This window comes from Aeromicrobium sp., assembly GCF_037719875.1.
Classification (GTDB): Bacteria; Actinomycetota; Actinomycetes; order Propionibacteriales; family Nocardioidaceae; genus Aeromicrobium.
This window is the reverse complement of sequence record NZ_JBBJMJ010000014.1, coordinates 1-56703: the sequence shown is the minus strand read 5'-3', so window position 1 is coordinate 56703 and position 56703 is coordinate 1. Positions and strand designations below refer to the sequence as shown.

At 67.4% G+C, this 56703-nt stretch carries 62 protein-coding genes and 1 riboswitch (1 of these 63 only partly in view); of the genes, 56 read left to right on the top strand and 6 right to left on the bottom strand.

Features of this window, described 5'->3' with window-relative positions; genetic code table 11:
- The 6 genes in view from aroC to nusB are tightly spaced (each overlapping or abutting the next) and all read left to right on the top strand, a layout consistent with a single transcriptional unit that may run on beyond the window.
- Positions 1-141 carry the final stretch of a chorismate synthase gene (gene aroC, locus WKF39_RS12915; RefSeq protein WP_340389030.1) on the top strand. 1038 nt of this gene lie to the left of the window's left edge, so 141 of the gene's 1179 nt are visible here — the last part of the coding sequence; its start codon lies off the left edge, out of view; it ends in the stop codon at positions 139-141.
- Entirely contained in the window at positions 138-647 is a 510-nt protein-coding gene (locus tag WKF39_RS12910) for a shikimate kinase (protein ID WP_340389028.1), read from the top strand. Before aroC ends, WKF39_RS12910 begins: the two co-directional genes overlap by 4 nt.
- Positions 644-1738, top strand: a complete 1095-nt coding sequence (gene aroB, locus WKF39_RS12905; RefSeq protein ID WP_340389026.1) for a 3-dehydroquinate synthase — start codon at positions 644-646, stop codon at positions 1736-1738. The genes WKF39_RS12910 and aroB overlap by 4 nt, the downstream gene beginning before the upstream one ends.
- The gene (locus WKF39_RS12900) at positions 1735-2802 is read left to right on the top strand and encodes a Xaa-Pro peptidase family protein (RefSeq protein WP_340389024.1); all 1068 of its coding nucleotides are present in this window, start codon (positions 1735-1737) and stop codon (positions 2800-2802) included. The genes aroB and WKF39_RS12900 overlap by 4 nt, the downstream gene beginning before the upstream one ends.
- Positions 2799-3365, top strand: coding sequence for an elongation factor P (gene efp, locus WKF39_RS12895; RefSeq protein ID WP_340389080.1), 567 nt, complete (start codon positions 2799-2801; stop codon positions 3363-3365). Before WKF39_RS12900 ends, efp begins: the two co-directional genes overlap by 4 nt.
- The gene (nusB, locus tag WKF39_RS12890; RefSeq protein WP_340389022.1) at positions 3365-3775 is read left to right on the top strand and encodes a transcription antitermination factor NusB; all 411 of its coding nucleotides are present in this window, start codon (positions 3365-3367) and stop codon (positions 3773-3775) included. The genes efp and nusB overlap by 1 nt, the downstream gene beginning before the upstream one ends.
- 27 nt (positions 3776-3802) lie before the next feature.
- Here the strand turns inward: nusB and WKF39_RS12885 are convergent, their stop codons facing one another.
- On the bottom strand, positions 3803-4003 hold the full coding sequence (locus tag WKF39_RS12885; protein ID WP_340389020.1) for a hypothetical protein: 201 nt from the start codon (positions 4001-4003) through the stop codon (positions 3803-3805).
- Positions 4004-4066: 63 nt separating this feature from the next.
- Between WKF39_RS12885 and WKF39_RS12880 the strand changes: the two genes are divergently transcribed.
- The 18 genes from WKF39_RS12880 to metK all read left to right on the top strand — a co-directional run bounded on the left by WKF39_RS12880 (position 4067) and on the right by metK (position 21982).
- Complete coding sequence (locus WKF39_RS12880; protein WP_340389018.1) at positions 4067-4294, top strand: hypothetical protein; 228 nt, start codon at positions 4067-4069, stop codon at positions 4292-4294.
- A gap of 200 nt (positions 4295-4494) precedes the next feature.
- Positions 4495-5226, top strand: a complete 732-nt coding sequence (locus tag WKF39_RS12875) for a WecB/TagA/CpsF family glycosyltransferase (protein ID WP_340389016.1) — start codon at positions 4495-4497, stop codon at positions 5224-5226.
- 282 nt (positions 5227-5508) lie between these two features.
- Positions 5509-6159, top strand: coding sequence for an ABC transporter permease (locus WKF39_RS12870; protein WP_340389014.1), 651 nt, complete (start codon positions 5509-5511; stop codon positions 6157-6159).
- 52 nt (positions 6160-6211) lie between these two features.
- The gene (locus tag WKF39_RS12865) at positions 6212-7345 is read left to right on the top strand and encodes a betaine/proline/choline family ABC transporter ATP-binding protein (RefSeq protein WP_340389078.1); all 1134 of its coding nucleotides are present in this window, start codon (positions 6212-6214) and stop codon (positions 7343-7345) included.
- On the top strand, positions 7342-8133 hold the full coding sequence (locus WKF39_RS12860; protein ID WP_340389012.1) for an ABC transporter permease: 792 nt from the start codon (positions 7342-7344) through the stop codon (positions 8131-8133). The genes WKF39_RS12865 and WKF39_RS12860 overlap by 4 nt, the downstream gene beginning before the upstream one ends.
- Before the next feature lies 1 nt (position 8134).
- Positions 8135-9103 carry a glycine betaine ABC transporter substrate-binding protein gene (locus WKF39_RS12855; RefSeq protein ID WP_340389010.1) on the top strand — a complete coding sequence of 323 codons (969 nt, stop codon included), beginning with the start codon at positions 8135-8137 and terminating at the stop codon, positions 9101-9103.
- Between the two features lie 153 nt (positions 9104-9256).
- Positions 9257-9853: a bifunctional pyr operon transcriptional regulator/uracil phosphoribosyltransferase PyrR gene (gene pyrR, locus WKF39_RS12850; protein WP_340389008.1), complete on the top strand. Its 597-nt coding sequence runs from the start codon at positions 9257-9259 to the stop codon at positions 9851-9853.
- Positions 9850-10821 (top strand): aspartate carbamoyltransferase catalytic subunit, encoded by a 972-nt coding sequence (locus tag WKF39_RS12845; protein WP_340389006.1) that lies wholly within the window; start codon positions 9850-9852, stop codon positions 10819-10821. The genes pyrR and WKF39_RS12845 overlap by 4 nt, the downstream gene beginning before the upstream one ends.
- Positions 10818-12113 (top strand): dihydroorotase, encoded by a 1296-nt coding sequence (locus tag WKF39_RS12840; protein WP_340389004.1) that lies wholly within the window; start codon positions 10818-10820, stop codon positions 12111-12113. Before WKF39_RS12845 ends, WKF39_RS12840 begins: the two co-directional genes overlap by 4 nt.
- A complete protein-coding gene (carA, locus tag WKF39_RS12835) occupies positions 12110-13315 on the top strand; it encodes a glutamine-hydrolyzing carbamoyl-phosphate synthase small subunit (RefSeq protein ID WP_340389002.1) in 1206 nt (401 codons plus the stop codon). Before WKF39_RS12840 ends, carA begins: the two co-directional genes overlap by 4 nt.
- On the top strand, positions 13315-16644 hold the full coding sequence (gene carB, locus WKF39_RS12830) for a carbamoyl-phosphate synthase large subunit (protein WP_340389000.1): 3330 nt from the start codon (positions 13315-13317) through the stop codon (positions 16642-16644). The genes carA and carB overlap by 1 nt, the downstream gene beginning before the upstream one ends.
- Before the next feature lie 115 nt (positions 16645-16759).
- Complete coding sequence (pyrF, locus tag WKF39_RS12825) at positions 16760-17596, top strand: orotidine-5'-phosphate decarboxylase (protein ID WP_340388998.1); 837 nt, start codon at positions 16760-16762, stop codon at positions 17594-17596.
- A 35-nt stretch (positions 17597-17631) separates the two neighbouring features.
- Positions 17632-18063, top strand: a complete 432-nt coding sequence (locus WKF39_RS12820; RefSeq protein ID WP_340388996.1) for a hypothetical protein — start codon at positions 17632-17634, stop codon at positions 18061-18063.
- A gap of 31 nt (positions 18064-18094) precedes the next feature.
- The gene (gene mihF / locus WKF39_RS12815) at positions 18095-18433 is read left to right on the top strand and encodes an integration host factor, actinobacterial type (protein WP_340388995.1); all 339 of its coding nucleotides are present in this window, start codon (positions 18095-18097) and stop codon (positions 18431-18433) included.
- Positions 18426-19028, top strand: a complete 603-nt coding sequence (gmk, locus tag WKF39_RS12810; RefSeq protein WP_340388993.1) for a guanylate kinase — start codon at positions 18426-18428, stop codon at positions 19026-19028. Before mihF ends, gmk begins: the two co-directional genes overlap by 8 nt.
- 39 nt (positions 19029-19067) lie before the next feature.
- A complete protein-coding gene (gene rpoZ / locus WKF39_RS12805) occupies positions 19068-19358 on the top strand; it encodes a DNA-directed RNA polymerase subunit omega (RefSeq protein WP_340388991.1) in 291 nt (96 codons plus the stop codon).
- Positions 19359-19524: 166 nt separating this feature from the next.
- A complete protein-coding gene (gene coaBC, locus WKF39_RS12800) occupies positions 19525-20727 on the top strand; it encodes a bifunctional phosphopantothenoylcysteine decarboxylase/phosphopantothenate--cysteine ligase CoaBC (protein ID WP_340388989.1) in 1203 nt (400 codons plus the stop codon).
- A 61-nt stretch (positions 20728-20788) separates the two neighbouring features.
- Positions 20789-21982: a methionine adenosyltransferase gene (metK, locus tag WKF39_RS12795; protein ID WP_340388987.1), complete on the top strand. Its 1194-nt coding sequence runs from the start codon at positions 20789-20791 to the stop codon at positions 21980-21982.
- 3 nt (positions 21983-21985) lie between these two features.
- Here the strand turns inward: metK and WKF39_RS12790 are convergent, their stop codons facing one another.
- Positions 21986-22489, bottom strand: a complete 504-nt coding sequence (locus WKF39_RS12790) for a hypothetical protein (RefSeq protein ID WP_340388985.1) — start codon at positions 22487-22489, stop codon at positions 21986-21988.
- Between the two features lie 83 nt (positions 22490-22572).
- On the opposite strand from WKF39_RS12790, the gene WKF39_RS12785 reads away from it, so the two are divergent.
- The 13 genes from WKF39_RS12785 to WKF39_RS12725 all read left to right on the top strand — a co-directional run bounded on the left by WKF39_RS12785 (position 22573) and on the right by WKF39_RS12725 (position 33403).
- Entirely contained in the window at positions 22573-23301 is a 729-nt protein-coding gene (locus WKF39_RS12785) for a hypothetical protein (protein WP_340388983.1), read from the top strand.
- A complete protein-coding gene (locus tag WKF39_RS12780; RefSeq protein ID WP_340388981.1) occupies positions 23292-24566 on the top strand; it encodes a hypothetical protein in 1275 nt (424 codons plus the stop codon). Before WKF39_RS12785 ends, WKF39_RS12780 begins: the two co-directional genes overlap by 10 nt.
- Before the next feature lie 129 nt (positions 24567-24695).
- Entirely contained in the window at positions 24696-25640 is a 945-nt protein-coding gene (gene fmt, locus WKF39_RS12775; protein ID WP_340388979.1) for a methionyl-tRNA formyltransferase, read from the top strand.
- A 31-nt stretch (positions 25641-25671) separates the two neighbouring features.
- Positions 25672-26955, top strand: coding sequence for a transcription antitermination factor NusB (locus tag WKF39_RS12770; RefSeq protein WP_340388977.1), 1284 nt, complete (start codon positions 25672-25674; stop codon positions 26953-26955).
- 74 nt (positions 26956-27029) lie between these two features.
- Complete coding sequence (gene rpe / locus WKF39_RS12765) at positions 27030-27692, top strand: ribulose-phosphate 3-epimerase (protein WP_340388976.1); 663 nt, start codon at positions 27030-27032, stop codon at positions 27690-27692.
- Between the two features lie 42 nt (positions 27693-27734).
- Positions 27735-27868: riboswitch (FMN riboswitch) on the top strand.
- A 106-nt stretch (positions 27869-27974) separates the two neighbouring features.
- Positions 27975-29012, top strand: coding sequence for a bifunctional diaminohydroxyphosphoribosylaminopyrimidine deaminase/5-amino-6-(5-phosphoribosylamino)uracil reductase RibD (ribD, locus tag WKF39_RS12760; RefSeq protein ID WP_340388974.1), 1038 nt, complete (start codon positions 27975-27977; stop codon positions 29010-29012).
- Positions 29012-29644, top strand: coding sequence for a riboflavin synthase (locus WKF39_RS12755; protein ID WP_340388972.1), 633 nt, complete (start codon positions 29012-29014; stop codon positions 29642-29644). The genes ribD and WKF39_RS12755 overlap by 1 nt, the downstream gene beginning before the upstream one ends.
- A complete protein-coding gene (locus WKF39_RS12750; protein WP_340388970.1) occupies positions 29641-30861 on the top strand; it encodes a bifunctional 3,4-dihydroxy-2-butanone-4-phosphate synthase/GTP cyclohydrolase II in 1221 nt (406 codons plus the stop codon). Before WKF39_RS12755 ends, WKF39_RS12750 begins: the two co-directional genes overlap by 4 nt.
- A complete protein-coding gene (gene ribH / locus WKF39_RS12745; RefSeq protein WP_340388967.1) occupies positions 30858-31328 on the top strand; it encodes a 6,7-dimethyl-8-ribityllumazine synthase in 471 nt (156 codons plus the stop codon). The genes WKF39_RS12750 and ribH overlap by 4 nt, the downstream gene beginning before the upstream one ends.
- Before the next feature lie 23 nt (positions 31329-31351).
- A complete protein-coding gene (locus WKF39_RS12740; protein ID WP_340388965.1) occupies positions 31352-31615 on the top strand; it encodes a phosphoribosyl-ATP diphosphatase in 264 nt (87 codons plus the stop codon).
- 83 nt (positions 31616-31698) lie between these two features.
- On the top strand, positions 31699-32544 hold the full coding sequence (gene hisG / locus WKF39_RS12735) for an ATP phosphoribosyltransferase (protein ID WP_340388963.1): 846 nt from the start codon (positions 31699-31701) through the stop codon (positions 32542-32544).
- Positions 32532-32948, top strand: coding sequence for a PH domain-containing protein (locus WKF39_RS12730; protein WP_340388961.1), 417 nt, complete (start codon positions 32532-32534; stop codon positions 32946-32948). The genes hisG and WKF39_RS12730 overlap by 13 nt, the downstream gene beginning before the upstream one ends.
- The gene (locus tag WKF39_RS12725) at positions 32945-33403 is read left to right on the top strand and encodes an SseB family protein (RefSeq protein ID WP_340388959.1); all 459 of its coding nucleotides are present in this window, start codon (positions 32945-32947) and stop codon (positions 33401-33403) included. Before WKF39_RS12730 ends, WKF39_RS12725 begins: the two co-directional genes overlap by 4 nt.
- 18 nt (positions 33404-33421) lie before the next feature.
- On the opposite strand, the gene WKF39_RS12720 is transcribed toward WKF39_RS12725, so the two are convergent.
- Complete coding sequence (locus tag WKF39_RS12720) at positions 33422-34429, bottom strand: GNAT family N-acetyltransferase (protein ID WP_340388957.1); 1008 nt, start codon at positions 34427-34429, stop codon at positions 33422-33424.
- A 271-nt stretch (positions 34430-34700) separates the two neighbouring features.
- Between WKF39_RS12720 and infC the strand changes: the two genes are divergently transcribed.
- The 7 genes from infC (at position 34701) to pheT (ending at position 41786) form a co-directional block, all read left to right on the top strand.
- Complete coding sequence (gene infC, locus WKF39_RS12715) at positions 34701-35420, top strand: translation initiation factor IF-3 (RefSeq protein ID WP_340388955.1); 720 nt, start codon at positions 34701-34703, stop codon at positions 35418-35420.
- The gene (gene rpmI, locus WKF39_RS12710; protein WP_340388953.1) at positions 35421-35615 is read left to right on the top strand and encodes a 50S ribosomal protein L35; all 195 of its coding nucleotides are present in this window, start codon (positions 35421-35423) and stop codon (positions 35613-35615) included. It abuts the gene before it with no gap.
- Between the two features lie 44 nt (positions 35616-35659).
- Entirely contained in the window at positions 35660-36052 is a 393-nt protein-coding gene (gene rplT, locus WKF39_RS12705; protein ID WP_340388951.1) for a 50S ribosomal protein L20, read from the top strand.
- Between the two features lie 36 nt (positions 36053-36088).
- On the top strand, positions 36089-36901 hold the full coding sequence (locus WKF39_RS12700; RefSeq protein ID WP_340388948.1) for an RNA methyltransferase: 813 nt from the start codon (positions 36089-36091) through the stop codon (positions 36899-36901).
- Positions 36902-36954: 53 nt separating this feature from the next.
- Positions 36955-37995: an ATP-binding protein gene (locus WKF39_RS12695; RefSeq protein ID WP_340388946.1), complete on the top strand. Its 1041-nt coding sequence runs from the start codon at positions 36955-36957 to the stop codon at positions 37993-37995.
- 73 nt (positions 37996-38068) lie between these two features.
- Complete coding sequence (gene pheS, locus WKF39_RS12690) at positions 38069-39172, top strand: phenylalanine--tRNA ligase subunit alpha (RefSeq protein WP_340388944.1); 1104 nt, start codon at positions 38069-38071, stop codon at positions 39170-39172.
- A gap of 118 nt (positions 39173-39290) precedes the next feature.
- Positions 39291-41786 carry a phenylalanine--tRNA ligase subunit beta gene (gene pheT / locus WKF39_RS12685; RefSeq protein ID WP_340388942.1) on the top strand — a complete coding sequence of 832 codons (2496 nt, stop codon included), beginning with the start codon at positions 39291-39293 and terminating at the stop codon, positions 41784-41786.
- Between the two features lie 109 nt (positions 41787-41895).
- Here pheT and WKF39_RS12680 read toward each other — a convergent pair whose 3' ends face one another.
- On the bottom strand, positions 41896-42456 hold the full coding sequence (locus WKF39_RS12680) for a LemA family protein (RefSeq protein ID WP_340388938.1): 561 nt from the start codon (positions 42454-42456) through the stop codon (positions 41896-41898).
- Positions 42457-42495: 39 nt separating this feature from the next.
- On the bottom strand, positions 42496-44307 hold the full coding sequence (locus WKF39_RS12675; protein WP_340388936.1) for a DUF2207 domain-containing protein: 1812 nt from the start codon (positions 44305-44307) through the stop codon (positions 42496-42498).
- Positions 44308-44400: 93 nt separating this feature from the next.
- Here WKF39_RS12675 and argG point away from each other — a divergent pair, with 93 nt between their 5' ends.
- The 10 genes from argG (at position 44401) to WKF39_RS12625 (ending at position 54176) form a co-directional block, all read left to right on the top strand.
- Positions 44401-45834 carry an argininosuccinate synthase gene (gene argG, locus WKF39_RS12670; protein WP_340388934.1) on the top strand — a complete coding sequence of 478 codons (1434 nt, stop codon included), beginning with the start codon at positions 44401-44403 and terminating at the stop codon, positions 45832-45834.
- A gap of 42 nt (positions 45835-45876) precedes the next feature.
- Complete coding sequence (argC, locus tag WKF39_RS12665) at positions 45877-46923, top strand: N-acetyl-gamma-glutamyl-phosphate reductase (protein WP_340388932.1); 1047 nt, start codon at positions 45877-45879, stop codon at positions 46921-46923.
- Positions 46924-47014: 91 nt separating this feature from the next.
- Positions 47015-48166, top strand: coding sequence for a bifunctional glutamate N-acetyltransferase/amino-acid acetyltransferase ArgJ (gene argJ / locus WKF39_RS12660; RefSeq protein ID WP_340388930.1), 1152 nt, complete (start codon positions 47015-47017; stop codon positions 48164-48166).
- Complete coding sequence (argB, locus tag WKF39_RS12655) at positions 48163-49149, top strand: acetylglutamate kinase (RefSeq protein ID WP_340388928.1); 987 nt, start codon at positions 48163-48165, stop codon at positions 49147-49149. The genes argJ and argB overlap by 4 nt, the downstream gene beginning before the upstream one ends.
- On the top strand, positions 49146-50318 hold the full coding sequence (locus tag WKF39_RS12650; RefSeq protein WP_340388926.1) for an acetylornithine transaminase: 1173 nt from the start codon (positions 49146-49148) through the stop codon (positions 50316-50318). Before argB ends, WKF39_RS12650 begins: the two co-directional genes overlap by 4 nt.
- Positions 50315-51247, top strand: a complete 933-nt coding sequence (gene argF / locus WKF39_RS12645) for an ornithine carbamoyltransferase (RefSeq protein WP_340388924.1) — start codon at positions 50315-50317, stop codon at positions 51245-51247. Before WKF39_RS12650 ends, argF begins: the two co-directional genes overlap by 4 nt.
- 2 nt (positions 51248-51249) lie before the next feature.
- Positions 51250-51762: an arginine repressor gene (locus WKF39_RS12640; protein ID WP_340389076.1), complete on the top strand. Its 513-nt coding sequence runs from the start codon at positions 51250-51252 to the stop codon at positions 51760-51762.
- Positions 51759-53186 (top strand): argininosuccinate lyase, encoded by a 1428-nt coding sequence (gene argH / locus WKF39_RS12635; RefSeq protein WP_340388922.1) that lies wholly within the window; start codon positions 51759-51761, stop codon positions 53184-53186. Before WKF39_RS12640 ends, argH begins: the two co-directional genes overlap by 4 nt.
- Positions 53183-53740, top strand: coding sequence for a DNA-3-methyladenine glycosylase (locus WKF39_RS12630; protein WP_340388921.1), 558 nt, complete (start codon positions 53183-53185; stop codon positions 53738-53740). Before argH ends, WKF39_RS12630 begins: the two co-directional genes overlap by 4 nt.
- 64 nt (positions 53741-53804) lie before the next feature.
- The gene (locus tag WKF39_RS12625) at positions 53805-54176 is read left to right on the top strand and encodes a PH domain-containing protein (protein ID WP_340388919.1); all 372 of its coding nucleotides are present in this window, start codon (positions 53805-53807) and stop codon (positions 54174-54176) included.
- A 13-nt stretch (positions 54177-54189) separates the two neighbouring features.
- Here the strand turns inward: WKF39_RS12625 and WKF39_RS12620 are convergent, their stop codons facing one another.
- A complete protein-coding gene (locus WKF39_RS12620) occupies positions 54190-54363 on the bottom strand; it encodes a hypothetical protein (RefSeq protein WP_340388917.1) in 174 nt (57 codons plus the stop codon).
- A 63-nt stretch (positions 54364-54426) separates the two neighbouring features.
- On the opposite strand from WKF39_RS12620, the gene WKF39_RS12615 reads away from it, so the two are divergent.
- Together WKF39_RS12615 and tyrS are read left to right on the top strand one after the other, a co-directional pair.
- The gene (locus WKF39_RS12615; protein WP_340388915.1) at positions 54427-54813 is read left to right on the top strand and encodes a universal stress protein; all 387 of its coding nucleotides are present in this window, start codon (positions 54427-54429) and stop codon (positions 54811-54813) included.
- A 56-nt stretch (positions 54814-54869) separates the two neighbouring features.
- Positions 54870-56129, top strand: coding sequence for a tyrosine--tRNA ligase (tyrS, locus tag WKF39_RS12610; protein ID WP_340388913.1), 1260 nt, complete (start codon positions 54870-54872; stop codon positions 56127-56129).
- Positions 56130-56703 lie beyond the last annotated feature (574 nt).

The following is a 56703-nucleotide window of genomic DNA, read 5'->3' as shown; positions in this document are numbered from 1 at the left end:
GTCCCCGCCGCCGGCATCGTTGCCGAGGCCATGGTGGCGCTGGTCGTCGCCGACGCGATCCTCGAGAAGTTCGCCGGTGACGCGGTCGACGAGACCCGCCGCAACGTCGAGGGCTATCTCGCCAACCTGAGGCATCGTTGAGTCCCGTCGTCGTCCTCGTCGGGCCACCCGGCGCGGGCAAGACGACCGTTGCTGAGGACCTGGCGGCGCGGCTCGGCGTGACGTTCCGCGACACCGACCACGACATCGAGTCGCACGAGGGGATGTCCGTGCAGGACATCTTCATCGACCACGGAGAGGCGCGTTTCCGGACGCTCGAGGAGAAGGCCATCGCCGTCGCCCTCGCCGAGCATGACGGTGTGCTGGCGCTCGGAGGCGGCGCCGTGATCAGCGCGGCGACGCGTGAGCTCCTCCAGCAGCACCGGGTGATCTTCCTCGACGTGGGGCTCGCCGCGGCGGTGTCGCGGGTCGGGATGAACGCCAACCGACCCCTGCTGCTCGGCAACGTCCGATCCCAGCTGAAGGCACTGATGGACGGGCGCCGCCCGCTCTACACCGAGGTCGCCCGATTCACGATCGTCACCGACGATCTGGACGCGGCCCAGGTGACCGACCGAGCGCTTGCGCTGATCCAGGAGAACCGATGACCACCCGCTTGACCGTGCCGACTGATCGCCCGTACGACGTGGTGATCGGCAACGGGGTGCACGAGCAGCTGCGCGGACTCGTCGGATTCGGGCTCGGGGTCATGCGGGTCGCGATCATCCACCCGCCCACGATGGCCAAGCAGGCTGAGCTCCTGCGTGAGCCGCTGGTGTCGGACGCGCTCGAGGTGCATCTGATCGAGGTGCCCGACAGTGAGCAGGCCAAGACCGCCGATGTGCTGACGTTCTGCTGGAAGGTTCTCGGCGAGGCAGGATTTACCCGCTCCGACGTCATCGTCGGAGTCGGTGGCGGTGCCACCACGGATCTGGCCGGCTTCGTGGCTGCCAGCTGGCTCCGCGGAGTGCGCTTCGTCAACGTCCCGACGACGGTGCTCGGGATGGTCGATGCCGCGGTGGGCGGCAAGACCGGCATCAACACCGCGCAGGGCAAGAATCTGGTCGGCGCGTTCCACGAGCCGGTCGGGGTGCTGTGCGACCTCGACGTGCTCCCGGGCCTGCCGGCCGCAGAGCTGCGCAGCGGCCTCGCCGAGGTCGTCAAGTGCGGGTTCATCGCCGATCCAACGATCCTCGACCTGATCGAGGCGGCGCCCGCCGCGATCTCGGACCCCACGTCACCCATCGTCGCCGAGCTCATCGCCAAGGGCATCATGGTCAAGGCTCGAGCCGTCGCCGGTGATCTCCGTGAGACCGGGGCAGACGGGGGAACAGGTCGTGAGGCGCTCAACTACGGGCATACCCTCGGCCACGCCATCGAAAAGTTCGAGCACTACCGGATCCGCCATGGTGAGGCGGTCTCGATCGGCATGGTCTATGTCGCCGAGATCGCACATCGTGCCGGCCGGATCGACCAGGACCTGCTCGACCGTCATCGCTCGATCCTTGGCACGGTCGGGCTCCCGGTGACGTACCGGCCGGGGATCTGGGAGGCGTTGGCCGCGACCATGCGTCTGGACAAGAAGACCCGCGGGGACCAGCTGCGGTTCGTCGTGCTTGACGCCCTCGCCACGCCAGTGATCCTCGCGGGACCTGATGAGACGTTGCTGTTCGATGCCTATCGAGCCGTGTCGTCGTGACGACGTACGGCCGTCTGGACCGTCTGGGCGAGGAGCTGCTCGATCGCAGCCTTGAGGGACTGTTCGTCACGACGCTCGTCAACGTCCGCTACCTCACCGGCTTCACGGGATCGAACGGTGCCGTCTACGTATCAGCAGGCGGCCATGCCGTGTTCGTCACGGACGGGCGCTATCGCGACCAGGCGGCGGTCGAGGTGCCGGACCTCGAGCACGTCATCAGCCGTGACCTCCTCGGCGAGATGGCGCGGCGGGCATCGGGTGCCGACCTCGGCATCGAGTCGCACACGCTCAGTGTCGACGCCCTCGCCCGACTGACCGAGCACCTGCCGTCCACCAGACTGCAGAGCGCCGGACGGGTCGTGGAGGGGCTTCGTGAGACCAAGGACGCGGTCGAGGTAGATGCCCTCCGACGAGCCTGCGAGATCTCCACGGTGGCGCTCGGCCAGCTGCTCGAGGGTCCGCTCGTCGGGCGCACCGAGCGCGAGGTCGCCCGTGACCTCGAGAACCGGATGCTGGACCTTGGGGCCGAGGCCATCGCGTTCGACACGATCCTCGCCGCCGGCGACAACTCCGCGATCCCGCACCACAGTCCGACCGATCGGCTCCTCGTCACGGGTGACCTGGTCAAGGCCGACTTCGGCGCACGGGTCGACGGCTATCACGCAGACTGCACCCGCACCTTCGTGCTGGGTCGCGCAGATGACTGGCAGCGCGAGATCCATACCGCCGTCAGGCAGTCGCAGGAGGCGGGGGTCGATGCACTCCGCGCAGGCAGCGCCGTCGCCGACTCCTATGGCGCGGCGACGGCGGCTCTTGAGACTTCGGGGTGGCTCCACGCGTTCACGACCGGCCTCGGGCACGGTGTCGGGCTGGAGATCCACGAGGACCCGTTCATCGGCCCCTCGCAGACAGGTAAACTGGCTAGTCGCACTGTCCTCACGATGGAGCCGGGCATCTATGTGCCGGGTCGCGGGGGAGTGCGTATCGAAGACACTGTCCTCGTGAACCCGGGCGCCCCAGAGGTGCTCACCACGATGACCAAAGACCTCCTGGAGATCGGCTGATGGCCACCACGAACGACATCAAGAACGGCATGGTTCTGGACCTCGACGGACAGCTCTGGTCCGTGGTCTGGTTCCAGCACCACAAGCCCGGCAAGGGCGGCGCGATGGTCAAGACGACGCTCAAGAACGTCATGAGTGGCAAGACCGTCGACAAGACGTTCAACGCCGGGCTCAAGATCGAGACCGCCAATGTCGACAAGCGAGACTTCCAGTACCTCTACCACGACGGTGACTCCTTCATCTTCATGGACAAGACGACCTACGACCAGGTCAACATCCCCGACTCGGTCGTGGGCGACGCCAAGCACTTCATGCTCGACAACCAGGACGCCATGGTCGCGATGCACGAGGGCGTGCCGCTCTACATCGAGCTGCCGGCATCGGTCGAGCTGCTCGTGGAGTACACCGAGCCCGGCCTGCAGGGTGATCGCTCCAGTGGCGGCACCAAGCCGGCTCGACTGGAGACCGGCAAGGAGATCCAGGTCCCGCTGTTCATCGTCAACGGCGAGAAGATCAAGGTCGACACGCGCGATGGCAGCTATCTCGGTCGCGTGCAGGGCTGATGTCGGCACGTACGAAGTCACGCAAGCGGGCGTTGGACATACTCTTCGAGTCCGAGCTCCAGAGCCTGCCGCCCGGCGGCACGCTCGCCGATCGGCTCGCGACCAACGAATACCCCGTCAACGACTACGCGGTGCAGCTGATCGAAGGCGTTGTCATGCACCGTGACCGGCTCGATGAGATCATCACCGACAACGCGCGGGACTGGACCCTGGATCGGATGCCGGCGGTCGACCGCAACCTGCTGCGCATCGGGGCCTACGAGATCCTGTATGTCGACGACGTGCCCGACGCCGTCGCGGTCAGCGAGGCCGTGGGGCTCGCTGGCGACCTCTCAACCGACGAATCGCCGACGTTCATCAACGGTTTGCTGAGCAAGATTGTGGAGCTGAAGCCGACCTTGACCGCGTGACGGCGACGAATCGGGACGGCCGAGGGCCTACTCCGAAGGTTCGGGTGTCTCGCAATCGACCTTCGGGTTGACCCCGGCGTAGTTCAGCGGGCCGGCGGCGATCGTCAGCACAGTGTCGCCCACCTTCGAGCAGTCAGCGTCTCCCGATGACGTGAAGTAGTCGCGTTGGGCCGCTGCGAGGACCCCGATGATGAGCCAGATGAGTAGAACCGCTGAACCGATGCGCATGTTGCCCTCCTGATGCTGCGAAGTTCCCCCGCGTATGGCGTTTCATTCGAACATACTCGCTCCATGCCTGCTGCCGACAGCGTCCGGCAGTGGATCGAGCTGTTCGTGCGAATCCGCGGCGGCGAGAGTGCGGAGCGGTCCTTCGTCGGGCGTCGTCCCTGCAGAGACGACGAGTGCGATCTCGATGCTCACTACCGACTCATGGGGAGGCGGAGCGGTGCCCAATGGGACTGGGCCATCGGCACCTATGAGGATCTGGCGATTCAGCGAGGCCGTGGGGCTCGCCGGTGAGCTCTCAACCGACGAATCGCCGACTTTCGTCAACGGTTTGCTGAGCAAGATTGTGGAGCTGAAGCCGACTTTGACCGTGTGAGACCCGGATCACGGCGGAATCAGAACAAGTTTGTTGTTTCGAACGTCATGACCCGGCTCCTCCCCACTCTCCCTATGTAGAGGCCCACAGGTCTCATCGAGATACAGGGGAAAAATTCGTGCTCACCGAAGAACTCATTGATCGCATGGCCGAGAAGTGCATTCTGAACGACGAAGATTTCGACGCGGTCGTTCTGGATCATCGACCCAAGCGCATCCAGACGGTCAACCTGCACCACTTGGCCCTCGCCTCGAAGTCCGATGACTTCGCCAAGACGATCGAGAAGGCCGACTTCATCACCGCCGACGGGTGGCCGATCGTCTCGCTGATGCGCTCACGCGGCATCGACCCGGCTCGGGTGACGGGTTCGGAGTTCGTCGAGCGTATGCTCGCGGGCCGCCAGTTCCACGGCAAGAAGGCAGCGATCCTGGGCGCCGACCGGCACGTCGGGCACGCATTCCGCGGCCAGCTCCACGACTCGGGCCTGCACGTGGTCTTCCGCGAGCACGGCAATCGCCGGGACTGGAAGCCCAAGCGCCTCGCCAACCGGCTCATCAAGAGCCAGGTCGACCTCTTGATCGTGGCCGTGACACCTCCGTTCGGCGACATGATCGGCGAGCAGGTCCGCAAGGCCGGCTTCAACGGCGTCGTCCTCAACGTCGGCGGTGCGGTCAACATGGCCACCGGCAACGCGACGATGGCCCCTCGCTGGGTCCGCCTCACCAAGATCGAGTGGTTCTACCGCCTCGCCCAGGAGCCTCGCCGTCTGTTCCGCCGCTACTTCGTGGAGTGCCTGCCGGTGTTCCTCAAGGTCATCCTTCCGAGCTACTGGCGCCGCAATCGGGTCTGACCTGCAGGCGGCCGAGCCGGGACCAACTTCTGACAGACGCCTGGCGGTGGGTCGAGGCGGATTTGACGATTGCGTTCGTGGCCCTGTCCGGTCACGTCTGACACCACATCCTTCCTGCCATCGCAGCGATTGATCACCCTGGCTGATGGCCAGCGGGACCTCTGGAGACGCTCAACGACCGCGTGACGACTGGTTTTCGTACGCGCGTCTCGCTACGTTCAGGAGGCTGCCCGGCTCCCACCGGGCGACAGTGACGTGAGTTCTCTGTCAGGGGGATCAGTAGTGACAAGCTTCTTTGAGTTCGTGCACGACCGATGGTCGGTGCTCTACTTCTTGGCTTACCAGCACATGAGCCTGGTCGTGCAGACGTTGATCCTGTCAACGCTGCTGGCGCTGGTGGTCGGGGTCCTGCTCTACCGGTCGTCGTGGGGGGTCGCCCTCGGTAATGCCATCACGGCCATCGGGCTGACCATCCCGTCCTACGCCTTATTGGGGGTGTTGGTGGGCATTGTCAGCATCGGCGTCTTCCCATCGGTCGTGACCCTGGTGTTCTTCGGCTTCATGCCGATCCTGCGCAACGTCATCGTGGGGTTGGCCGGCGTCGACCAGACGCTCGTCGAGTCCGCCCGAGGGATGGGCATGGGCCGCATCACCCGTCTCTTCCGGCTCGAGCTGCCGCTGGCCTGGCCCGTCATCATGACCGGCGTCCGCGTCTCAGGTCAGATGCTGATGGGCATCGGTGCGATCGCGGCATACGCCCTCGGCCCGGGCCTCGGCGGCTACATCTTCTCCGGCATATCCCGTACAGGCGGAGCGAACGCGACCAACTCGATCGTCGCGGGCACCGTGGGCATTCTCGTCCTCGCCGTCATCCTCGACATCGTCCTGAACATCTTCACCCGGCTCACGACTCCTAGGGGCATCCGTGTCTGACACGACCACCACCACATCCACCCCCCACCCGGCCAGCGCTGGTGGGGCACGCATCCTGCTCGACGGCGTCACGAAGCGCTATCCGGGCCAGGACAAGGCTGCCGTCGACAACGTGACGCTCGAGATCCCGGCAGGCGAGATCGTCGTGCTCGTCGGTCCGTCGGGCTGCGGCAAGACGACCACGATGAAGATGATCAACCGGCTCATCGAGCCGACGAGCGGCCGCATCTTCATCGGTGATGACGATGTCACCGACCGCAACGTCGACGAGCTGCGGCGTCACATCGGCTACGTGATCCAGGGGGCAGGCCTGTTCCCGCACATGACGGTCGCCGACAACATCTCGCTGGTCCCGCGTCTGCTCAAGTGGGACAAGAAGCGCACCAGCGCCCGCGTCGATGAGCTCCTCGAGCTGGTCAACCTCGAACCGGGCCAGTACCGCCACCGCTATCCGCGTGAGCTGTCGGGCGGTCAGCAGCAGCGCATTGGCGTGGCACGCGCCCTGGCGGCCGACCCGCCCGTGCTCCTGATGGACGAGCCGTTCGGTGCGGTCGACCCCATCACCCGTCAGCGCCTGCAGGACGAGCTGTTGCGGCTCCAGGAGGAGCTGCGCAAGACGATCGTCTTCGTGACCCACGACTTCGACGAGGCGGTCAAGCTCGGCGATCGCATCGCGATCCTGCAGGTCGGGTCCGAGATCGTGCAGTACGACACGCCCGAACGCATCCTCAGCAACCCGGCCGACGACTTCGTCCGTGGGTTCGTCGGGCATGGCGCAGCGCTCAAGCAGCTGACCCTGACCCGTGTGCGCGACGTCGAGCTCCACGAGGCGGCCGTCGCGCACGTCGGTGGCGACGAAAAGGCGGCCATCGCCGCAGCCCGGGCGATCGGACGCGAGCACGTCGTCGTGCTTGACGAGCAGGAGCGCCCTCAACGCTGGATGTCGCTGCGTGAGCTCGAGCACCCCGGTTCGCTGGCCAGGGTCGAGCGGGACCTCGATCTGGAGTCCGTCAGTCTCGCGTCGACCCTCAACGATGCGCTTGATGAGATGCTGACGGCCTCGCACGGCGTCGTCGTCGTGACCGGCCGCCGCAATGCGTACCAGGGCGTCGTCCGGGTCGAGACGATCATGGCCGCGATGAGCGACATCCGCAGCGCGGCCGAGGACGCGGAGACGGTCTCGTGACGGCCAGTGTCGCCGACCCGCAGTCCGAGGTCCAGGTTGATGCAGCCTCGACGGTCAGTGTCGACCGGCCAGGTCGTCTGCGCTGGTTCCTGCAGCCCACTATCTGCGTCGTAGCGGTCGTGGCGTCGTTGGTCTACGTCAACACCGCATCGGTCTCCGAGACTGAACGTCGCTCGTTGAGCGTCGACGAGCTGCTGGCACTGCTGCGCCAGCACATGTCCATCAGCGTGACCGCGACGCTGCTGACCTGTCTCGTGGCCATCCCGCTCGGCATCCTGCTGACCCGGGGCGCGATGCGAAGCTTCGCCAAGCCCGTGACGACGGTGGCCGGGTTCGGCCAGGCCGCTCCAGCCATCGGCCTGATCGCACTTGGTCAGGTGCTGTTCGGCATCGGCTTCTGGGGGGCGGTCATCGCCCTCACGGTCTACGGGGTTCTGCCGATCGTCGCCAACACCGTCACGGGTCTCAACAGCGTCGACGCCCGGCTGGTCGAGGCGGCCCGCGGGATGGGGATGTCGGCCTTCTCGACCCTCGTCCGGGTCGAGCTGCCGCTTGCGCTCAAGATCATCGTCGCCGGCGTCCGCACGGCCCTCGTGCTGATCGTCGGCACCGCTACGCTCGCAGCATTCACTGGCGGCGGTGGACTCGGCACGCTCATCAAGACCGGCATCACGCTGCAGCAGGACGTGACGCTCATCGTCGGTGCGATCCTGGTCGCGGCGCTCGCTCTGTTCATCGACTGGCTCGCGCGTCTCGTCGAGCTTGTGGCAGCACCGAAGGGAATCTGACATGACGCGCACCGATCGTCGCTTGTCCGCCGTCGTCATGGTCGTCGCCTGTCTCGCCCTCTCTGCGGGCTGCGGGCTGCGTTCGGCCAGCGGTGCCGTGCTGGACGCCGAACCAGGCACGATCAAGCACTACGACTCGCTGGAGGGTGTCAGCCTCACGGTTGCTGCCAAGGACTTCACCGAGCAGCTGATCCTCGGCAACATGCTCTCGATCATCCTCAACGCCGCGGGCGCTGAGGTCACCAACCTGACGAACACGCCGGGCAGCTTCGGCGCGCGGGCCGCGCTGACCGGCGGCACGGCGGACATCACACCTGAGTACACGGGCACAGGCTGGATCAACTACCTCGGCAACGACAAGCCCATCAAGGGGGAGAACGCCCAGTGGGAGGCAGTGGACAAGGCGGACCGAAAGAACGGCCTCACCTGGCTGGAGCCAGCGCCGCTCAACAACACGTACGCCTTCGCGATCCGCGCAGCGGCGGCCAAGAAGCTCAAGGTCAAGAAGTTGTCCGACCTGAAGGACCTGCCCAAGAAGGACCTCACGTTCTGTGTCGAGAGCGAGTTCGCCGCGCGAGACGACGGGTTCGTCCCGATGCTCAAGGCGTACGGGCTGGGCAAGGGCGACATCGGCAAGGTCACTTCGCTGGATACCGGCGTGGTCTACACCGCGACCGCTGACGGCACGTGCAACTTCGGTGAGGTGTTCACGACCGACGGCCGCATCCCAGGGCTTGGACTGACGGTGCTGGAGGACGACAAACAGTTCTTCCCGCTCTACAACCTGACTGAGGTCATCTCCTCGGACCTGCTGAAGGAGCACCCCGAGCTCAAGGAGATCTTCGCGCAGCTCAACCCGAAGCTGACCAACAAGACGATGCTGCGGCTCAACTCCAAGGTCGACGCAGACGGCGACGACCCGGCGATCGTGGCCAGGGAATGGCTCATCGACGAGGGTCTGTTGAAGTAGCGTCCCGCTCCGGATGGGGCACAAAGCTCTTCCGCGGACAGCGTTGCGAAGTGCCGAGCCGTGTCCTGGGGAACCGGGGACCGCTGCTAGGCTGTGCGACGAACAACGACATCCTTTAACGGCCGTCCCGAGAGGCGGAGAAGGAGGTCAGACATGGCCGCGTCTGATGACGCCCCCCGTGCTGACACGGCGCACGAACCCCGCGATCTCGCACCGGCGCGAACGGTCCTGGACGACAAGGACATCTCCCGGGCGTTGACCCGCATCACGCACGAGATCCTCGAGCGCAACCGCGACTCCTCGGACCTCGTCCTGCTCGGCATCCCGACCCGCGGAGTGCACCTGGCCCGGCGCATCGCGAGCCGTATGTCCGACGTCGAGGGCCGCGCGATCACCGCCGGCGCGCTCGACATCACGATGTATCGCGACGACCTGCGACTCAAGCCGGCCCGAGCCCTCGAGCACACCGAGATCCCCGACGACATCGACGGCAAGATCGTCGTCCTCGTGGACGACGTGCTGTTCTCCGGACGAACGATCCGCGCGGCGCTCGACGCGCTCAACGAGCTGGGTCGCCCCAAGGCCGTCCAGCTCGCAGTGCTGATCGACCGGGGTCATCGTGAGCTGCCGATCCGGGCCGACTTCGTGGGCAAGAACCTGCCGACCTCGCTGGTCGAGAAGGTCAAGGTCGGCCTCACCGAGATCGACGACCACGATCGGGTAGCCATCACCGGAGGCGCCACGACATGACGTTCCAGCATCTGCTCAGCGCAGGCGATCTCGACCGTACGGATGCGATTCGCATCCTCGACACGGCCGAGGAGCTCCTCGGTGTCGCGAGCCGGCCGATCAAGAAGCTGCCGACCCTGCGGGGGCGGACCGTGGTCAACCTGTTCTTCGAGGACTCGACCCGCACCCGCATCTCGTTCGAGGCGGCCGCCAAGCGATTGAGCGCCGATGTCATCAACTTCTCCGCCAAGGGCTCCAGCGTCTCCAAGGGCGAAAGCCTCAAGGACACCGCGTTGACCCTGCAGGCAATGGGCGCCGACGCGGTCGTGATCCGCCACCAGCACTCCGGCGCGCCGCACCGGCTCGCCAATGCCAAGTGGACCAACGGCGCGGTCATCAACGCCGGGGACGGCACGCACGAGCATCCGACGCAGGCCCTGCTCGACGCCTTCACGATGCGCAGGCACCTCGGTGACATCGAGGGCAAGAACATCACGATCGTCGGCGACGTCCTGCACAGTCGGGTGGCACGCTCCAACGCGCTCCTGCTCGACACCCTGGGCGCCCATGTCACGCTGGTCGCGCCGCCAACGCTCTTGCCGGTCGGCATCGAGAAGTGGCCGGTCGAGACGTCGTACGACCTCGACACGTCGCTGGAGAAGGCCGACGCCGTCATGATGCTGAGGGTGCAGCAGGAGCGCATGAACGCCGCCTTCTTCCCCAGCGCCCGTGAGTACAGCCGCCGGTACGGACTCGACACCCCCCGACTCAACCGGCTGCCCGACCACGCGATCGTGATGCACCCAGGCCCGATGAATCGAGGCATGGAGATCACCGCCGATGTTGCCGACCATGTGCGGTCGGTCATCGTCGAGCAGGTCACCAACGGTGTGGCCGTACGCATGGCCGTCCTCTACCTCCTCCTCGGCGGCGCCGCTGGAGACACCGAAACCACCGATCGAGACTCTGCAAACGAAGGACGGGCATGACCTCGTACGTCATCCGGGGAGCCAACATCCTCGGCGAGAGCACCAACGACATCACTATCGAGGACGGTGTCATCACCGGGATCGGCACGGGACTCACCGCCGACGAGTCGATCGACGCGACCGGCCTCGTCGCGCTGCCCGGCCTCGTCGACCTGCACACCCATGTGCGTGAGCCCGGCCGAGAAGATGCCGAGACGGTCCTGAGCGGATCCAGGGCCGCGGCCCGTGGCGGGTTCACGTGCGTGCACGCCATGGCCAACACCGATCCCGTCGCCGACACGGCTGGGGTCGTCGAGCAGGTGTGGCGCCTGGGCCGAGAGGGTGGCTACTGCGACGTGCAGCCGGTCGGTGCCGTCACGATCGGCCTGGGTGGCTCGCGGCTGGCCGAGCTCGGCGCGATGGCCGACTCGGCCGCCGGCGTCCGGGTGTTCTCCGACGATGGCAAGTGCGTCTCGGACGCCGTGATCATGCGCAGGGCTCTGGAGTACGTCAAGGCGTTCGACGGCGTCATCGCGCAGCACGCGCAGGAACCCCGCCTTACCGAAGGCGCCCAGATGAACGAGGGCCCGCTGTCCGGCGAGCTCGGGCTGACCGGCTGGCCGGCGGTCGCCGAAGAGGCGATCATCGCCCGTGACGTGCTGCTCGCCGAGCACGTCGGCTCGAGGCTGCACGTGTGCCACCTGTCGACGCGCGGCTCGGTCGAGATCATCCGGTGGGCCAAGGGGCGTGGAATCGACGTCACCGCCGAGGTCACCCCGCACCACCTGCTGCTGAGCGACGACCTGGTCCGCAGCTATGACCCGATCTACAAGGTCAATCCACCGCTTCGCTCCAATGACGATGTCGCGGCCGTGCGCGAAGGCCTGGCCGACGGCACGATCGACATCGTGGCCACGGATCACGCGCCTCACCCCATGGAGGACAAGGAGTGTGAGTGGTCCGCCGCTGCGTTCGGCATGCTGGGTCTGGAGACCGCGCTGTCGGTCGTCCAGCAGACCATGGTCGACACGGGGCTCCTGACCTGGGCGCAGGTCGCCGACAAGATGTCGATCAAGCCGGCCGAGATCGGCCGCGTACGCAACCAGGGGCGCCCCATCGAGGTGGGGGAGCCCGCCAACATCGTGCTGATCGACCCAGCTGCGACGCGAATCATCGACGCCCGCGACACGGCATCGCTGTCGCGCAACAATCCGTACGCCGGGCTCACCCTGCCGGGCGAGATCGTGGCGACGCTCCTGCGGGGCAGGCCGACAGTCCTCGGCCGCGCACTGGTCGAAGGGGTGACGGTATGACTCCGGCGCCAGCAGTTCTCGTGCTCGAGGACGGCCGGGTGTTCCACGGCGAGTCCTATGGTGCCACCGGCGAGACGATCGGCGAGATCGTGTTCTCCACCGGCATGACCGGCTACCAGGAGACGCTGACCGACCCGTCCTACAAGGGCCAGATCGTCGCGATGACCGCTCCACACATCGGCAACACCGGGGTCAACGACGAGGATTTCGAGTCGCGCCGGATCTGGGTCGATGGCTACGTCGTGCGCGATCCCGCCCGGGTGCGGTCGAGCTGGAGGTCCAACGCGAGCCTTGGCGACGTGCTGGAGGGCCAAGGCGTCGTGGGGATCGCTGGGGTGGACACCCGTGCCCTCACCCGTCATCTCCGCGAACGCGGCTCGATGCGAGCAGGCATCAGCTCGGTGTCCGCCGACGTCCCTGCGCTGCTCGCCCGGGTCAACGCGGCGCCGGGCATGAAGGGCGCAAGCTTCATCGCGGACGTCACGACCCCGGAGACATACGTCGTGCCGGCCGTCGGGCAGAAGCGGCTCACCGTCGCAGCGATCGACCTCGGTATCAAGGGCATGACCCCACGCCGCATGGCCGAGCGTGGCATCGAGGTGCATGTCATGCCGGCGACAGCGACATATGACGAGATCGTCGCGACGGGCCCCGACGGCGTGTTCATGTCCAACGGCCCCGGTGACCCGTCGACCGCCGACCACGTCGTCGACGTGCTCAAGCAGGTCCTCGATGCGCGCATCCCCTACTTCGGGATCTGCCTCGGCAACCAAGTCTTCGGCCGCGCACTCGACCTCGGGACCTACAAGCTCGTCTACGGGCATCGCGGCATCAACCAGCCCGTGCAGGACCTGACGACCGGCAAGGTCGAGATCACCGCGCACAATCACGGCTTTGCTGTCGACGCGCCGATCGAGGGGACGTTCGAGACTCCCTACGGCTCGGGGCGGGTCACCCACGTATGCCTCAACGACCAGGTCGTCGAAGGCCTCGCGCTGCTCGACCAGCCGGCCTTCAGCGTCCAGTACCACCCCGAAGCCGCGGCCGGACCACACGATGCGGTCTACCTCTTCGACAGATTCGTGGATTTGATGCAGGGAGTGAATGCCGCAGGCTCACGGCTCGACGGACGATCTCCCTCGAGTGAGCCGCATTTGAAGCCCGACCTCGCTGGACACATCGACGACGGAAGGGGCCTCTGATGCCCAAGAGATCGGACATCAAGTCGGTCCTGGTCATCGGATCGGGACCCATCGTGATCGGCCAGGCCTGCGAGTTCGACTACTCCGGCACCCAGGCCTGCCGCGTCCTCCGTGAGGAGGGCATCCGGGTCATCTTGATCAACTCCAACCCGGCGACGATCATGACCGATCCTGAGTTCGCCGATGCGACCTACATCGAGCCGATCACAGCAGAGTTCGTCGAGAAGGTCATCGCCAAGGAGCGCCCCGACGCACTGCTCGCGACGCTGGGGGGCCAAACCGCCCTCAACGCTGCGATCCAGATGCACGAGGCCGGCGTCCTCGACAAGTACGGCGTCGAGCTCATCGGTGCGTCGATCGAGGCGATCGAGAAGGGTGAGAACCGCGAGTCCTTCAAGGCCGTGGTCGCGACGTTGCCCGAGGAGTGGGGCGCGGAGTCGGCCCTGTCCGTCATCTGCCACACGATGCAGGAGTGCCTCGACGGCGTCGAGGGTCTCGGTGGCTATCCCGTTGTCGTGAGGCCGTCGTTCACGATGGGCGGCTCGGGCTCAGGACTCGCCTACGACGAGGCCGATCTCCACAGGATCGCCGGCTCCGGCCTCGCGCTGAGCCCGACCACCGAGGTGCTCCTCGAGGAGTCGATCCTCGGCTGGAAGGAGTATGAGCTCGAGGTCATGCGCGACACGGCCGACAATGTCGTGATCGTGTGCTCGATCGAGAATCTCGACCCGATGGGCGTGCACACCGGCGACTCGATCACGGTCGCTCCGGCGATGACGTTGACCGATGTGGAGTATCAGCGACTCCGCGACATCTCGATCGGCATCATCCGCGAGGTCGGTGTCGACACCGGCGGCTGCAACATCCAGTTCGCGGTCAACCCGGCCGACGGCCGCATCGTCGTCATCGAGATGAACCCGCGAGTGTCCCGCTCGTCGGCCCTGGCGTCGAAGGCCACCGGCTTTCCGATCGCCAAGATCGCGGCCAAGGTCGCGATCGGCTACACGCTCGACGAGATCCCCAACGACATCACCCGGGAAACGCCCGCGTCATTCGAGCCGACCCTGGACTACGTCGTCGTCAAGGTGCCGCGATTCGCGTTCGAGAAGTTCCCGGCCGCCGATGCGACCCTCACGACGCACATGAAGTCGGTCGGCGAGGCGATGGCGATCGGCCGCAACTTCACCGAGGCCCTGCAAAAAGCCCTGCGGTCCCTTGAGCGTCCTGCAGCGGCCTTCGACTGGCACAAGGAGTGGGTCGATCTCGACAAGGACGCACTGCTGGAGCAGATCCGGGTCCCGCACGACGGCCGGCTCAAGAAGGTCATGGATGCGATCCGTGCCGATGCCACCCCCGAAGAGATCTTCGACGCGACCAAGATCGATCCGTGGTTCGTCGACCAGCTCGCGCTGATCAACGAGGTCGCGATGGAGCTGACGGGTGCAACCGAGCTGTCACCGGTCTTGCTCCGCCGGGCCAAGCGGCATGGCTTCTCGGATGCCCAGATCGGCAAGATCCGCGGGCTGCCCGAGGACGTCGTCAGGGGAGTGCGTCATGCGCTCGGCGTACGCCCGGTCTACAAGACGGTGGACACGTGCGCCGCTGAGTTCTCGGCCAAGACGCCCTACCACTACTCGTCGTACGACGAGGAGACCGAGGTCGAGCCACGCACCAAGCCTGCCGTCCTGATCCTCGGCAGCGGTCCCAACCGCATCGGCCAGGGCATCGAGTTCGACTATTCGTGCGTGCACGCAGCGATGGCGCTGTCGGAGGTCGGCTACGAGACGATCATGGTCAACTGCAACCCGGAGACCGTCTCGACGGACTACGACACCTCGGACCGGCTCTACTTCGAGCCACTGACGCTCGAGGATGTTCTCGAGATCGTCCACGCCGAGCAGCTCGCCGGCCCCGTCAAGGGAGTCGTCGTGCAGCTGGGTGGTCAGACCCCGCTGGGTCTCGCCGCAGGTCTTGAGGCCGCGGGCGTGCCGATCGTCGGCACCCAACCGGCCGCGATCGAGCTCGCGGAGGAGCGCGGCGCCTTCGGCCGGGTCCTCGCGGCGGCCAATCTGCCGGCCCCCAAGCACGGGATGGCCACGACATTCGCCAACGCGCGCCAGATCGCCACCGAGATCGGCTATCCGGTGCTCGTGCGCCCGTCCTACGTCCTCGGCGGCCGAGGCATGGAGATCGTCTATGACGAGGGCACTCTCAAGGACTACATCGACCGGGCGACCGAGATCTCTCCCGAGCGGCCGGTGCTGGTCGACCGGTTCCTCGATGACGCGATCGAGATCGACGTCGATGCGCTCTTCGACGGGACCGAGCTGTTCCTCGGCGGTGTCATGGAGCACATCGAGGAGGCCGGCGTGCACTCGGGCGACTCGGCCTGTGCACTGCCGCCGATCACGCTCGGCGACACTGAGATCCAGCGCATCCGCGAGTCGACCGAGGCCATCGCCAAGGGCGTCGGCGTCCGCGGGCTGATCAACATCCAGTTCGCGCTGTCATCGGACATCCTCTATGTCATCGAGGCCAACCCGCGGGCGTCCCGCACGGTGCCGTTCGTCTCCAAGGCGACCGCCACGCCGCTGGCCAAGGCGGCGGCACGACTCATGCTGGGGGAGTCCATCGCCGAGCTGCGTGCGGCCGGGGTCCTGCCGGCGACCGGCGACGGCGGGCACCTGCCGGACCATGCGCCCATCGCGGTCAAGGAAGCCGTCATGCCGTTCAACCGCTTCCGTACGTACGAAGGTCGCTACGTCGACACGCTGCTGGGCCCGGAGATGCGCTCGACCGGCGAGGTCATGGGCATGGACCATGCGTTCGGTACGGCATTCGCGAAGTCGCAGGCCGGAGCCCAGAACGGGTTGCCGACGTCAGGCAAGGTCTTCGTGTCGGTCGCCAACCGCGACAAGCGGCACATGGTGTTCCCGGTCAAGCGGCTCGCCGACCTGGGGTTCGAGATCCTGGCCACCAGCGGCACCTCGCTGGTCCTCAAGCGCAATGGCGTCAACGCCACGGTTCTGCGCAAGCTCAACGAGGAGCCGCTGCCCGGCCAGGCCCACAGCACGATCGTCGACAAGATCCATGACCAGGACGTGCAGCTCATCATCAACACGCCGCACGGCGTCACCTCGGGTGGAAGCCCCCGGATCGACGGCTATGAGATCCGCACCGCAGCTGTTGCCGAGGGCATCCCGTGCATCACCACGGTGCAGGGCCTCGCGGCGGCGGTCCAGGGCATCGAGGCGCTGATCGAGGGCAAGATCGGCGTCACCTCGTTGCAGGAGTGGGGCGACATCGTCACTGAGGGGCGTCGCCCATGAGCCCCTCGCCACTGCCGGCTGGTCCACGGATCCTTCTGCGTCTGCGTGGCCCTCACCACCGAAACGCAGAACGATCGGTCGGCGCGGGGCTCTCGGTCGGCGCGGGGCTGCCGGAATGACGTTCGGATCTCGTGCGCGCGCGGCGATGGCGGCATACGGGCCGGCGTGCGTCGGCATCGACCCGCATGCATCGCTGCTGGCCGAGTGGGGCCTGAGTGACGATGTCGAAGGCCTCGACCGGTTCGCGACGATCTGCGTCGAGGCGTTCGCCGGCAAGGTCGCCTTCATCAAGCCCCAGTCGGCGTTCTTCGAGCGATTCGGCGCACGCGGGGTCGTGGTCCTCGAGCGTACGATCCAGGACCTGCGCCACACCGGCTCGTTGGTGGTCCTCGACGTCAAGCGCGGAGACATCGGGTCGACCGCGGCTGCCTACGCCGACGCCTACCTCGACGAGGATGCGCCGATGGCCGCCGATGCGATCACGGTCAGCCCGTTCCTCGGCTTCGGTTCCCTACAGCCGTTCTTCGATGTCGCAGAGCGCAACGACGCCGGTGTCTTCGTCCTCGCGCTGACCTCCAACAAGGAGGGTCCCGAGGTGCAGCACGCCGTGCTGGGCCCCGACGCAGGTGGCAGCGGTGAGCGCACCGTGGCCGGAGGGATCCTGGCCCAGCTGTCGGCCCTCAATGCGGGTGAGCACCCGATGGGATCCTTCGGCGCGGTCGTCGGTGCCACGATTGGTGACGCCGACGAGGACCTCGCGATCAACGGCCCCCTGCTGGTGCCGGGGTTCGGTGCCCAGGGGGGCACGGTCGACGACATCCGGAGACTTTTCGGAACCGTCATCGACAACGTCATCCCGTCGACATCGCGAGGTGTCCTGTCGGCCGGCCCGGATGTCCAGGCGCTCCGCGATTCGGTCGCCCGGGTCAATGCCGAACTTGTAGGGTCATAGCGTTCAGGGTTGCCCGCCTCCCAAGGAGTCACTGCATGAAGAGAACCGCCACCGCCGTGATCACGACGATCGTCGGGGTCACGACACTTGCTGGTTGCGGCAGCGGCGATCCCTACTGCGAAGCGGTCGAGAAGGACCGTGCCACCCTCAACACATTCGGCCAGAAGCGCACCGATGCGGCCTACGCCAAGTACGCCAAGGTGTTCGGCGAGGTGGGCAAGAAGGCTCCCGCCTCGATCAAGAAGGACTGGACCGCGCTGGCCAAGGTCACGACCGGCATCATCGAGGCCCAGAAGGACGCCGGGGTCAAGCTCGAGGACATGACCGAGACTGCCAAGATCAAGAAGCTCGACGCGGCCCAGCTCGAGAAGCTCAACAAGGCCTACGAAGCCTTCAACGCCACGACCAAGCAGCGCAACGCAGTCGTCAAGAACGTGCTGCAGGAGTGCGACATCAAGCTCAAGTGAAACAATTCGTCCAACAGATGAGGTGGGGCAAGTGGCACTCCCGATATTGACGCCGGAGCAGCGCAAAGCTGCTCTCGAGAAGGCGGCCGCCGCCCGGCAGCTGCGCGCCGAGGTCAAGAACCGGCTCAAGCACTCACGGGCGAGCCTGACCGAGGTCATCCAGGAGTCGCGGGCCAATGAGGTCATCGCCAAGCTGAAGGTCATCGACCTCCTGCAGTCGATGCCGGGTGTTGGCAAGGTGCGCGCGCAGGAGATCATGGACCGCATCGGCATCGCCGACAGCCGCCGGCTACGGGGTCTGGGTGCCAATCAGGTCAAGGCGCTGATCGCGGAGTTCGCGGATCGAACAGGCCGCTCTGGCCGTGCCTGACGGGTCGGCCGCACCCGTCGCACCCCCTTCTCGACTCGTCGTCCTCGCCGGACCCACAGCGGTCGGCAAGGGCACCGTGGCTGCGTGCGTACGCCGCAGTCACCCCGAGATCTGGATCTCGGTCTCTGTCACGACCAGGCCCGCCCGCCCTGGAGAGATCGACGGTGTCCACTATCACTTCATCTCCGATGAGGAGTTCGATCAACTCGTCGCCGAGGACGGCCTGCTGGAGTGGGCCGTCGTCCACCGGGCCGCTCGATACGGGACTCCCCGCGCCGCCGTCGAGCAGCGTCTGGGTGAGGGCACGCCGGCGCTGCTCGAGATCGACCTGCAGGGTGCTCGTCAAGTCCGCGAGCGGATGCCTGGAGCCTTGATGTGCTTTCTCGCACCGCCGAGCTGGGAGGAGCTTGAACGCCGACTGGTCGGCCGAGGAACCGAGGGGCCCGCCGAACGCGAGCGACGGCTGAGCACCGCTCATACAGAGCTGGCGGCGGAGCCGGAGTTCGATGTGACGATCGTGAACACCGATGTCGAGACTGCTTGCGAAGAATTGGTAGACTTGTTCAGGTCCGGCACGAGTCGGTCACGTTCTTAGTCGAACACCACCCCGGAAACATTCTTTGTGAGGTCATCTGTGTCCACGACACGCTCGGTCGCCATCGGCATCACCAACCCGCCGCTCGACGACCTGCTCGAGAAGGCGGACAGCAAGTACAAGCTTGTCCTCTACAGCGCCAAGCGTGCGCGCCAGATCAACGCCTACTACTCGCAGCTCGGTGAGGGTCTGCTGGAGTATGTCGGCCCGCTCCTGGAGACCGGAGTGCAGGAAAAGCCCCTCTCGATCGCGCTGCGCGAGATCAACGCGGACCTGCTGACGGTCGAGGACATCGATCCCGAGGTCGAGGCAGCGGCCGGCAAGGCCTGAGCCCCGAGGCGCGGACATGTGCGAGCGAGTCATCCAGGTCTCATCTCACCACCGCCGTGTCGTGGGTTTTTGGCGGCGGGGGTGACATGAGTGAGCGCCAGCGAGCGAGTCATCCAGGTCTCATCTCACCACCGCCATATCGTGGGTTTTTGGCGGCGGGGGTGACATGACAGAGATCGTTCTCGGCGTGTCCGGTGGCATCGCGTCCTACAAGGCCGCCGAGCTTCTTCGTCTGTTCACCGAGTCCGGACACCGCGTCCGGGTCGTGCCCACCGCCTCCTCGCTCCATTTCGTCGGCGCCGCCACGTGGGAGGCGCTCAGCGGCAGACCCGTCCAGAGCGGTGTCTTCGAGCACGTCGATGAGGTGGCGCACGTACGCATCGGCCAGAGTGCTGATCTCGTGCTGGTCGCTCCGGCGACGGCGAACATCCTGGCCAAGGCCGCGCACGGCCTCGCCGACGACCTCTTGACCAACACCCTGCTCACGGCCCGCTGTCCGGTCATCTTCGCCCCCGCGATGCACACCGAGATGTGGGAACACGACGCCACGCAGGCGAATGTCGAGATCCTGCGCTCCCGTGGACATGTCGTGATCGAACCGGCGGTCGGCCGATTGACCGGCACCGACTCGGGCAAGGGACGGCTGCCCGCGCCAGCGGAGATCTTTGCTGCTGCCCTCCAGGTGCTCGAGGGACGCCCGCAGGACCTGGCCGGCAAGCATGTCGTCATCTCAGCCGGCGGCACCCGCGAGTTCCTCGATCCGGTCCGGTTCATCGGCAATCGTTCTTCGGGTCGCCAGGGCTATGCACTCGCCGAGGCAGCCGTGGCCCGCGGCGCCCGTGTGTCCGTGGTGGCGGCCAATGTCTCGCTGCCTGATCCGGCCGGGGTCGATCTCGTGCCCGTCGTGAGCACCGAGGACCTGCGGCAGCAGATGCATCTCGCCGCGGCGGACGCTGATGCGGTGGTCATGGCCGCGGCGCCCGCGGACTTCCGCCCGGCCGAGTGGGTCGATTCCAAGATCAAGAAGACTGCCGACGGGCTCGCCCCGGACATACGCCTGGTCGAGAATCCCGACATCCTCGTCGAGCTCGTCAAGGCTCGCACGAGCAAGCGCCCGGTCATCGTCGGCTTCGCCGCGGAGACCGGCGACGCCCACGCCAGCGTGATCGAGCACGCACGCGCCAAGCTCGCACGCAAGGGTTGTGACCTCCTGGTGGTCAACGACGTCAGTGCCGGCAAGGTGTTCGGTCAGGACGACAACGAGGCGGTCATCCTCGGCGCCGACGGCACGGTCGACGAGATTTCGCACGGGCCCAAGATCCAGCTCGCGCACGTGATCTGGGACGCTGTGGTCCAGCGCTTGGACTGACCGGGACCGCCGGGCACATCGCTCGTTAGAATGCTTTACAGCCATCAACCCAGGAGAAAAAGTGAGCCGCTTCTTCACGTCCGAGTCCGTGACCGAGGGTCACCCGGACAAGATCGCCGACCAGATCAGCGACAGCGTCCTCGACGCCCTGCTGGCCCAGGACCCCAAGAGCCGGGTGGCCTGCGAGACGTTCATCACGACGGGTCTGATCGTCGTGGGTGGCGAGGTCACCACCGAGGCTTACGCCGACATCGCCAAGATCGCCCGTGACCGGGTTCTCGAGATCGGCTATGACTCCTCGGTCAAGGGCTTCGACGGTGCGTCCTGTGGCGTGCAGATCACGCTCGATGCCCAGTCTCCCGACATCGCCCAGGGCGTCAACACCGCGTTCGAGGGTCGCACCGAGGGCTCGGCAGATCCGCTGGACCTGCAGGGCGCCGGCGATCAGGGCCTGATGTTCGGCTTCGCGTGTGATGAGACCCCTGAGCTCATGCCGCTGCCGATCACGATCGCCCACCGGCTCGCCGAGCAGCTCACGGCGGTCCGCAAGGACGGCACGCTGCCCTACCTCCGTCCCGACGGCAAGACCCAGGTGACGGTGGAGTACGACGACAATGACAAGCCCGTCCGCGTGGACACCGTCGTGCTCTCGACGCAGCACGAAGACGGCATCGACCTGGACTCGCAGCTGGCTGCCGACATCAAGAAGCACGTCGTCGATGTCATCCTCGCGGGCTTCGACATCGACACCTCGGACTACCGGCTCCTGGTCAACCCGACCGGCAAGTTCGTCATCGGCGGCCCGATGGGCGACGTCGGTCTGACCGGACGCAAGATCATCGTCGACACCTACGGCGGCTACGCCCGCCACGGCGGCGGCGCGTTCTCCGGCAAGGATCCGAGCAAGGTTGACCGCTCGGCGGCATACGCCATGCGCTGGGTCGCCAAGAACATCGTTGCCGCCGGCCTGGCCTCGAAGGTCGAGGTGCAGATCGCTTACGCGATCGGCAAGGCACACCCGGTCGGCTTCTACGTCGAGGCATTCGGCACCGAGACCGTACCGGTCGAGAAGATCCGCGAAGCCGTTCTCGAGGTGTTCGACCTGCGGCCGGCCGCGATCATCCGTGATCTCGACCTGCTCAAGCCGATCTACGCGCAGACCGCTGCCTATGGCCACTTCGGCCGCGAGCTCCCGGGAGTCGTGTGGGAGACCACCGACCGGGCGGACGCTCTCAAGGCCGCTGCCGGCGCCTGATCCTCACCCGTTCCGTCTGAACAGCCCTCGCTTCGGCGGGGGCTGTTCTGCGCGCGCGGGCCCCGCCGGCCGCTCCACCTCGGGGTCAGCACGCGGCTGCATCGTGAGGTGGCACACGGCGATCATCTCGACCATGCCGAAGTCGACAGTGTCGAGGTCTCCGAGTCGGTCGTCGATGATCACGGCGAGGTTGACCGCCATCTTGGTCGAACCCGGTCCGATCTCCTCGCCGACGAACCGCCGGCACACGACCAGGACGCCGACATCGAGCCAGCGTCGTCCCGCGGCGTTCTCACGCACCCGCCTGGCGTCGACCCGTGACCAGTCGAAGTCATCCGGCGGCAGCCACATCACCTGGGGCGGGACGGAGAAGAAGAAGTAGGCCGTGTCGTCAGGTCCGCGCCGCCACGACATCGCGACGCCGTCGAACGGCATGAGCGACTGCAGGTGATCCGGACCGACATCGAGATCGTGGAAGCGAGCTGTTGGTCTGTAGCCGTCCGTCATGGAACTCCCAGGCAGTGTGTCCCTCTCTGTCCGTCACAGTCTGCCGCAGAGGGAGTGTGGGTGGCGGCTGGTAGAACTACACGGTGAACAGCGACGAGGAACCCGAGCAGCTCGCTCTGGTCCCTTCGGCGCCTCCGGCCCGGTCGCGCAGGCTCAAGACCAAGCCCGCTGTCATAGCGGCTCCTCTGCTGCCGGTCGCGCAGGTGGTGGTCGACACGGGGCTGGCTCACCTCGACCGCTATTTCGACTACCTCGTCCCGCAGGAGCTCGACGCGATGACCGTGCCCGGGTGCCGGGTCAAGGTCCGCTTCGCCGGTCGCCTGGTCGACGGCTTCGTGGTCCAACGAGGGGCTGGTTCCGACCACGGGGGACAGCTGGCCTTCCTCGCCAAGGTGGTCTCTGCCGAGCCGGTCCTGCACCCCGAAGTGCTGTCGTTGGCGCGAGCGGTCGCCGATCGCTATGCCGGGACACTCGGTGACGTGTTGCGGCTGGCGATTCCTCCGAGGCATGCCCGCGCCGAGTCGGCGCACGGTGCGCCGGCGGGGGGCACGCTGCCGGTCGGCAGCGTCGCCGGCTGGCAGACATACGTCCACGGGCTCGGCTTCGTGGCTGCGCTGCGAGCGGGCGAACGGCCCCGGGCCTGGTTGACCGCAGTGCCAGGCCCAGACGCCGCTCAGCTCGTTGCTGAGGCAGTGCTGGCCACCCTCGGATCGGGCCGGGGTGCGGTCGTGTGCGTCCCGGATGTGCGCGACGTCGCTCGGTGGGACGCGGTGTTCACCGAGGTCCTGGGTGAGGCCGGCACGTGTCGCTGACGGCTTCGCAACCACCGGCCGAGCGCTATCGATCATTTCTCGCAGCGTCCCGGGGTGAGGTGCAGGTCGTGCTCGGCACTCGGGCCGCGGCCTTCGCCCCGATCGCGGATCTTGGGCTCGTCGCGATGTGGGACGACGGAGACGACCTCTTCGCCGAGCCCAGGTCGCCCTATCCACATGCCCGCGAGGTCCTGCTGGTCCGCGCCGCGGCTCAGGACACCGGAGTGTTGATCGGCGGATACGCGCGAACGGCCGAGGGGCAGTCGGTGATCGACAGCGGATGGTGCACCGAGCTGGTCGCCGAGCAGCGCGAGCGCCGCCGCGCCTGGCCACGGCTCACCGTCACGGACGGGTCGACCGACGGGGCCGCTCCCGTGAGGCTCCCGCAGGAGGCGTTCCGGGCGATCCGAGCAGCCGAAGGAGCGGTGCTCGTGCAGGTCCCGCGCCGCGGCTACCGCGAGTCGCTCTCGTGCCAGACCTGTCGCGAGGCGGCACGGTGCACGACCTGTCACGGCCCGCTCGGGCAGAGCTCGGCGGCCGCGCCGATCACCTGTCGCTGGTGTGGGCAGGGAGCCTCTCCATGGGCGTGCCCATCATGCAGCGGCACCGAGCTGCGCTCTCCGGTTGTCGGGGCGCTCCGGACGGCTGAGGAGTTCGCCCGCGCATTTCCCGACCGTGAGGTCGTGACCTCGGGCGGCCAGACGATAGTGGACAACGTCGTGCCCGGCCGCCGACTGGTGCTCTCGACCCCCGGCGCCGAGCCTCGCGTCGAGGGCGGCTACGACGTCGTGATCCTGCTCGACACGTGGCTCATGCTCGCGCGCGCGGACGTACGCGTCGAGGAGGAGTCTCACCGGCGCTGGTTCAACGCCCTGGCGCTCGCCGGACCCGGCGCCAAGGCCGTCGCGATCGGTGACGCCCAGACGTTGCAGGCGCTGGTCCGCGCCGACCCGGCCGGTTTTGCCGCCCGAGAGCTCGCGGGCCGCGCCGAGACGCACCTGCCGCCGACCGCGCGGCTGGTCACGGTGGGTGGTCCGGATGACGTGCTGGTGGAGCTTGCCCAGCGAGAGTGGACCCCCCACACCGAGATCCTCGGTCCGGTGCCGGCGGATCCCCGCTCAGCCGAGGCGGGAGAGCGGCTGATCCTGCGAGCTCCCCGTCGTGAGGGCGCGGCGCTGGCGCGGGCCCTCGCTGCCCTGGCCGCGGAGCGCAGCGCCGCCAAGATGCCCGGCCTGCGCATCCAGGTCGACCCCCCGACCCTCTGACTCCGGGGAGCGGTGCGCTGGCGTGCAGGAATGTGTCGGGCGGGGCCGCCAACGCATCGCCGCGCGCCGCGCGTGGGCGCTGACGCACCGCTCCGGGGTGGCGCGGGGGTGGCGCCTAGACTCGTCGCCGTGAGAGTCGTCTTTGCTGGTACGCCCGAGACTGCCCTCCCGACCCTCGAGGCGCTCGTCGCAAGCCGTCATGACGTGATCGCGGTGCTGACACGCCCCGATGCGCCCTCCGGCCGCGGCCGAAGCCTGGCACCGTCACCCGTGGCCCAGGCAGCTGCTGCACATGGCATCGAGGTGCTCAAACCGGCCAAGCCCTCCGATCCGGACTTCTTGTCCCGCCTGCGCGAGCTCGCACCGGACTGCATCCCGATTGTCGCCTACGGCGCGCTGATCCGCCGCGAGGCGCTGGACATCCCGCAATACGGCTGGATCAACCTGCACTTCTCGGTGCTCCCGTCCTGGCGGGGCGCAGCCCCGGTCCAACGTGCGATCATGGCCGGCGACGAGGTGACCGGGGCGACGGTGTTCAGCCTGGTCGAGGAGCTCGATGCCGGAGCGGTCCTCGGCTCGATCACCGAGCGCATCCGCGAGGATGACACGACCGCCGAGCTCCTCGAGCGATTGTCCGGTTGGGGCAGCAAGCTGCTCGTCGACGTCGTCGACCACATCGAGGACGGTGACATCGCCGCCGTCCCGCAACCCGAGAACAACATCTCCTACGCCCCCAAGCTCACGACCGCCGAGGCTCGGATCGACTGGGCCCGCCCAGCGTTCGCGATCGACCGACAGATTCGCGGCTGTACTCCGGCGCCCGGTGCGTGGACAGTGCTGGACCCGGCGGCCGGTGGCGCAGATGCAGTACGAGTCAAGATCGGGCCGGCCACGGTCACCGACGAGCGCACCCTGGTGCCCGGAGAGCTGCGGATCGGCAAGCACGAGGTTCGAGTCGGGACGACCACCACGGACCTGGTCCTCGGCGACGTTCAAGCCGTCGGCAAGAAGCGCATGCCAGCACCGGACTGGGCGCGCGGGACAACCTTCGCTGACGGCGCGGCGTTCGCATGAACGAGCGCCAACTAGTTCGCGGAGGGGCGGCATGACCGATCCGTCCAGGGCGATCGCCTTCCATGTGCTGCGTGCCGTGGCCGAGCGCGACGCCTACGTCAACCTGGTGCTGCCGGCGATGCTCGCCGAGCACCGGATCGAGGGCCGTGACGCGGCCTTCGCGACCGAGCTCGTGCACGGCACGATCCGCCGGCAGGGCACTTACGACGCGATCATCGGCACGGTTGCCAGCAAGGGACTCGCGTCGATCGATCCGCCAGTCCTCGACGCGCTCCGGCTCGGCACGCACCAGCTGCTCAACATGCGGGTTCCGGCCCACGCTGCGGTCTCGACGACGGTCGACATCGTTCGCCGGGAGATCGGCCACAAGCCGGTGCACTTCGCCAACGCTCTCCTGCGCAAGATCGGCCAGAAGGATCTCGCTGGCTGGCTCGCGGTCATCACGGCTGGTCTCGAGGGTGACGAGGCCCGCGCCGTCAGCACCTCGCACCCGCTGTGGATCGTGACCGCCCTGCGGGAGGCGCTCGGTGGGCACGCCGCCCAGATCGACAAGCTCCTGGCCGCCGACAACGCACCGCCGAGGGTCACGTTGGTGGCCCGCCCCGGGCTCAGCGAGCCGGACGACCTGCCCGGCAGCACCGGCAAGCTCTCGCCGTATGCCCGCATCCTCGACGAGGGCGGGGACCCCGGCGCGATCCCACAGGTTCGCGACGGCCGCGCCGGCGTCCAGGACGAGGGTTCGCAGCTCGTAGCGATCAGCCTTGCCGAGGCACCGGTCGAGGGCCAGGACACCAGGTGGCTCGACCTGTGCGCAGGGCCGGGCGGCAAGGCCGCCCTGCTGGGAGCTCTCGCGGCGCGGCGCGGCGCCAGTCTCGTGGCCAACGAGGTGCTTGAGCACCGCGCCCAGCTCGTCCGTCAAGGCGTACGCCTGCTGGACAACGTCGAGGTGACGACGGCCGACGGCCGGTACGGCCCGTGGGAGCAGGGCTCCTTCGACCGGGTCCTGGTCGACGCGCCCTGCACCGGACTCGGAGCGCTTCGCCGCAGGCCCGAGTCGCGCTGGCGCCGGTCGGAGGCCGATCTCGACGACCTCGTGCCCCTGCAGCTCGCGTTGCTCGGGCGGGCACTGGAGCTCGTACGGCCTGGGGGCGTCGTGGTCTACGCGACCTGCTCGCCGCATCTGCGCGAGACCCGCGGTGTGGTCGATGCCGTCACCGCCGGGCGCGACGACGTCGATGTGGAGACCACTCAGCAGTGGTGGCCCCACATCGACGGCACCGATGCGATGTTCTGCGCCTTGATCCGTCGAAGCTGACCTGACGGGACCTGGCCTGGTCAGGCCGCGCGCCGCGTTCCTGAGTCCCGACAGTCTCCCACTACGCTGGCCGCATGGGCATCCAGATCACCCCGAGCATGTTGGCCTCCGACTTTGCGAACCTCGAGGCCGAAGCCGCCCGGATCTCCGGCGCGGACTGGCTGCACATGGACGTGATGGACAACCATTTCGTGCCCAACCTGACGTTGGGTGTCCCGGTCATCGAGGCGCTCGCCAAGGTCGCCGTGCAACCCATCGACGCGCACCTCATGATCGAGGATCCCGACCGATGGGCGCCTGCCTACATCGAAGCCGGGGCCGGGAGTGTCACCTTCCATGTCGAAGCGGCCAAGGCGCCGGTACGCCTCGCGCGCGAGATCCGTGCCAACGGCGCGCGCGCCTCGATGGCGCTCAAGCCCGCGACGCCGATCGAGCCATACGAGGATCTGCTCCCCGAGCTCGACATGGTGCTGATCATGACGGTGGAGCCCGGTTTCGGCGGCCAGAAGTTCCTCGACATCTGCTTGCCCAAGATCCAGCGGGCCCGCAGGCTCATCGACAAGCACGGGGGCGACATCTGGCTCCAGGTCGACGGGGGAGTGTCCCTCGACACGATTGAGCGATGCGCCGAGGCCGGGGCCGACGTCTTCGTGGCCGGCTCTGCGGTGTTCAGCGCAGACGACCCGGACGGCATGGTTGCCCAGCTCCGGACGCATGCCGGACGTCACACTCACTGATCGGAGCGACGGGCTAGACTCGGGTCAACGAGCAGAAGTGCTTGCGTGCTCCGGGGTCGGTGCAATTCCGAACCGGCGGTGACAGTCCGCGACCCGCGGCCTTGCAGTTCGAGGCAACGGTTGAGCCGGTGGAATTCCGGCGCCGACGGTGAAAGTCCGGATGGTAGGAGCGCTGTGTCCCGAAGATCGGGACCGTAAGTGGGCACTCCCCACGTGACGGTCGCGCCATGAAGGACGCCACTGACCCCGGGACGCGTGAGCGGATCACACCCGGAGGACTGCATGGCAACCGAGATTGAGATCAGCGCGATGAGACGCGCCCTCGCCGAGGCCCGCACTGTCACACGTACGCTGCCCAATCCGCGGGTCGGCTGCGTGCTGCTGTCGCCCGACGGTTCGGAGATCGCTGTTGGTGTGCATCGTGGCGCCGGGACGCCACACGCCGAGATCGACGCATTGACCCAGGCGGGTGACTCGGCTCGCGGCTCCACGGCGGTCGTGACACTCGAGCCGTGCAACCACACCGGACGTACCGGACCGTGTGCCCAGGCGCTGATCGACGCTGGCGTGGCGCGGGTGGTGTTTGGCCAGATCGACCCCGACCGCTCGGCTGCGGGCGGCGCCAAGAGCCTCCGTGCCGCGGGCATCGGGGTCGAGACCGGGGTACTGGGTGAGGAGGCGACCGACCTCAACCTGGAGTGGACGTTCGCCGTCACCTCCGGACGCCCCTTCGTGACCTGGAAATATGCCGCGACCCTCGATGGGCTGAGCGCGGCCCCTGACGGCACGAGCAAGTGGATCACCAGTGATGAGGCTCGCCGCGATGTGCAGACATTCCGCGCCGAGTCCGACGCGATCGTCGCGGGCACGGGCGCCGTGCTGGCCGACGACCCGCGACTCTCGGTGCGGGACGACAAGGACATCCCGCTGCCGTATGACCAGCAGCCTCTGCGGGTCGTCGTGGGGGAGACGAAGATCCCCAACTACTACCGGGTGTTCGACCGGGTCGCCCCGACCCTCCTGGTGCAGTCGCGCGATCCCGCGGTCGTGCTGCAAAAGCTCGTCGACAACCAGATCCGGCACATCTGGCTCGAGGGCGGCCCCCGACTCGCGGGCGCTTTCTGGAACGCGGGGGTCATCGACCGGGTCATCGGCTACATCGCGCCGGCGATGCTGGGTTCGGGTCGCGCCGCGCTCGAGGGCGAGGCGACGACACTCGCCGACCTGCGCCCAATCGACATCCACGACCTGACGATGATCGGTCCCGACATCCGCATCATCGGGACCCCAGGCCGTATGCAGCGAGAGGACTTCGACTGATGTTCACCGGACTCATCGAGGAGAAGGGCACCATCATCTCTGTCGAGGATCTCGGCGACTCCCTACGCCTGACGATCCGCGGCCCGTTGGTGACGTCCGATGCGCATCACGGCGACTCGATCGCCGTGAGCGGGGTGTGCCTGACCGTCATGGCGCAGGACGCAGGTACCTTCGCGGCGGAGGTCGTGAAGGAGTCGCTCGACAAGACCTCACTGGGCGATCTGCGGGTCGGCGACGAGGTCAACCTCGAGCGGGCGACGCAGGCCGGGGCGCGTCTCGGCGGGCACATCGTCCAAGGGCACGTCGACGGGACCGGCCGGGTCATCGACCGCACCCCCAGCGAGCACTGGGAGGTCGTCCGCATCGGCCTGCCGCCGGAGCTGGCGAGATATCTGGTCGCGAAGGGATCGGTCACAGTCGACGGCACGTCGCTGACCGTCGTCGAGGTCGTGGATCGCCAAGAATCGGACACGAGCGAGCCGTGGTTCTCGATCTCGTTGATCCCCACGACCCTCGCCGAGACCACTCTCGGCTCCAAGGCTCCGGGCGACCGGGTCAATCTCGAGGTCGACATCCTCGCCAAGTACGTCGAGCGCCTCCTGGGCGCCCAAGCAGAAGGGAAGACAGCATGAGCGTCAGGCTGGACAGCATCGAACGGGCCGTCGCGGACTTCCGCGATGGCAAGGCGATCGTCGTCGTCGACGATGAGGACCGCGAGAACGAGGGTGACATCATCTTCGCTGCCAGCAAGGCGACGCCGGAGCTGATGGCCTTCCTCGTCCGCTACTCCAGCGGCCTGATCTGCGCACCCATCACGGGTGAGATCCTCGACCGGCTGGCGATCCCGCTCATGACCCCGCACAACCGCGAGATGATGCGCACGGCCTACACGATCTCGATCGACGCCCGCGACGGCATCACGACCGGCATCTCGGCCGCGGACCGTGCTCGAACGTGCCGCGTCCTCGCGGATTCGGCGACCGAGCCGTTCGAGCTCAACCAGCCGGGGCACATCCTGCCGCTGCGGGCCAAGGAGGGGGGAGTGCTCGAGCGGGCCGGCCACACCGAGGCCGCAGTCGACTTCGCGCGCCTCGCGGGTCTGACCCCGGCCGGCGTGATCGGCGAGGTGCTCCACGACGATGGCACGCTGATGCGCGCCCCGGCCCTGCGCGAGTTTGCGGACGAGCACGGCATTGCACTGGTCTCGATCGAGGACCTGCAGGTCCATCGCCGATTGCACGAGACGCAGGTCCGCCGGCTGGCGACGACCCGCCTCCCGACCGAGTTCGGCGAGTTCACGGCGCATGGCTACCGCGACTCGATCGAGGGCTCGGAGCACATCGCCCTGGTCTACGGAGACCCAGGCACCGAGGACGTGCTGACCCGCATCCACTCCGAGTGCCTGACCGGCGACGTCTTCGGCTCACGGCGCTGCGACTGTGGCCCGCAGCTCGAGCTCTCCTTGACCGAGATCACGTCGGCCGGCGCAGGCATCGTCGTCTACCTCCGGGGCCACGAGGGCCGTGGCATCGGGCTGCTGCACAAGCTGCAGGCCTATGCCCTGCAGGACCGAGGCACCGACACGGTGGATGCCAACCTGCAGCTGGGATTCGGCGAGGACGAGCGAGACTACGCTGCCGGAGCGCAGATCCTGCGCGACCTCGGCGTGACATCGGCCCGGCTCTTGACCAACAATCCGGACAAGACCATCGCCCTCGAGGCGTACGGTGTGAAGATCAGCGAGCGCCTGCCGCTCAGAATCGCCCCCACGGAGGACAGCTTGCGCTATCTGCAGACCAAGGCCGAGCGCATGGGCCACGACCTGCCCGGCCTGGGGGACATCTCATGAGCACTCCTGGGGCGCCCACGCTGTTCGTCGACGGAGCCGGCGCGCGGGTGGCGGTGATCGCGTCGCGGTGGCACACCGAGGTCATGGACGGGCTGATCGCAGGCGCCGAGGGCGCGCTCAAGGACGCCAATGTCGACGACGTCACGCTCATCCGGGCACCGGGATCGTTTGAGCTGCCGATCCTGTGTCAGGCCTACGCCCGCCAGGGCTTCGACGCAGTCATCGCCCTCGGGGTGATCATCCGGGGCGACACACCGCACTTCGAGTATGTCTCGGCGTCCGCGACCGACGGGCTCACCCGGGTTGCCCTCGACACCGGGGTGCCGATCGGTTTCGGGCTGCTGACCTGCGACGACGAGGACCAGGCGCTCGAGCGCGCCGGGCTGCCCGACAGCCAGGAGGACAAGGGCCGCGAGGCGGTCGAGGCGGCGCTGTCCACCTGGAACCTCCTGCGCACGCTCGGCTGACGTCGCCGATAGACTGCTCTGCGATGAAGACCTTCGATCAACTCTTCGCCGAGCTGTCAGACAAGGCAGCCAGCCGCCCCGAGGGCTCGCGCACCGTCGCTGAGCTCGATGCTGGCGTGCACGCGATCGGCAAGAAGCTCGTAGAGGAGGCTGCCGAGTCGTGGATGGCGGCGGAGCACGAAGGTGCCGAGCGGGCCGCCGAGGAGCTCAGCCAGCTGCTCTATCACGCCCAGGTCATGATGATCGCCTCCGGCCTCACGCTCGACGACGTCTACGCGCATCTGTGACGGGCCGGCCCACGCCCCCTTCCCGGGGCGCGCGCCGATCCGTGCCTCTGCCGTCCGTCACAGAACCTTTGAGAAGAGAACCCATGCTCAAGATCGCCGTACCCAACAAGGGCGCACTCGCCGAGTCGGCCGCCCAGATGCTGACCGAGGCGGGCTACCGCCAGCGGCGCAACGCCAAGGACCTCGTCACGCTCGATCCCGAGAATGACGTCGAGTTCTTCTATCTCCGACCGCGCGACATCGCGATCTACGTCGGCGAAGGGACCCTCGACGTCGGCATCACGGGCCGCGACCTGCTGCTGGACTCACAGGCACACGCGACCGAGAACATCGCGCTGGGCTTCGGTGCCTCGACCTTCCGATTCGCCGCACCGATCGGCGCGATGTCGGCCGTCGAGGACCTTGCCGGCGCCCGCATCGCCACCTCATACCCCGGCATCGTCGAGGCGTGGCTCGCCGAGCGTGGCATCAGCTCGGACGTGGTGCGGCTCGACGGCGCTGTGGAGTCCTCGGTACGCCTGGGGGTCGCTGACGCGATCGCCGACGTCGTCGAGACCGGCAGCACCCTTCGGCAGGCCGATCTCGAGGTCTTCGGTGAGCCAATCCTCTCGTCCGAGGCAGTGCTGATCACCCGCCAGGGTGCCCCCGAACCCGAAGGATTCGCGGTGTTCAAGCGTCGTCTCGACGGGGTCCTCGTCGCGCGGACCTACGTCATGATGGACTACGACATCCGGGTCGAGCAGGTCGATCGGGCGGTCGAGCTGACGCCCGGCATCGAGTCGCCGACGGTCTCACCCCTTCATCGCGAAGGGTGGGTCGCAGTGCGCTCGATGGTGCCTCGCGACACTGCCCAGAAGGTCATGGACGGACTCTACGAGCTCGGCGCCCGCGGCATCCTCGTGACGGACATCCTGGCGTGCCGGATCTGAGGACCTTCCGACCCGGCGGGACCCGCGTCGTGGCCTACGCGGTCGCGGTCATCCTGCTGGTGCTCACCTTCGTGATCGGCCTGTCGCTGCCCGACGAGATCTCGTTCACTCCCGCCGAGACCGTCACGCTGTGGATCATCATCTTGGCCGTGCTGACGCTGCTGCACGGCATCGGACGCAGCTTCGTCCGGGCCGATGACGCGGGCGTCGAGGTGCTCAACGGCTATCGCCGCCACCACATCCCGTGGTCCAGCATCAAGGGCTTCGCGATGAACACCGGCGCGCCGTGGCCGACGCTGGTCACCAACGATGACGAACGGGTGATCCTGTTCGGGATCCAGGGCTCCGACGGGGGCTACGCCCGCGAGGCCGTGACCTACCTCCGCGGTCGGCTCGCGGCATGAACCACGGTCGTACGCTCGCCGAGCCCCAGTTCCCCGACGACGACGGCGCGGTCGAACCCGCGCTCGCCGCGGCATTCGGCGACGACCTCGACGTGCTGATGGCCCTGGGTGACGCCCGGGTGTTCGTGCCGATCGTCGCGCTGCTCGGCGAGGTGCCGGCAGATGGTGACAAGAACGCCGACATGGCCGCCGTGCTGATGACGGGGGCCGACGGACGACAGGGGCTGCTCGCATTCAGCAGCATCACCACGCTGGCTGCGTGGGACCCTCAGGCCCGGCCCGTGCCGATCCGGGGTCGGGATGCCGCCAGGGCAGCCCTGGACGAAGGTGCTGGAGCGATCCTGCTCGACCTCGCCAACGACACCTTCGCAGTGATCGAGACGGCAGACGTCGAGCACCTCGCCGCCGGACACCGCCTCGTGCGGAGCGACGCCGGAGCGGTCTGGATCACCTGAGTGAGTGAGCTGATCGCTTCAGCCGGTGGCGATCGCACGCACAGCCGACAGCGGAACCGTGATCTGGACATTCCCGTCGTGGCGCTCCACCCGGGCGACGAAGCCGGCATTGCCCACGGCTCGCAGCAGCTTGTCGTTCGAGCCGGCCGTGATGAGAGTCAACCGCGCCGCCCCCTGGGCCTTGGCTCGTCCGGCTGCCTGCTTGATCAGGAGCGTGCCGAGTCCCTGACCCTGCCGCGCGTCCTCGATCAGGAGCTGGAACGTCCACACCGCCTCGACGAGCTCGAGCACGCCGTGACCCACGACGTCGGAGCCGACCTGGACGACCAGCGCCAGTCCGGACTCGGGGGCCACCAGGCGCCGAGCCATGCGGGTCGTCATCGGCATCCGAAGTGGTACCTGGTAGCGCTCGTACAGCGTCGCGATGCTGCACCGCTCGTGCAGCGTCGCGACGGCTTCGATGTCGGAGAGCGTCGACTCGCGCACCACCGGAACGAGCGGCTGCACGGACGACGGCGAGATCAGGGGAGTGTCGCTGCCGGCATCGCTCACAAGTGACAACAGGGCCTGGGCGCGAGCCCGTTCGACGGCGGTGAACGGGACGGCTCGGCTGATCCGGATCACGGACCCGCTGCGGCGGGACAGCTCCAACACGTCATGACCGGAGTAGTCGGCGACGTCGGGCGGTTCCGTCTCGAGCAGCTCCCGCAGGACGGACTCGACGTCACGGCCCTCCTCGAGCACCTCGTGCACGCCTTGGAGATAGCGCGTCGGTGCGTCGACGAGAGCCTCGTCGCTGACCCGTGTGGCGGCAACCTGCGCGCCGCCGGCGGTCTCGAAGAGATCCGCGACCTGGACGTCGGTCCAGCCGTCCGGGGCGCTGACCACGAACTCGTCGGTGACCCGCGGGCTCGTGGGGAAGACCTGGAGGCCGAGGATGTTGACCTCGCAGCGGCCACACTCCACCGCGATCTCCGCCAGGATCCCCGGTCGGTCGACCAATGTCATACGTACGCGCCACAGCATGGTCCCAGCATGGGTCGCGCAGTTTTCCGATGAGGGTCAGAGGTGTTTCGACGAAGGAAACGCTCGCCGATTTCTCTTGCGACCGCACCCGCTGATATCCTTGAGGACGAAGTGGAGGTCCACCTCCCACCTGCTTGGTCCACGACCTTGGGGTTACGCCGGTCAGAAGCACCTCGGATACATCGATGAGGTTGCCGATGGTCGGCCGACGGCGTGTTCCTCCGGGAATATGCCTCCGGTGGCTTCCGTTTCGTACGGGGGCCATTTTTTCTTGGCCTCCCACACGATCTCAGGAGGATCCATCACCACAGAGCTGCGCGTCAACGACCGAATCCGCGTTCCCGAAGTACGCCTCGTCGGTCCTGGCGGTGAACAGGTGGGCATCGTCCGCATCGAAGATGCCCTGCGACTGGCAGCGGAAGCTGATCTCGATCTTGTCGAGGTGGCTCCGACAGCTCGTCCGCCCGTCTGCCGTCTCATGGACTACGGCAAGTTCAAGTACGAGACGGCACAGAAGGCTCGCGAGTCCCGCCGCAACCAGACCAACACCATCATCAAAGAGATGAAGTTGCGTCCCAAGATCGATCAGCACGACTACGACACCAAAAAGGGTCACGTCGTCCGATTCCTCAAGGCCGGCGACAAGGTCAAGATCACCATCATGTTCCGCGGTCGCGAGCAGCACCGCCCCGAGCTGGGCTACCGGTTGCTCCAGCGGCTCGCCGCTGACGTCGAGGACCTCGGTTTCATCGAGTCCAACGCCCGCCAGGACGGTCGCAACATGACGATGGTCCTCGGTCCGCACAAGAAGAAGTCCGAGGCCCAGGCCGAGGTCAAGGCCGAGAAGGTCAAGAGCACCGCGGCAAAGGTCGCCGAGAAGGATGCCGAGGCCGCTGAGGTCAAGGCTCATCGCGAGGCCGCCCAAAAGACTGCATCACCCAAGAAGCCACGTCGACGTTCTGAGAACCTCGACCCAGACATGGAGGCATAAATGCCGAAGTTCAAGCCCCACTCGGGGATGAAGAAGCGCGTCAAGGTCACCGGCAGCGGCAAGCTGCGCCGGGAGCAGACCAACCGTCGCCACCTGCTCGAGGTCAAGTCCTCGTCGCGCAAGCGTCGTCTCGAAGGTTCGACCGCCGTCGCCAAGGCGGACGTACCGCGCGTGAAGAAGATGCTCGGTCTCTGACCGCGGCGCACCCCGACATACCGAAACTCTGAAGGAGAACTGAGATGGCACGCGTCAAGCGCTCTGTCAATGCACAGAAGAAGCGCCGCCAGACACTGGAGCGCGCTGCGGGCTACCGCGGTCAGCGTTCGCGGCTCTATCGCAAGGCCAAGGAGCAGGTCACACACTCGCTCGTCTACAGCTACCGCGACCGCAAGGCCAAGAAGGGCGACTTCCGTCGCTTGTGGATCCAGCGCATCAATGCTGCGGTGCGTGCCGAAGGCATGACCTACAACCGCTTCATCCAGGGCCTCAAGGCCGCGGGTGTCGAGGTCGACCGCAAGATCCTCGCCGAGCTCGCAGTTCACGAGCCGGCCGCGTTCTCGGCCCTCGTGCAGACCGCGAAGGACAACCTCCCGGACGACGTCAACGCACCCAAGGACGGCGCCGCGGCCTGACCGCGGTAACCCGGCAGAGCTGAATTCCGAAGCGCAGTGGCGAGTCCGCCCGACAGGCTCACCGTCCGTTCAGGACGTGTGAAGCACACCCGGCGGCTCGCCACTCGTGCGTTCCGGGCTGAGACCGGCGAATTCATCGCCGAGGGTCCGCAGGCCGTGCGGGAGGGCCTCGCCGAGCCCGACGCCGTCGTCGAGATCTTCGCGACGGAGGTCGGCACCGCGCAGCACGACGACCTGAGGGTCGTCGCGGAGCGGGGTCACGTCCCGTGGCACGTCGTCACCGACGATGTCGTCGACTCGATCGCCGACACGGTCCAGCCGCAGGGGCTCGTGGCGCGCTGCCGCATCCCCGATCATTCGCTCGACACTCTGCTCGCAGCGCATCCGACGTTCGTCGTGGTGTGCGCAGACATACGTGATCCCGGCAACGCAGGAGCCGTGATCCGCTGTGCCGATGCGGCCGGAGCCGACGGAGTCGTGTTCGTCGGAGACAGCGTCGACCCCTATAACCCCAAGGCCGTTCGCGCGACCGTGGGCAGCGTGTTCCATCTCCCGGTCGTGACCGACCGGGACACACCGGGCACCTTGGTCCGCCTGCAGGACCTCGGACTCCAGGTCCTGGCGGCCGACGGCGGGGGAGACGTCAGCCTGTTCGACGACACCCTCGACCTGTCGCGACCCACCGCCTGGCTCATGGGCAACGAGGCACGGGGCCTGCCGGAGGCGACGCGAGGTCTGGCCGACCGAGTGGTCTCGGTGCCGATCTTCGGTCGCGCCGAGAGCCTCAACCTCGCGACGGCTGCGGCAGTCTGTCTCTATGCGTCGGCTCGGGCCCGCTCAATCGACTGAAGTCCGCGCTCGGGGTCGTCGCGACAAGTCCGTTCGTACTAGATTCAGCACCCATGGACCTCGACGACTTCCCCGACGGCATCATCATTGCCGGCGCTGACGGGACGGTCGAGTACGTCAACAAGCGCGTCCGCGCGATGGCTCGGGCCGAGGGCGACGAGATGTTGGGCATGCATCTCAACCAGGCCGTGCCGTTCGACGACCTCAACGGCAACTCCTGGTATGACAGCACCCACCCCTACGACGGGATCGCGATCCGCACCCGCATCTCCGAGCAGGCCTGGTGGTCGCCCAAGGGCAGCGAGTACCTCATCACCGCGACACTCGTGCGTGATCGCCCGGCCGGGCCCGTCCAGCGGGTCGTGGTGAGCGTACGCAACGCCCGTGTCCGCAACCAGCGTGACCGCGAGCGTTCCGACCTCGTCGCAACGGTCGCGCACGAGCTGCGTTCTCCACTGACCGGCATCAAGGGTTTCACCTCGACCCTGCTGACCAAGTGGGACAGGTTCTCCGATGAGCAGCGCCAGCTGATGCTCGAGACCGTCGACTCCGACGCGGACCGCCTGAGTCGGCTCATCACCGAGCTGCTGGACGCGGCGCGCATCGACGCTGGTCGTCTGACGCTCAAGCGCGGTCCGGTCAAGCTCGACGAGGTCGTGCGGCATGTGTTGACCAATGTGTCGGGGGGAGCGACCGAGCCGTTCGGGATCAGCATCGGTGACGACCTCGAGCTGATCTGGGGTGACAGCGACCGCATCACCCAGGTCGTGACCAACTTGGTCGAGAACGCGATGAGGCACGGCTTCGGCCTGCGAGAGGTGGTTGTGCAGAACACGCAGCACCCCGAGTTCCAGGGCGGGGTGTCGCTGCAGGTCCACGACAACGGCCCGGGCATTCCCGAAGAGATGCGCCAGCGGGTGTTCAGCCGGTTCTGGCGCGCCGGGCCTGGCGCTGGCAGCGGCCTCGGGATGTACATCGTGCGAGGCATCGTCGAGCAGCATGGCGGCACGATCGAGATCAAGGACGCGGAGGGCGGCGGTGCCCAGATCCGCGTCTGGTTCCCGATCAACGAGCCCGACACGATGACCGACTGATCCGGCCCAACCGCGACCGATAAACTCAAGGCGGTTGCCAACCCGCTACCACGATGTCCTCCGGAAGGCCTGTATGTCCGCGCCCAACTCCTCGTACGATCCCGTCGAGGTGACCCCGTTGCGTGCCGATGAGGTCGAGCGCATGCGCGACGAGGCGCTTGCGGCGATCGCGGCCGCCATGACTCTCGATGAGCTCAAGCAGGTGCGCATCGACCATGTCGGTGACCGCTCGCCACTGGCACTCGCCAACCGTGAGATCGGCGCTCTCCCGCCCCAGGCCCGCAAGGAGGCCGGCCAGCGGGTCGGCCAGGCCCGCGGAGCCATCAGCCAGGAGCTGACGACCAGGACTGCCGAGGTCGAGGCGGTCGAGCAGGAGAGCGCGCTCGCAGCCGAGGCGGTCGACGTCACGCTGCCCTGGGATGTCTCGCCCGCGGGAGCACGTCACCCGTTGACCACGATCCAGGAGCACGTGGGCGACATCTTTGTCGCGATGGGGTGGGAGGTTGCCGAGGGGCCCGAGGTCGAGGCCGAGTGGCTCAACTTCGATGCGCTCAACCTCGGACCGGATCATCCTGCCCGCACGATGCAGGACACGTTCTGGGTCACTCCCGAGCGGGCGGCCATGGTGCTGCGCACGCATACGTCGCCGGTCCAGGCACGCTCGATGCTGACCCGGGAACCCCCGATCTACATCGTGTGCCCCGGTCGCGTGTTCCGCACCGACGAGCTGGATGCCACGCACTCGCCGGTCTTCCACCAGGTCGAGGGCCTCGCGATCGACGAGGGACTGTCGATGGCACATCTCAAGGGCACGCTCGACCATTTCGCTCAGGCGATCTACGGCGACGGCATGACGACCCGGTTCCGGCCGTCATACTTCCCATTCACCGAGCCCAGCGCCGAGATGGACCTGCTCTGCTACGTCTGTCACAACGAGCCGGCCGAGGTTGCGGACTGCCGCACCTGCAAGGGCGAGGGATGGGTCGAGTGGGGTGGTTGCGGTGTGGTCAATCCGCGCGTCCTGATCGCGTGCGGTGTCGATCCGGAGCGCTACTCCGGATTCGCGTTCGGGATCGGCCTGGACCGCACGATCACGTCCCGCTACGACATTGCGGACCTGCGCGACCTGTTCGATGGTGACATCCGCTTCACCCAACCGTTCGGAGTCGAGCTGTGAGCGAGCGCCAGCTGGGGGTACCCCCGCGAGGTCTGCGAGCAGGGGGCAGGACCCACGAGCGCCTGCTCACCGCCCTCACGTACCGTGCCCCTGTTTCTGAAACGTGGGGGTGGTGAGCATGCGAGTACCCGTCAAGTGGCTGCGTGAGCTGGTCGCGCTGCCCGAGTCAGTGACGACCGTGCAGCTGGCGGCCCGGTTGACCGAGTTCGACCTCAAGCTCGAGGAGATCATCTCGTCGGGCATCAGCGGACCGCTGGTCGTCGGCCGGGTCGGGTCGCTCGCCAAGGAGCCGCAGAAGAACGGCAAGACGATCAACTGGTGCCGCGTGGATGTGGGACCTGGGCACAACGACGCCGACGGGGCTCGCGGCATCGTCTGCGGCGCCCACAACTTCGTCGAGGGCGACCTCGTCGTGGTCTCCCTCCCCGGCACGGTCCTGCCCGCGCTCGCAGACTTCATCCCGGGCGGAGAGATCGCTGCGCGCAAGACGTACGGGCATGTGTCGGACGGCATGATCTGCTCTGGCGCCGAGCTGGGCGTGCCAGGCGACGCCGACGGCATCATCGTGCTGGCCGACGGTTCCGCAGAGCCCGGTGACGACGCGATCGCGCTCCTGGGTCTCGGCGACGAGGTGCTCGACCTCGAGGTCAACCCGGATCGCGGCTATGCGTTGTCGATGCGTGGGGTCGGTCGCGACACCGCGCTGGCATATGGACTCGACTTCGCGGACCCGGGTGACATCGAGGTGGCCGGCGTGGGGGAGGGCTACCCAGTCCGGGTCGACGACTCCGATGCCTGCCCGGTCTTCGCCGCTCGCGCCGTCACGGGAGTCGATCCCAGCCTCCCGACCCCCAGCTGGATGGCTCGGCGGATCGAGCAGGCCGGCATGCGCTCGATCTCGCTTGCCGTCGATGTGACCAACTACGTCATGCTCGAGCTCGGCCACCCCATCCACGGTTACGACCGCGCCAAGCTGCGGGGCACGATCGTCGTACGGCGTGCGACCGAGGGCGAGAAGCTCACGACGCTCGATGGCACGGTGCGCTCGCTGTCGATCGAGGACACCGTGATCGTCGACGACCGCGGTCCGATCGGCCTGGCCGGGGTCATGGGTGGAGAGGACACCGAGCTCTCCAAGACGACGACGGACATCCTGATCGAGGCCGCGCACTGGAAGGCGCCCATGATCGCCCGTACGGCACGGCTCCACAAGCTGCCGTCGGAGGCATCCAAACGCTACGAACGGGGCGTCGATCCAGACTTGCCGGCCCGCGCGACGCAGCGAGTCGCCGATCTGCTCGTCGAGCACGGTGGGGGGACGATCGAGGGTGGGCTGACCGTCGTCGGCACTGCCGCGCCCCGGGCCGCCGTCGAGATGGCGATCGACCTGCCCAGTCGGGTGTCCGGCGTGGACATCGACGCGCAGACGGTGGTCGAGGCACTGGAAGGCAACGGCTGCGCGGTCGAGCTCGACCACGCCTCGCTGGCCGCGACGCCGCCGAGCTGGCGATTCGATCTCAATGACCCCAACGACCTGGTCGAAGAGGTGCTCCGGGTCGTCGGCTACGACAAGGTGCCGTCGATCCTGCCGACTGCTCCGGCGGGACGAGGCCTGACGACCGGGCAGAAGCTCCGTCGTCGGGTCGGCAACGCGCTCGCCGGCGATGGGCTGATCGAGGTCAAGACGTTCCCCTTTGCCGGGAACGCAGACTTCGACCGCCTCGGGTTGCCGGCCGATGACATGCGTCGTCGCCAGGTGCTGTTGGAGAACCCGCTCTCGGCCGAAGAGCCCGGCATGACGACGACATTGTTGACCGGTCTGCTCAAGAGCCTCGTCCTCAACATCGGCCGCGGACACGCAGATGTGCACATCGTCGAGACCGGCCGGGTCTTCCTGCCCAAGGCAGGCGAGGTCGAGGCGCCGATCTACACCGTCGCCGACCGGCCGACCGATCAGGAGATCGCGGCCTTTGCGGCGGCGCTACCCGAACAACCACATCACGTCGGGCTCGTCATGAGCGGCGAGCGCATACGCTCCGGCTGGGCCGGACCCGGCCGTCAGGTCGTATGGGCCGACGCGATCGCGATCGTCCAACGCCTGGCCGACGTCCTGCATGTCCACGTCGAGGTCCAGCCGGCGCAGGCCATGCCGTGGCACCCCGGGAGATGCGCGGCGATCGTCCTCGACGGTGTGACGATCGGCCACGCCGGCGAGCTGCACCCGCGGGTCCTGAAGGCATACGGGCTGCCGGCGCGCGTGGTCGCCGCGGAGGTCGATCTCGATGCGCTGATCGCGGCCTCGCCCGAGGTCGGACCGCGGCCGGAGTTCTCGGCCTACCCCGTCGCCAAGGAAGACCTGGCGCTGATCGTCGACGAAATGGTTCATGCGATGAGCGTGCAACGGGCGTTGGCCGGCGCGAGCCCGCTGATCGAGTCCGTACGGCTGTTCGACGTCTACGTCGGTGACCAGGTCGGCGACGGCAAGAAGTCGTTGGCCTTCGCGCTTCGGCTGCGGGCGCCGGATCGCACCCTGACCGACGATGACATCAGGTCGGCCAGGGACGCGGCGATCAGCGCAGCGGCTGAATCGCTGGGCGCCACCCTCCGCACCTAACGCTGACGGGTCACTTGTTGTCTGCCGGCGGGTCACTTCTGACGCGGGATGAGGCCAGCAAGTGACCCGTCACCAGACAAAAACTGACCCGTCAGCGAGGTGGGGAGGGTTAGAAGGTGACGGCGGGCGGGGCATCTTGGCCGTCGGGGGCGTCGTAGAACTCTCGCGCCTGCACGCCGGCGATCCCGGTGAAGAGCAACCACGGGATCGTCCGTACGAGGCTGTTGAGGGTCGCGACCGCGTCGTTGTAGAACTGGCGGGCAAACGAGATCTTGTTCTCGGTCTCGGCGAGCTCGGCCTGCAGGGACTGGAAGTTGGCCGACGCCTTGAGATCGGGGTATGCCTCGGCGACGGCGAGGACGTCGATGATTGCCTTGTCCAGCTTTGCCTCGGCGGCTGCCTTGTCCTGCACCGAGCCGTCCTTCGCCGCAGCCGCGACGCCGGCGCGAGCCGCAGTGACGGCCTCGAAGACGCCCTTCTCGTGCTGGGCATAACCCTTGACGGTGTTGACCAGGTTGGGGATCAGGTCGGCGCGCCGGGTCAGCTGCACATCGATCCCGCCGAGTGCCTCCTGGGCCGCGATGTCGACCCGCCGCAAGCGGTTGAACGCGTAGACCGTGAAAAGTGCGAGTGCCAGTGCGACGACGACCGCCACGATGATCCAGAGCATGGGTTCTCCTCGATGGATGATGAAGTGAGTGTTACGGGCCTACCAGGAACCGCCGCCACCGCCTCCGCCACCGCCACCACCTCCGCCACCGCCGCCTCCGCCACCTGAGGATGACGAGGACTGGGTGGCCGAGTAGGCGCTGATCGAGGAGGCCAGCGAGGATTCAAATCCTGAGAAGGCGTCGTTGTTGCCGAAGAAGCTGTTGCCCGTGGTGGTGGAGCCGCCGCCGTACCAGGCCGGCACGGGGGCCTGTGATCCGGTCGCGAGCTCATACTTCCGCGCCCACCGGTCGGCGCAGTCGAATGCGACGGCAAAGGGGATGAACGCCGTGTAGAGATCCTTCTTGCCGCTGAAGTCGAACCGGTCCTTGGCCGAATCGGTCGACAGCATCCGCTCGAAGCCCCCGGCCCGCGACCAGAGGTCGCGCCCGAGGGTCGTACGCCGGCGACCGGCGCCGGCGACCATGAGGCCGATGCCGCCGATCACGAAAGCGGCGAGCGGCAGGAAGTACACCGTGGTGACCGCGCTGACGAAGATCGCCAGAATGAGGAACAGGACGGCAGCCGCCCCGACTGCGACCCGGGCGAGCGTCTCCGAGCCGGCCGCTCGCTGCGCGCCGACGCCCGTGGCCCAGGCGTTCGTCTGAGCAGGCAGGGCACGGCGAAGCGACTGCAGCTTCATGCCTGAGCTGACCGACTTGGGACTCGACCTGAAATGCGATCCCGGCTGGGTGACGCCGAGCGTCTCACCGACGAATCGGGTGACGTCATCGGTCCTCGCCCACGCCGTCGCGTCGCCGACGCCGGTGACGGTCCACGACTTGCCGCCATTGTCGGTGAGTGTCGTCAGGCCCTGCTCGGCTTGGTAGAGCAAGGTCGCCACCAAGGCACGATCGGGCACGGTCTCGGTCGTGAGGTATGCCGTTTGCACTGGCCCGAGACCCGGCGGCGGTTCGTATGTCACGGGGTAGCCGGGCCGCTCCTCGCGCGAGCGACGGTCGAGGACATAGCCGAGGACGAATGCGGCAAGGGAGATCGCAAGCACGATGAGCAGATGTGTGGTGCTCTGCCCGAGCGTCCGGTCGGCGGCAATGGGCCAGGGCGCGGAGACCCGCTCCGGCGTCTCCAGTGGCAGACCGATCCGGACGGTGACGGGGGTGCGTGCCGCCAGCTGACCGGTCTTGACCGTGACCCGGTCCGTGCCCCCGCCGGTGATGTCGCACGTGCCCGCGCTCTCGAAGCCCGAGGTGCATTGCACCTTGCCGGAGGCGGTCGGCAGGCTGATGTTGATCGTGGACCTGTCGATGCTCATCTGCCAGCCCTGCGCCACGACATTCCAGTAGAACACCGACTGGGCGGGCCGCTCGTCGGTCCAGCTGGACGATGCGAAGGTCCCTGGCCCCGCTGTACTCGGTGCGAGCGCGCCGTCGATCCGGTAGGTGATCGTGTAGACGTGTGTGCCGGGCGTGACGAATGAGTCAGGATCGCCGATCTTGGCGACGCGGAACTTGCGGCCCTTCTGCCACTGCAGCTCGAATGGGGCCGTGCCGCCGTCCATCTGCACCTTGATGCCCGTCGGGTCGAGCCTCACACGATCGTCGGAGGGATCGGCGAGGTCCCAGAACCGGAAGATCCCGTGGCGGCCGGACGGGAAGACGGCCGTGATCTGCTCCTTGGCGACGAGGTCGCCGTTCCTGAGCACGAGATAGTCGGCGGTGTAGTCCGAGATCCGCACGGGGTCGGGGCCTGTCGCCGCTGATTCAGTCGAGGGCGCAAGCGAGACGATGACAGGTATGAAGAGGACTGCCGCGGTGACGACGAGCGCGAGGACTCGCAAGAGGATCCGCTTCATGGCTGCATCCTAGGGGGATGGGGGCGCCGACCGTCGAGGATCGGTGCGGACCCAGCATGCAAGAAATTGCAGAGGTGTGCAATAATGTGAGACATGTCCAAAGTACTCACCAGCCTGCCCATCGGCGAACGCGTCGGCATCGCCTTCTCAGGCGGCCTCGACACCTCTGTAGCGGTCGCGTGGATGCGCGACAAGGGCGCCGTCCCATGCACCTACACCGCTGACATCGGCCAGTACGACGAGCCTGACATCGCGGGTATCCCGGGTCGTGCGATGCAGTACGGCGCCGAGCTGGCGCGGTCGATCGATTGCAAGCGTCCGCTCGTCGACGAGGGCCTCGCGGCCCTGGCGTGCGGCGCGTTCCACATCCGGTCCGGTGGCAGGACGTACTTCAACACGACACCGCTGGGACGCGCGGTCACCGGAACCCTGCTCGTACGCGCGATGCACGAGGACGGGGTCGACATCTGGGGTGACGGCTCGACGTTCAAGGGCAACGACATCGAGCGGTTCTATCGTTACGGGCTGCTCGCGAATCCCGAGCTGCTGATCTACAAGCCGTGGCTTGATGCTGCGTTCGTCGCCGAGCTCGGTGGCCGGACCGAGATGAGCCGGTGGCTCACCGAGCGGGACCTCCCTTATCGCGACAGCCAGGAGAAGGCGTACTCGACCGACGCCAACATCTGGGGCGCGACCCACGAGGCAAAGACCCTCGAGCACCTGGACACCTCGCTGGAGTCCGTCGAGCCGATCATGGGCGTCAAGTTCTGGGATCCCGAGGTCGAGATCGAGACCGAGGACGTCACAGTCTCCTTCGAGGCGGGGCGCCCGGTTGCGATCAACGGTGTGACGTTCGGAGGCGACCCCGTCGCTCTCGTCCACGAGGCGAACCAGATCGGTGGTCGCCACGGGCTGGGCATGTCCGACCAGATCGAGAACCGCATCATCGAAGCCAAGAGCCGGGGCATCTACGAGGCGCCGGGCATGGCGATGCTGCACATCGCATACGAGCGGCTCGTCAACGCGATCCACAACGAGGACACGATCGCCAACTTCCACCAGCACGGTCGTCGCCTCGGCCGGCTGATGTATGAGGGACGCTGGCTCGACCCGCAGGCGATGATGCTGCGGGAGTCCATCCAGCGCTGGATCGCCTCGGTCGTCAGCGGCGACGTGACGCTGCGGCTGCGCAGGGGTGAGGACTACTCGATCCTCGACACCCAGGGCCCCTCGTTCTCCTACCACCCCGAGAAGCTGTCGATGGAGCGCACGGAGAATGCCGTGTTCGGTCCGACCGACCGCATCGGTCAGCTGACGATGCGCAATCTCGACATCGCCGACTCCCGCGCCATGCTCGAGCTGTATGCCGCCCAGCCGCTCGACCAGGGCCAGGTCCTGGTCGAGAACGGCACGCTCTTCGGCGACCTGCCCGCGGGTGGGGCCACCCGGATCGAGGCCAACCCGGCCGTTGACGGCGACGACGAGCAAGCACTCGACGCAGCCGCCATGGAGTTCGGCACCGACTGATCGCATGCGCCCTCTCCAAGACATTTCTGCCAAGGTGGACCGATGACCAAGATCACCGCAGCCGTAGCCGGTGCCAGCGGGTATGCCGGCGGCGAGGTACTGCGCCTGCTGCTGGCTCACCCCGACGTGGAGATAGGCGCGCTCACCGCGGCGTCCAGTGCCGGTTCGGCCCTGGGTGGCCACCACCCGCATCTCCTGCCCCTGGCTGACCGCATCCTGCAGCCGACGACCGCCGAGACCCTGTCGGGACACGGCGTGGTCTTCCTGGGACTGCCGCACGGCCAGTCCGGCGCGGTTGCCGCTGAGCTCGGTGATGACGTCCTGGTCATCGACTGTGGCGCGGACTTTCGCCTGCAGTCGGCCGAGGAATGGGTCGAGTTCTACGGTGGCGAGCACGCGGGCACCTGGCCGTACGGTCTGCCCGAGCTCATCGTGGGCGGCCTGCGGCAGCGGGAGCAGCTGCGCGGCGTCAACCGCATCGCGGTCCCGGGCTGCAACGTCACGGCGATCACCCTCGGCATCCAGCCGGCCGTCGCGGCCGGGCTCGTGGAGGCGACAGATCTCGTCGCGGTGCTCGCCAACGGATTCTCGGGGGCAGGAAAGGCACCCAAGACCAACCTGATGGCCGCAGAGGGCCTCGGAGCCGCGTCTGCGTACGGTGTCGGAGGCGTCCACCGCCACGTCCCGGAGATCATGCAGAACCTTCGGCTTGCGGGTGCCGATGACGTGACGATCTCGTTCACGCCGACCCTCGTGCCGATGGCGCGCGGCATCCTGGCGACGACGACAGCCCGCCTCGCACCGGGAGTCGACATCGACACGGTGCGAGCGGCGTACGACGCGGCGTACGGCGACGAGCCGTTCATCCACCTGCTTCCCGAGGGCCAGTGGCCAACCACCGCGGCGACCTTGGGCGCCAACACCGCCCAGCTCCAGGTCGCAATCGACCGTCGTGCCAACCGTCTCGTCGTCGTCACCGCAATCGACAATCTGGTCAAGGGCACGGCAGGCGCAGCGATCCAGTCCATGAACCTCGCCCTGGGCCTTCCGGAGGCCACGGGCCTCACCACGATCGGAGTCGCACCATGAGCAGATCGCCTGCAGACGGATGTCGCTGCGTCTGCGTCGCCAGGGCCACCCACAAACAACAACATCCATCCCACCTGAGGAGAGTCGAGCAGTGAGCGTCACCGCACCCCAGGGTTTCACCGCCGCAGGCGTTGCCGCCGGCCTGAAGGCCACTGGCGCGACCGATGTCGCGGTCGTGGTCAACAACGGCCCCACCAAGGCCGCGGCGGCGGTCTTCACGAGCAATCGTTGCAAGGCCAATCCGGTCCTGTGGAGCGAAGAGGCCATCAAGACCGGCTCGGCCGCCGCGGTCGTGATCAACTCCGGCGGAGCCAACTGCTACACCGGTCCCGAAGGCTTCGCGACGACGCACCAGACGGCCGAGACCGTCGCCGAGGCCCTCGGGGTCGGGGCCATCGACGTACAGGTGTGCTCGACCGGGCTGATCGGGCTCCTCAACGACCGGGAGGCCCTGCTGTCAGGCGTACGCTCGGCAGTCGACGGGCTGAGTCCCGATGGCGGGCATGCGGCCGCGACGGCGATCATGACGACCGACTCGGTGGCCAAGGAGGCGGTCGCCCGGGGCGAAGGCTGGACCGTCGGTGGCATGGCCAAGGGCGCCGGCATGCTGGCTCCCGCCCTGGCGACGATGCTCGTGGTCATCACGACGGATGCCGACATCGACGCCTCGACCGCCGATGCGGCGCTGCGCAGCGCAACGGCCCAGACGTTCGATCGGCTCGACTCCGATGGGTGCCAGTCCACCAATGACACGGTCCTGTTGATGTCGAGCGGCGCCTCGGGTGTGAGCCCGGACCGGCAGACCTTCACCGATGCCGTCACGACGGTGTGCCGGGACCTCGCGATGCAGCTCCTGGCCGACGCCGAGGGCGCTGATCACGAGATCGCGATCGAGGTCGTCAACGCCGCGACCGTCGACGACGCACTCGAGGTGGGGCGCTCTGTCGCCCGCAGCAACCTGTTCAAGTGCGCGATCTTCGGCAAGGACCCCAACTGGGGTCGCATCCTTGCCTCGGTCGGCACGACCCAGGCGGTCTTCGACCCCGCGGATCTGGATGTCGCGCTCAACGGCGTGTGGGTGTGCCGGCAGAGCGGGCCGGGGGAGTCGCCCGACGGGATCGACCTGTCCGACCGCTCGGTCTCGGTCACGATCGACCTCAAGGCAGGCTCCGCAGGGGGCACCATCTGGACCAATGACCTCACTCAGGCCTACGTCCACGAGAACTCGGCCTACTCCTCATGACAGATGACATCGACAGCCTCGCCCAGTGGCAACCCGAGGAGTGGAAGAAGGCGACCGCCCAGGCCGCCACCCTCGCTCAGGCGCTGCCGTGGCTCAAGAAGTATCACGGCAAGGTCGTCGTGGTGAAGTACGGCGGCAACGCCATGACCGACGAGGCGCTCAAGCACGCCTTCGCCGAGGACATCGTCTTCCTCCGGATGGCCGGTTTCAAGCCCGTCGTGGTCCACGGCGGCGGACCGCAGATCAGTGCGATGCTCGACAAGCTCGGCATCGAGTCGGAGTTCAGAGGCGGGCTGCGGGTCACGACGCCGGAGATCATGGACGTCGTCCGCATGGTGCTGACCGGGCAGGTCGGACGTGAGCTCGTGGGCCTGCTCAACCAGCACGGCGACCTTGCCGTGGGCTTGTCCGGCGAGGATGGCGGCCTCCTGACGGCGCAGAAGACGCTGCCGGTCATCGACGGTGTCGAGACCGACATCGGACTGGTCGGCGAGGTCGTCGGCGTGCGCCCGGAGGCGGTGCAGGACCTCATCGATGCCGGCCGCATACCGGTGGTCTCGACCGTCGCGCCAGATGCGACGGGACAGGTGTACAACGTCAACGCGGACACGGCGGCCGCCGCGCTGGCAGTTGCGCTCGGCGCCGAGAAGCTGCTCGTCCTGACCGATGTCGAGGGTCTGTATGCCGACTGGCCCAACAGCTCCGACGTCATCGGGGAGATCAGCCCCGAAGCGCTCGCCGAGATCATCCCCGGACTGTCGACCGGGATGATCCCCAAGATGACGGCATGCCTCAAGGCCGTCGCGGAGGGAGTCAAGCGCGCCACCGTCATCGACGGCCGCGAGCCGCACGCCGTGCTGCTCGAGATCTTCACCGACGAGGGGGTCGGCACGCAGGTCGTACCCGGTGCGGAGACCCGCATCCGCACCGCGCTCTACTCCACCAGCGTCGACAAGAACTCCGACAACGAGGTCAAGCCATGAGCGTCGACGACTGGATTGCGCGCTACCAGGGTGCCGTCATGAACACCTTCGGCACCCCGCAAGGAGTCCTGGTCCGCGGCGAAGGCGCGTACGTGTGGGACGCCGACGGCACGAAGTACCTCGACCTGCTCGGCGGCATCGCGGTCAATGCACTGGGTCATGGACACCCGGCCATCCTGGAGGCCGTGACGCAGCAGCTCAGCACGCTGGGACACATCTCGAACTTCTTCACCTCCGCTCCGCAGATCATGCTGGCCGAGAAGCTGCTCAGCCTCGTCGGAGGCGAGGGACGCGTGTTCTTCACGAGCTCCGGCGCCGAGGCCAACGAGGCTGCGTTCAAGGCCACCCGCCGGACCGGACGTACGCGGATCGTCGTCGCCGAGGGGTCGTTCCACGGCCGCACGATGGGTGCGCTGGCGCTGACCTCCAAGGAGGCCTACCGCGCGCCGTTCGAGCCCCTGCCCGGCGATGTCAGCTGGGTCCCCTACGGAGACACCGCCGCTCTCGAAGCTGCGGTCGACGACACCGTGGCCGCCGTGCTGCTGGAGCCGATCCAGGGCGAGGCCGGGGTCGTCGTCCCGCCGCCGGACCACCTCGTGGCCGCGCGCGAGATCACCTCGCGGCACGGAGCGCTGTTGTGGGTCGACGAGGTCCAGACCGGTATCGGCCGCACGGGCGCGTGGTTCGCCCACGCCGAGTCCGGCATCAAGCCCGATCTCGTGACGGTGGCCAAGGGCCTGGGCGGTGGCATCCCGATCGGGGCCTGCATCGCCCTGGGTGATGCGGCAACACTGCTGCAGCCGGGCAATCACGGCACGACATTCGGCGGCAATCCGGTCGCCACGGCGGCGGCGTTGGCAGTCATCGCCACGATCGAGTCCGACTCGCTCCTCGACAACGCCCTCAGGGTCGGCGAGGTGTTCCGGGACGGACTGGCCGATCATCCCGCAGTCCTCGCAACAACAGGACGTGGATTGTTGGTGGGCGTCGTCCTGCGCGAGCCGGTGGCCGCCGAGGTGCAGAAGGCTGCGCTGGCAGCGGGTCTCATCCTCAACAGCGCCACACCGAGCAGGCTGCGTCTCGCGCCGCCGCTGATCCTCACGGTCGAGCAGGCCGAAGGTGCGGTGGCGACGCTCCGGGGACTCCTCGACGAGGCGAGTGCGCCGTGAGGCACTTCCTGCGGGATGACGATCTCAGCCCGGCCGAACAGGCCGAGGTCCTGGCGCTGGCGGCCGACATCAAGTCCACGCCTTACGCGCGCCGGCCGTTGGCCGGCCCGCAGACCGTCGCGGTGATCTTCGACAAGGCCTCCACCAGGACCAGGGTGTCCTTCAGCGTCGGCATTGCGGACCTCGGTGGCAACCCACTGATCCTCGACTCGGCCACGACGCAGGGCGCCCGCGGCGAGTCGGTCGCCGACACCGCACGGGTGCTGGGCCGGATGACCAGCGCGATCGTCTGGCGGACATACGCCCAGGCCGGACTCGATGAGATGGCTTCCCATGCCGGCGTGCCTGTGGTCAATGCCCTGAGCGACGACTTCCACCCGTGCCAGATCCTCGCCGACTGGCAGACCGTGATCGAGCGCAAGGGTCGCCTCGCGGGACTGACCGTTGCCTACCTCGGTGATGGCGCCAACAACATGGGTCACTCCTACGTGCTGGGTGGTGCCACGGCTGGCATGCACGTGCGCATCGGCGCACCAGCGGGATATCAACCCGATCCGGTGATCGTCGTCGATGCCGAGAAGATCGCGAGTGAGACCGGGGGCTCGATCACCCTCACGGAAGATCCCGCGGCGGCGATCCTCGGCGCCGACGTCGTCATCACCGACACGTGGGTCTCGATGGGTCAGGAAAGCCAGAAGGATGCCCGGCTCGCCCTGTTCGGCGACTTCGCGGTCACCTCCCGGGCCATGGAGTCCGCCGCGGCCGATGCGATCGTGCTGCACTGCCTCCCCGCCTATCGCGGATTCGAGATCTCATCGGAGGTGCTCGACGGGCCGCAGAGTGCCGTCTGGGACCAGGCCGAGAACAGGCTGCACGCGCAAAAGGCGCTCATGGTGTGGCTGCTTCAGCGGGCAGGTCGACCCTCGTGACGATCCCGCCGACCAAGGCCGCGCGCCAGCAGCTCATCGTCGAGCTGCTGGGCCATCAGCTCGTACGCTCGCAGGGCGACCTCGCCGAGCTGCTCGACACCCGCGGCATCAATGCGACACCGTCGACCATCTCCCGCGATCTCGTCGAGCTCGACGCGGTCCGCGTGCGTCATCCGGACGGTGGGCTGGTCTATGCCGTGCCCGCCGAGGGTGGGGACCGTACGCCGCGACCCGCCGCCGACAGCGCCTCGGCCCGGGCCCGGCTCGCGCGCATCGTCCGCGAGCTGGTCGTGACCGCCGAGGCCTCGGCCAACCTCGTCATCCTGCGCACGCCGCCGGGAGCAGCTCAGTATCTTGCCTCCACGATCGACCACGCCGCCCAGCACGACCTGCTCGGCACGATCGCCGGTGACGACACCGTCATGCTGATCAGTCGAGACCCTGATGGCGGGGCAGACATCGCCGACCGGTTCACGACCCTCGCCGCATCCACACCCAAGGAGCCCATCACGTGACCCAGCCCGAGACTCCCGCCCCCGAGTCAGGGACCAGCCTCTGGGGCGGCCGATTCGCCTCAGGTCCCTCGCCCGAGCTGGTCGCGCTGTCGAGGTCGACACACTTCGACTGGCGACTGGCGACGTACGACCTGGCAGGCTCCCGGGCTCATGCAAGGGTGCTGCAGGCCGCGGGGCTGCTCAGCCGGGACGACCTGAACGCCCTGGTCGCCGGCATCGATGCGCTTGCCGCCGACGTCGAGTCCGGGGATTTCGTCGCCCAACCAGATGACGAGGATGTCCACACGGCCCTCGAGAGAGGTCTGCTCGAGCGGCTCGGTCCCGTCCTCGGTGGCCGGTTGCGTGCCGGCCGGTCACACAACGACCAGGTCGCGACGCTGTTCAAGATGTATCTCCGCGACCACGGCAGGGTCATCGCGCGGCTGGTCCGCGAGCTTGCCGAGGCGCTCGCGACCCAGGCCGAGCAGCACATGGGCACCTCGATGCCCGGGCGCACCCACCTCCAGCATGCACAGCCCGTGCTGCTCTCCCACCACCTGATGGCGCACGCCTGGCCCTTGGTGCGGGACCTCGACCGGCTCTCCGACTGGGACGCCCGCGTCGGCGCCGACTCTCCCTACGGCTCCGGCGCGCTCGCCGGTTCATCGCTCGGTCTCGATCCTGAAGCGGTTGCTGCAGATCTCGGGTTCAGCGGATCGAGCGCCAACTCGATCGACGGCACCGCGGCGCGTGACTTCGTCGCCGAGTTCGCGTTCGTGACCGCCCAGATCGGCGTCGATGTCTCCCGCCTGGCCGAGGAGATCATCATCTGGAACACCAAGGAGTTCGGCTTCGTCAGGCTGCACGACGGCTTCTCCACCGGGTCGAGCATCATGCCGCAGAAGAAGAATCCGGACATCGCCGAGCTCGCCCGGGGCAAGTCGGGGCGCCTGATCGGCAACCTCACCGGATTGCTGGCGACGCTCAAGGCGCTCCCACTGGCATACAACCGCGATCTCCAGGAGGACAAGGAGCCGGTGTTCGACTCGATCGACACCCTCGAGGTCCTCCTCCCGGCCTTCACCGGCATGATCGCGACCCTCACCTTCGACACCGAGCGGATGGAGTCGCTGGCGCCTCAGGGATTTGCCCTCGCGACCGACATCGCCGAGTGGCTCGTCCGCCAGGGGGTTCCGTTCCGTGATGCGCACGAGCTCTCCGGTGCGTGTGTGCAGGCGTGTGAGCAGCGGGGGATCGAGCTGTGGGACCTCTCCGCTGAGGACTTCACGGCCATCTCACCTGCGCTCACGCCAGGCGTGCGCGAGGTGCTGACGGTCGAGGGCTCGCTGGCCTCCCGTGACTCCCGCGGCGGCACGGCTCCGGTGCGGGTCGCCGAGCAGCTGGGCGAGCTGCGCGGTCGCCTGCTCGCGACGCAAGCTCTGTGACCGACGGCGTGGTCGAGCACGCACGCGGGCTGTTGGGGCGCGTGCTGCACGGTCACGACGTCGCGGTTCGCATCACCGAGGTCGAGGCCTACGGGGGAGTCCACGACCCTGCCTCCCACGCCTTCACTCGCACGCCGCGCTCCGAGATCATGTACGGCGCACCATGGCGCTTGTACGTCTACCGCTCCTACGGCATGCACGTGTGCGCCAACGTCGTGACGGGCCCCGCCGAGGAGGCGGCCGCTGTGTTGATCCGAGCGGGGGAGGTCCTCGCGGGCCTCGACGTGGCTCGTGGGCGGCGACCGGCGGTCAAGGACGTCGCGCTGGCGCGTGGCCCCGGCAACCTCGCGCGTGCGCTCGGTCTCACCCTCGACGACCTCGGGACCGATCTGCTCGGACCCGACGGCGTACGTCTGGGGGAGCGCCCGACCGAGGTGCCGCCGATCAGCGACGGCCCGAGGGTCGGCGTCTCCAGGGCGGCAGACGTGCCCTGGCGATTCTGGGTCACGGGTGACCCGACGGTGTCGGCCTACCGTCGCAGTCCTCGCGCCTGACCCCCTGAAGACGACATGATGCTCGCGGGCTGGTGGTCAGCCCTGACGACCCCAGGAGACATCGATGGAGACTGCACCAATCACAGCGTGGACCTTGCAGAACGAGATCCCCGTCCCGGATGACATCGGGCCCCTCTTGGTCGAGGGCGAGCAGGCGGTTGCTGCCTTCAAGACCTTTCGCGACAGCGCTGTCTTCACCACGAAGCGCCTGATCGTGCGCGATGCGCAGGGCATCAGCGGGAAGAAGGTCGAGATCTACTCGCTGCCCTACTCGACCATCAACATGTGGTCCTCGGAGAACGCCGGAAAGCTGGACTGGAACTCAGAGATCGAGCTGTGGACCCGGGCAGGCCACATCAAGATCAAGCTCAGCAAGGGAGCCGACGTGCGCCGGCTCGACAGCCTCATCGCCTGGGCGGTGCTCAACAGCCGTTAGTCACGCGCCGCCGTCACGCCAACCGGTAGCGCCGCTCCGGGCGGCCCGCGCTGCCGTAGTTCAGGCGTACGACCACGCGCTGCTCGTCGACAAAGAACTCGAGGTAGCGTCGCGCGCTGACCCGCGAGATGCCGACCCGCTCGCCGCACTCGGTCGCCGACAGCTCGCCGAGGTCGGCCGTCGGCAAGCGGTCAAGCCCGACGACGCCGACGACGTGACGACCTAGCCACTCAGACGCTACGCTTATGTCATGACAATCGCTGTCGCCTATCGTCCCGACGAGTTCGGGCGTGCCGCCCTCGACTGGGCCGCCGCCGAAGCCCGCACGAAGGGCGACTCGCTCCTCATCATCAACGTGCACCGGGTCGAGCCACGTCTTGACACCGGTCACGCCAAGGGGCGGCACGTGCAAGCCATCACCGAGGCGCTCGCGGTCGACAACGTGCCGTTCGAGGTCCGCCAGGTCGAGGGGGAGAGCATCGCCGGCACGGTGCTGTTCGAAGCCGAGCAGGGTGGTGCCTCACTCATCGTGATCGGCGTACGCCCGCGCAGTCCGGTCGGCAAGATCTTGATGGGGAGTGTCGCGCAGCAAATCCTGCTCGACTCGTCGGTCCCCGTCGTCGCGGTCAAGCCTTAGCGCCGCGGGGCCCGCGCTAAGGTCGCGGTGCATCCCCGACCTCGAAGGACTGACCTGTGACCCACGTACTCGATGACCTCGACGCGCGAGGACTCATCGCGCACTCGACGGACCGTGACGCCCTGCGCGCGGAGCTGTCAGCGGGGCCGATCACCTACTACGTGGGCTTCGACCCGACGGCGCCGAGTCTGCACATCGGCAACCTGCTCCAGATCCTGACGGCCCGGCGGCTCCAGATCGCAGGTCACAAGCCGCTGATGCTGGTCGGCGGGTCGACCGGGCTCATCGGTGACCCCAAGGAGGCCGGCGAGCGGGTCATGAATCCCAAGGAGACGGTCGGCGAGTGGGTCGGCAACATCCGCGACCAGGTCTCCGGCTTCGTCGACTTCGCCGGCGACAACGGCGCCACGGTGGTCAACAACCTCGACTGGACCGCCGGCCTCAGCACGATCGACTACCTGCGCGACATCGGCAAGCACTTCCCGGTCAACCGGATGCTGGCCCGGGATGTCGTCAGCAGCCGACTCGAGTCCGGCATCAGCTACACGGAGTTCAGCTACGTGCTGCTCCAGTCCCTGGACTACCTCGAGCTGCACCGCCGCCACGGCTGCGTCCTGCAGACCGGGGGGAGTGACCAATGGGGCAACATCACGGCGGGCGTGGAGCTGATCCGACGTGCGGACGGCCACAAGGTGCATGCCCTGGCCACGCCCCTCATCACCAAGGCGGACGGAACGAAGTTCGGCAAGACCGAGTCCGGCACGGTGTGGCTCGATCCGAATCTCACCAGTCCCTACGCCTTCTACCAGTCGTGGATCCAGGCTGAAGACTCCAAGGTCATCGAGTACCTCCGCCAGTTCACCTTCCTCGAGCTGGACGAGATCAGCGCGATCGAGTCCGAGCACCTCGACCGGCCCGGGGCGAGGTCCGCTCAGCGACGTTTGGCAGCAGAAGTCACCACGATCGTCCACGGCAACGAGGAGACCGCCGCCGCCGAGCTCGCGTCACGAGCCCTGTTCGGACGGGCCGAGCTGGGCGACCTCCCGGAGCAGACGTTGGCCGCGGCGCTTCGTGAAGCCGGGGCGGTCGATCTGTCGGCTGCCGATCATCCGACCGTCGTGGACGCGTTCCTCGCGGCCGGCCTGGCCGACAGCAAGTCCTCGGCACGTCGCGCGGTGGCGGACGGTGGCGCGTACGTCAACAACGAACGCGTCGTCGACCCCGCAAGGGAGCTCGCCGGCGAGCTCTTGCTGCATGGCAAGTGGGCCGTGCTCCGCAAGGGAAAGCGGTCGATCTCGGGCGTGTCGGTGTCCTGAACCCCGTCATTTCAAGGGCCCGAATGCGTGTGACGTGGACCATACGGAGCCGATTTGACGAAGGGGGAAACGCCCCCGTAATGTTCTTCTTGTTGGACAGCACGGCGGAGCGAAAGGCCGAAAGGCAGGTCGCTCGGAGCTTCCAGCCAGCTCAACCGAAACGGTCAACGGCACGGCGCCTCAGGCGCCCGGAGACGGACCGCGGATAACGAAGCTGAACATGGTGACCGACCCGGTTTGACCGGTGAAAACGAGCCGTGTAAGTTAGACGAGTTGCCCCAAGGCGGAGACCGCGAGGTCGAGGCTGAGGTGAGCGTCTGATCCTTGAGAACTCAACAGTGTGCCAAAAGTCGACGAGATTAATTTGTAATACCCCGTCGAGACCCGTCGGTGAGCTTCGGCTCGCCGATCTCGATGGAATCAATTCCGACAATTTATTTGTCAGCAAATAGTTTGTCAGGTTGAACTGAAGTTGCAGTAAACCAGCCCGGTGCCTTTCGAGGTGCAGGGCTGGCGCACTTTCAACGGAGAGTTTGATCCTGGCTCAGGACGAACGCTGGCGGCGTGCTTAACA

What these genes read in the sequence shown, in the direction of transcription:
- aroB (WP_340389026.1), top strand. Translation starts at nt 644, where the DNA reads ATGACCACCCGCTTGACCGTGCCGACTGATCGCCCGTACGACGTGGTG.
- nusB (WP_340389022.1), top strand. Translation starts at nt 3,365, where the DNA reads ATGTCGGCACGTACGAAGTCACGCAAGCGGGCGTTGGACATACTCTTC.
- WKF39_RS12885 (WP_340389020.1), bottom strand. Translation starts at nt 4,003, where the DNA reads ATGCGCATCGGTTCAGCGGTTCTACTCATCTGGCTCATCATCGGGGTC.
- WKF39_RS12880 (WP_340389018.1), top strand. Translation starts at nt 4,067, where the DNA reads ATGCCTGCTGCCGACAGCGTCCGGCAGTGGATCGAGCTGTTCGTGCGA.
- WKF39_RS12855 (WP_340389010.1), top strand. Translation starts at nt 8,135, where the DNA reads ATGACGCGCACCGATCGTCGCTTGTCCGCCGTCGTCATGGTCGTCGCC.
- pyrR (WP_340389008.1), top strand. Translation starts at nt 9,257, where the DNA reads ATGGCCGCGTCTGATGACGCCCCCCGTGCTGACACGGCGCACGAACCC.
- WKF39_RS12845 (WP_340389006.1), top strand. Translation starts at nt 9,850, where the DNA reads ATGACGTTCCAGCATCTGCTCAGCGCAGGCGATCTCGACCGTACGGAT.
- WKF39_RS12840 (WP_340389004.1), top strand. Translation starts at nt 10,818, where the DNA reads ATGACCTCGTACGTCATCCGGGGAGCCAACATCCTCGGCGAGAGCACC.
- carA (WP_340389002.1), top strand. Translation starts at nt 12,110, where the DNA reads ATGACTCCGGCGCCAGCAGTTCTCGTGCTCGAGGACGGCCGGGTGTTC.
- carB (WP_340389000.1), top strand. Translation starts at nt 13,315, where the DNA reads ATGCCCAAGAGATCGGACATCAAGTCGGTCCTGGTCATCGGATCGGGA.
- pyrF (WP_340388998.1), top strand. Translation starts at nt 16,760, where the DNA reads ATGACGTTCGGATCTCGTGCGCGCGCGGCGATGGCGGCATACGGGCCG.
- WKF39_RS12820 (WP_340388996.1), top strand. Translation starts at nt 17,632, where the DNA reads ATGAAGAGAACCGCCACCGCCGTGATCACGACGATCGTCGGGGTCACG.
- coaBC (WP_340388989.1), top strand. Translation starts at nt 19,525, where the DNA reads ATGACAGAGATCGTTCTCGGCGTGTCCGGTGGCATCGCGTCCTACAAG.
- WKF39_RS12790 (WP_340388985.1), bottom strand. Translation starts at nt 22,489, where the DNA reads ATGACGGACGGCTACAGACCAACAGCTCGCTTCCACGATCTCGATGTC.
- WKF39_RS12770 (WP_340388977.1), top strand. Translation starts at nt 25,672, where the DNA reads ATGACCGATCCGTCCAGGGCGATCGCCTTCCATGTGCTGCGTGCCGTG.
- rpe (WP_340388976.1), top strand. Translation starts at nt 27,030, where the DNA reads ATGGGCATCCAGATCACCCCGAGCATGTTGGCCTCCGACTTTGCGAAC.
- ribD (WP_340388974.1), top strand. Translation starts at nt 27,975, where the DNA reads ATGGCAACCGAGATTGAGATCAGCGCGATGAGACGCGCCCTCGCCGAG.
- WKF39_RS12755 (WP_340388972.1), top strand. Translation starts at nt 29,012, where the DNA reads ATGTTCACCGGACTCATCGAGGAGAAGGGCACCATCATCTCTGTCGAG.
- WKF39_RS12750 (WP_340388970.1), top strand. Translation starts at nt 29,641, where the DNA reads ATGAGCGTCAGGCTGGACAGCATCGAACGGGCCGTCGCGGACTTCCGC.
- ribH (WP_340388967.1), top strand. Translation starts at nt 30,858, where the DNA reads ATGAGCACTCCTGGGGCGCCCACGCTGTTCGTCGACGGAGCCGGCGCG.
- WKF39_RS12740 (WP_340388965.1), top strand. Translation starts at nt 31,352, where the DNA reads ATGAAGACCTTCGATCAACTCTTCGCCGAGCTGTCAGACAAGGCAGCC.
- hisG (WP_340388963.1), top strand. Translation starts at nt 31,699, where the DNA reads ATGCTCAAGATCGCCGTACCCAACAAGGGCGCACTCGCCGAGTCGGCC.
- WKF39_RS12725 (WP_340388959.1), top strand. Translation starts at nt 32,945, where the DNA reads ATGAACCACGGTCGTACGCTCGCCGAGCCCCAGTTCCCCGACGACGAC.
- WKF39_RS12720 (WP_340388957.1), bottom strand. Translation starts at nt 34,429, where the DNA reads ATGCTGTGGCGCGTACGTATGACATTGGTCGACCGACCGGGGATCCTG.
- rpmI (WP_340388953.1), top strand. Translation starts at nt 35,421, where the DNA reads ATGCCGAAGTTCAAGCCCCACTCGGGGATGAAGAAGCGCGTCAAGGTC.
- rplT (WP_340388951.1), top strand. Translation starts at nt 35,660, where the DNA reads ATGGCACGCGTCAAGCGCTCTGTCAATGCACAGAAGAAGCGCCGCCAG.
- WKF39_RS12695 (WP_340388946.1), top strand. Translation starts at nt 36,955, where the DNA reads ATGGACCTCGACGACTTCCCCGACGGCATCATCATTGCCGGCGCTGAC.
- pheS (WP_340388944.1), top strand. Translation starts at nt 38,069, where the DNA reads ATGTCCGCGCCCAACTCCTCGTACGATCCCGTCGAGGTGACCCCGTTG.
- pheT (WP_340388942.1), top strand. Translation starts at nt 39,291, where the DNA reads ATGCGAGTACCCGTCAAGTGGCTGCGTGAGCTGGTCGCGCTGCCCGAG.
- WKF39_RS12680 (WP_340388938.1), bottom strand. Translation starts at nt 42,456, where the DNA reads ATGCTCTGGATCATCGTGGCGGTCGTCGTCGCACTGGCACTCGCACTT.
- WKF39_RS12675 (WP_340388936.1), bottom strand. Translation starts at nt 44,307, where the DNA reads ATGAAGCGGATCCTCTTGCGAGTCCTCGCGCTCGTCGTCACCGCGGCA.
- argG (WP_340388934.1), top strand. Translation starts at nt 44,401, where the DNA reads ATGTCCAAAGTACTCACCAGCCTGCCCATCGGCGAACGCGTCGGCATC.
- argC (WP_340388932.1), top strand. Translation starts at nt 45,877, where the DNA reads ATGACCAAGATCACCGCAGCCGTAGCCGGTGCCAGCGGGTATGCCGGC.
- argB (WP_340388928.1), top strand. Translation starts at nt 48,163, where the DNA reads ATGACAGATGACATCGACAGCCTCGCCCAGTGGCAACCCGAGGAGTGG.
- WKF39_RS12650 (WP_340388926.1), top strand. Translation starts at nt 49,146, where the DNA reads ATGAGCGTCGACGACTGGATTGCGCGCTACCAGGGTGCCGTCATGAAC.
- WKF39_RS12625 (WP_340388919.1), top strand. Translation starts at nt 53,805, where the DNA reads ATGGAGACTGCACCAATCACAGCGTGGACCTTGCAGAACGAGATCCCC.
- WKF39_RS12615 (WP_340388915.1), top strand. Translation starts at nt 54,427, where the DNA reads ATGACAATCGCTGTCGCCTATCGTCCCGACGAGTTCGGGCGTGCCGCC.